Source organism: Azospirillum lipoferum (assembly GCF_024170005.1).
Classification (GTDB): Bacteria; Pseudomonadota; Alphaproteobacteria; order Azospirillales; family Azospirillaceae; genus Azospirillum; species Azospirillum lipoferum.
Window position 1 is genome coordinate 115,343 of record NZ_JALJXJ010000016.1, and the last position, 56,620, is coordinate 171,962.

The 56,620-nt window shown below is 66.7% G+C and carries 55 protein-coding genes (2 of these 55 cut by a window edge); 19 read left to right on the forward strand and 36 right to left on the reverse strand.

What is annotated here, in order from left to right:
* The 6 genes from J2848_RS29150 to J2848_RS29180 form a co-directional block, all read left to right on the forward strand.
* A protein-coding gene (locus tag J2848_RS29150) for a DNA-3-methyladenine glycosylase I (protein WP_149233453.1) crosses the window boundary here: on the forward strand, positions 1-259 show its final stretch. The gene continues 368 nt to the left of window position 1, outside the view; 259 of the gene's 627 nt are visible here — the last part of the coding sequence; the start codon falls outside the window, past its left edge; it ends in the stop codon at positions 257-259.
* 125 nt (positions 260-384) lie between these two features.
* Positions 385-1,437, forward strand: a complete 1,053-nt coding sequence (locus J2848_RS29155; protein ID WP_149233452.1) for a M23 family metallopeptidase — start codon at positions 385-387, stop codon at positions 1,435-1,437.
* Positions 1,438-1,625: 188 nt separating this feature from the next.
* Positions 1,626-4,235 carry a right-handed parallel beta-helix repeat-containing protein gene (locus J2848_RS36035; RefSeq protein ID WP_149233451.1) on the forward strand — a complete coding sequence of 870 codons (2,610 nt, stop codon included), beginning with the start codon at positions 1,626-1,628 and terminating at the stop codon, positions 4,233-4,235.
* Positions 4,236-4,387: 152 nt separating this feature from the next.
* A complete protein-coding gene (locus tag J2848_RS29170; protein WP_149233450.1) occupies positions 4,388-5,233 on the forward strand; it encodes a class I SAM-dependent methyltransferase in 846 nt (281 codons plus the stop codon).
* A 178-nt stretch (positions 5,234-5,411) separates the two neighbouring features.
* Complete coding sequence (locus J2848_RS29175; RefSeq protein ID WP_246194084.1) at positions 5,412-6,599, forward strand: lysylphosphatidylglycerol synthase transmembrane domain-containing protein; 1,188 nt, start codon at positions 5,412-5,414, stop codon at positions 6,597-6,599.
* Entirely contained in the window at positions 6,596-8,128 is a 1,533-nt protein-coding gene (locus J2848_RS29180) for a glycosyltransferase (protein ID WP_149233449.1), read from the forward strand. The genes J2848_RS29175 and J2848_RS29180 overlap by 4 nt, the downstream gene beginning before the upstream one ends.
* A gap of 4 nt (positions 8,129-8,132) precedes the next feature.
* On the opposite strand, the gene J2848_RS29185 is transcribed toward J2848_RS29180, so the two are convergent.
* The 7 genes from J2848_RS29185 to J2848_RS29215 form a co-directional block, all read right to left on the reverse strand.
* Positions 8,133-8,354: a hypothetical protein gene (locus J2848_RS29185; RefSeq protein ID WP_149233448.1), complete on the reverse strand. Its 222-nt coding sequence runs from the start codon at positions 8,352-8,354 to the stop codon at positions 8,133-8,135.
* A gap of 42 nt (positions 8,355-8,396) precedes the next feature.
* Positions 8,397-8,630: a hypothetical protein gene (locus J2848_RS29190; RefSeq protein WP_149233447.1), complete on the reverse strand. Its 234-nt coding sequence runs from the start codon at positions 8,628-8,630 to the stop codon at positions 8,397-8,399.
* Positions 8,631-8,904: 274 nt separating this feature from the next.
* The gene (locus J2848_RS29195; RefSeq protein WP_211103253.1) at positions 8,905-10,833 is read right to left on the reverse strand and encodes a PhoX family protein; all 1,929 of its coding nucleotides are present in this window, start codon (positions 10,831-10,833) and stop codon (positions 8,905-8,907) included.
* Positions 10,834-11,005: 172 nt separating this feature from the next.
* On the reverse strand, positions 11,006-11,296 hold the full coding sequence (locus J2848_RS29200; protein WP_149233445.1) for a hypothetical protein: 291 nt from the start codon (positions 11,294-11,296) through the stop codon (positions 11,006-11,008).
* Between the two features lie 10 nt (positions 11,297-11,306).
* Positions 11,307-11,948: an NUDIX hydrolase gene (locus J2848_RS29205; protein WP_149233444.1), complete on the reverse strand. Its 642-nt coding sequence runs from the start codon at positions 11,946-11,948 to the stop codon at positions 11,307-11,309.
* Positions 11,949-11,975: 27 nt separating this feature from the next.
* Positions 11,976-12,359, reverse strand: coding sequence for a type II toxin-antitoxin system VapC family toxin (locus J2848_RS29210; protein WP_149233443.1), 384 nt, complete (start codon positions 12,357-12,359; stop codon positions 11,976-11,978).
* Between the two features lie 7 nt (positions 12,360-12,366).
* Positions 12,367-12,600, reverse strand: a complete 234-nt coding sequence (locus tag J2848_RS29215; RefSeq protein WP_149233442.1) for a type II toxin-antitoxin system Phd/YefM family antitoxin — start codon at positions 12,598-12,600, stop codon at positions 12,367-12,369.
* A 309-nt stretch (positions 12,601-12,909) separates the two neighbouring features.
* On the opposite strand from J2848_RS29215, the gene J2848_RS29220 reads away from it, so the two are divergent.
* Together J2848_RS29220 and J2848_RS29225 are read left to right on the forward strand one after the other, a co-directional pair.
* Positions 12,910-15,270: a glycosyltransferase gene (locus J2848_RS29220; protein ID WP_149233441.1), complete on the forward strand. Its 2,361-nt coding sequence runs from the start codon at positions 12,910-12,912 to the stop codon at positions 15,268-15,270.
* 13 nt (positions 15,271-15,283) lie between these two features.
* On the forward strand, positions 15,284-16,237 hold the full coding sequence (locus J2848_RS29225) for a glycosyltransferase family A protein (protein ID WP_149233440.1): 954 nt from the start codon (positions 15,284-15,286) through the stop codon (positions 16,235-16,237).
* Positions 16,238-16,256: 19 nt separating this feature from the next.
* On the opposite strand, the gene J2848_RS29230 is transcribed toward J2848_RS29225, so the two are convergent.
* Positions 16,257-17,246 carry a phytanoyl-CoA dioxygenase family protein gene (locus tag J2848_RS29230; RefSeq protein WP_246194082.1) on the reverse strand — a complete coding sequence of 330 codons (990 nt, stop codon included), beginning with the start codon at positions 17,244-17,246 and terminating at the stop codon, positions 16,257-16,259.
* A 195-nt stretch (positions 17,247-17,441) separates the two neighbouring features.
* On the opposite strand from J2848_RS29230, the gene J2848_RS29235 reads away from it, so the two are divergent.
* From J2848_RS29235 to otnI, 7 genes are all read left to right on the forward strand, one after another.
* Positions 17,442-17,654: an antitoxin MazE family protein gene (locus tag J2848_RS29235; protein WP_149233438.1), complete on the forward strand. Its 213-nt coding sequence runs from the start codon at positions 17,442-17,444 to the stop codon at positions 17,652-17,654.
* Complete coding sequence (locus tag J2848_RS29240) at positions 17,651-17,974, forward strand: type II toxin-antitoxin system PemK/MazF family toxin (RefSeq protein WP_149233437.1); 324 nt, start codon at positions 17,651-17,653, stop codon at positions 17,972-17,974. Before J2848_RS29235 ends, J2848_RS29240 begins: the two co-directional genes overlap by 4 nt.
* 58 nt (positions 17,975-18,032) lie before the next feature.
* Positions 18,033-19,190: a sialidase family protein gene (locus J2848_RS29245; protein ID WP_149233436.1), complete on the forward strand. Its 1,158-nt coding sequence runs from the start codon at positions 18,033-18,035 to the stop codon at positions 19,188-19,190.
* 70 nt (positions 19,191-19,260) lie between these two features.
* Positions 19,261-20,379, forward strand: a complete 1,119-nt coding sequence (locus J2848_RS29250) for an aromatic ring-hydroxylating oxygenase subunit alpha (protein ID WP_149233435.1) — start codon at positions 19,261-19,263, stop codon at positions 20,377-20,379.
* Between the two features lie 201 nt (positions 20,380-20,580).
* Entirely contained in the window at positions 20,581-22,095 is a 1,515-nt protein-coding gene (locus J2848_RS29255) for a DUF1800 domain-containing protein (RefSeq protein ID WP_246194081.1), read from the forward strand.
* A gap of 14 nt (positions 22,096-22,109) precedes the next feature.
* A complete protein-coding gene (locus J2848_RS29260; protein ID WP_149233433.1) occupies positions 22,110-23,393 on the forward strand; it encodes a DUF1501 domain-containing protein in 1,284 nt (427 codons plus the stop codon).
* A gap of 28 nt (positions 23,394-23,421) precedes the next feature.
* Positions 23,422-24,243 carry a 2-oxo-tetronate isomerase gene (otnI, locus tag J2848_RS29265; protein ID WP_412506504.1) on the forward strand — a complete coding sequence of 274 codons (822 nt, stop codon included), beginning with the start codon at positions 23,422-23,424 and terminating at the stop codon, positions 24,241-24,243.
* On the opposite strand, the gene J2848_RS36305 is transcribed toward otnI, so the two are convergent.
* From J2848_RS36305 to J2848_RS29290, 5 genes are read right to left on the reverse strand one after another with little or no spacing between them, the layout of a single operon-like run.
* Entirely contained in the window at positions 24,214-24,516 is a 303-nt protein-coding gene (locus J2848_RS36305; RefSeq protein ID WP_412506546.1) for a FitA-like ribbon-helix-helix domain-containing protein, read from the reverse strand. The two genes, otnI and J2848_RS36305, sit on opposite strands and share 30 nt — an antisense overlap.
* Positions 24,517-24,542: 26 nt before the next feature.
* Entirely contained in the window at positions 24,543-25,106 is a 564-nt protein-coding gene (locus J2848_RS29275) for a GNAT family N-acetyltransferase (RefSeq protein WP_149233432.1), read from the reverse strand.
* Complete coding sequence (locus J2848_RS29280) at positions 25,103-26,092, reverse strand: RHO alpha subunit C-terminal catalytic domain-containing protein (protein WP_149233431.1); 990 nt, start codon at positions 26,090-26,092, stop codon at positions 25,103-25,105. Before J2848_RS29280 ends, J2848_RS29275 begins: the two co-directional genes overlap by 4 nt.
* On the reverse strand, positions 26,089-26,718 hold the full coding sequence (locus J2848_RS29285) for a Rieske 2Fe-2S domain-containing protein (RefSeq protein ID WP_149233430.1): 630 nt from the start codon (positions 26,716-26,718) through the stop codon (positions 26,089-26,091). Before J2848_RS29285 ends, J2848_RS29280 begins: the two co-directional genes overlap by 4 nt.
* Before the next feature lie 8 nt (positions 26,719-26,726).
* Positions 26,727-27,503 (reverse strand): SDR family NAD(P)-dependent oxidoreductase, encoded by a 777-nt coding sequence (locus tag J2848_RS29290; RefSeq protein ID WP_149233429.1) that lies wholly within the window; start codon positions 27,501-27,503, stop codon positions 26,727-26,729.
* Positions 27,504-27,754: 251 nt separating this feature from the next.
* Here J2848_RS29290 and J2848_RS29295 point away from each other — a divergent pair, with 251 nt between their 5' ends.
* Both J2848_RS29295 and J2848_RS29300 read left to right on the forward strand, forming a co-directional pair.
* A complete protein-coding gene (locus tag J2848_RS29295; RefSeq protein WP_149233428.1) occupies positions 27,755-28,852 on the forward strand; it encodes a 3-oxoacyl-ACP synthase III family protein in 1,098 nt (365 codons plus the stop codon).
* Between the two features lie 224 nt (positions 28,853-29,076).
* Entirely contained in the window at positions 29,077-30,066 is a 990-nt protein-coding gene (locus J2848_RS29300) for a hypothetical protein (RefSeq protein WP_149233427.1), read from the forward strand.
* Between the two features lie 51 nt (positions 30,067-30,117).
* Here the strand turns inward: J2848_RS29300 and J2848_RS29305 are convergent, their stop codons facing one another.
* The 16 genes from J2848_RS29305 to J2848_RS29380 form a co-directional block, all read right to left on the reverse strand.
* Positions 30,118-31,527, reverse strand: coding sequence for a fasciclin domain-containing protein (locus tag J2848_RS29305; protein WP_149233426.1), 1,410 nt, complete (start codon positions 31,525-31,527; stop codon positions 30,118-30,120).
* Positions 31,524-32,864: a tetratricopeptide repeat protein gene (locus J2848_RS29310; protein WP_149233425.1), complete on the reverse strand. Its 1,341-nt coding sequence runs from the start codon at positions 32,862-32,864 to the stop codon at positions 31,524-31,526. Before J2848_RS29310 ends, J2848_RS29305 begins: the two co-directional genes overlap by 4 nt.
* Positions 32,865-32,878: 14 nt before the next feature.
* The gene (locus J2848_RS29315) at positions 32,879-33,649 is read right to left on the reverse strand and encodes a TylF/MycF/NovP-related O-methyltransferase (protein ID WP_149233424.1); all 771 of its coding nucleotides are present in this window, start codon (positions 33,647-33,649) and stop codon (positions 32,879-32,881) included.
* Positions 33,650-33,717: 68 nt separating this feature from the next.
* Entirely contained in the window at positions 33,718-35,391 is a 1,674-nt protein-coding gene (locus J2848_RS29320; RefSeq protein WP_149233423.1) for a hypothetical protein, read from the reverse strand.
* Entirely contained in the window at positions 35,388-36,356 is a 969-nt protein-coding gene (locus tag J2848_RS29325; RefSeq protein ID WP_149233422.1) for an SDR family oxidoreductase, read from the reverse strand. Before J2848_RS29325 ends, J2848_RS29320 begins: the two co-directional genes overlap by 4 nt.
* A 29-nt stretch (positions 36,357-36,385) precedes the next feature.
* Entirely contained in the window at positions 36,386-37,228 is an 843-nt protein-coding gene (locus J2848_RS29330) for an O-methyltransferase (RefSeq protein WP_149233421.1), read from the reverse strand.
* 43 nt (positions 37,229-37,271) lie between these two features.
* On the reverse strand, positions 37,272-38,417 hold the full coding sequence (locus J2848_RS29335; RefSeq protein ID WP_170307158.1) for a class I SAM-dependent methyltransferase: 1,146 nt from the start codon (positions 38,415-38,417) through the stop codon (positions 37,272-37,274).
* 92 nt (positions 38,418-38,509) lie between these two features.
* Positions 38,510-39,175 (reverse strand): class I SAM-dependent methyltransferase, encoded by a 666-nt coding sequence (locus J2848_RS29340; RefSeq protein WP_149233419.1) that lies wholly within the window; start codon positions 39,173-39,175, stop codon positions 38,510-38,512.
* 8 nt (positions 39,176-39,183) lie between these two features.
* Positions 39,184-39,594, reverse strand: a complete 411-nt coding sequence (locus J2848_RS29345) for an LIC12192 family sporadic carbohydrate cluster protein (protein ID WP_149233418.1) — start codon at positions 39,592-39,594, stop codon at positions 39,184-39,186.
* Positions 39,587-40,432: a sporadic carbohydrate cluster 2OG-Fe(II) oxygenase gene (locus J2848_RS29350; RefSeq protein ID WP_149233417.1), complete on the reverse strand. Its 846-nt coding sequence runs from the start codon at positions 40,430-40,432 to the stop codon at positions 39,587-39,589. The genes J2848_RS29345 and J2848_RS29350 overlap by 8 nt, the downstream gene beginning before the upstream one ends.
* A gap of 63 nt (positions 40,433-40,495) precedes the next feature.
* The gene (locus J2848_RS29355) at positions 40,496-41,410 is read right to left on the reverse strand and encodes a transketolase family protein (RefSeq protein ID WP_149233416.1); all 915 of its coding nucleotides are present in this window, start codon (positions 41,408-41,410) and stop codon (positions 40,496-40,498) included.
* Positions 41,407-42,213, reverse strand: coding sequence for a transketolase (locus tag J2848_RS29360; RefSeq protein WP_149233415.1), 807 nt, complete (start codon positions 42,211-42,213; stop codon positions 41,407-41,409). The genes J2848_RS29355 and J2848_RS29360 overlap by 4 nt, the downstream gene beginning before the upstream one ends.
* 29 nt (positions 42,214-42,242) lie before the next feature.
* On the reverse strand, positions 42,243-43,259 hold the full coding sequence (locus J2848_RS29365; protein WP_170307157.1) for an aminoglycoside phosphotransferase family protein: 1,017 nt from the start codon (positions 43,257-43,259) through the stop codon (positions 42,243-42,245).
* Between the two features lie 31 nt (positions 43,260-43,290).
* Complete coding sequence (locus tag J2848_RS29370; RefSeq protein ID WP_170307156.1) at positions 43,291-43,971, reverse strand: HAD family hydrolase; 681 nt, start codon at positions 43,969-43,971, stop codon at positions 43,291-43,293.
* On the reverse strand, positions 43,968-44,576 hold the full coding sequence (locus J2848_RS29375) for a D-sedoheptulose-7-phosphate isomerase (protein ID WP_211103252.1): 609 nt from the start codon (positions 44,574-44,576) through the stop codon (positions 43,968-43,970). The genes J2848_RS29370 and J2848_RS29375 overlap by 4 nt, the downstream gene beginning before the upstream one ends.
* 10 nt (positions 44,577-44,586) lie before the next feature.
* A complete protein-coding gene (locus J2848_RS29380) occupies positions 44,587-46,152 on the reverse strand; it encodes a PfkB family carbohydrate kinase (RefSeq protein WP_149233412.1) in 1,566 nt (521 codons plus the stop codon).
* 296 nt (positions 46,153-46,448) lie between these two features.
* Here J2848_RS29380 and J2848_RS29385 point away from each other — a divergent pair, with 296 nt between their 5' ends.
* The gene (locus J2848_RS29385) at positions 46,449-47,150 is read left to right on the forward strand and encodes a class I SAM-dependent methyltransferase (protein ID WP_149233411.1); all 702 of its coding nucleotides are present in this window, start codon (positions 46,449-46,451) and stop codon (positions 47,148-47,150) included.
* A gap of 4 nt (positions 47,151-47,154) precedes the next feature.
* Positions 47,155-48,228 (forward strand): radical SAM/SPASM domain-containing protein, encoded by a 1,074-nt coding sequence (locus tag J2848_RS29390; protein WP_149233410.1) that lies wholly within the window; start codon positions 47,155-47,157, stop codon positions 48,226-48,228.
* Between the two features lie 19 nt (positions 48,229-48,247).
* Here the strand turns inward: J2848_RS29390 and J2848_RS36215 are convergent, their stop codons facing one another.
* From J2848_RS36215 to J2848_RS29425, 7 genes are all read right to left on the reverse strand, one after another.
* Complete coding sequence (locus J2848_RS36215; protein ID WP_318604976.1) at positions 48,248-49,822, reverse strand: radical SAM/SPASM domain-containing protein; 1,575 nt, start codon at positions 49,820-49,822, stop codon at positions 48,248-48,250.
* Complete coding sequence (locus J2848_RS29400) at positions 49,819-50,541, reverse strand: phytanoyl-CoA dioxygenase family protein (RefSeq protein ID WP_246194080.1); 723 nt, start codon at positions 50,539-50,541, stop codon at positions 49,819-49,821. Before J2848_RS29400 ends, J2848_RS36215 begins: the two co-directional genes overlap by 4 nt.
* Before the next feature lie 31 nt (positions 50,542-50,572).
* The gene (locus tag J2848_RS29405; protein ID WP_170307155.1) at positions 50,573-51,607 is read right to left on the reverse strand and encodes a radical SAM/SPASM domain-containing protein; all 1,035 of its coding nucleotides are present in this window, start codon (positions 51,605-51,607) and stop codon (positions 50,573-50,575) included.
* Between the two features lie 232 nt (positions 51,608-51,839).
* Complete coding sequence (locus J2848_RS29410) at positions 51,840-53,240, reverse strand: tetratricopeptide repeat protein (RefSeq protein WP_149233406.1); 1,401 nt, start codon at positions 53,238-53,240, stop codon at positions 51,840-51,842.
* Between the two features lie 129 nt (positions 53,241-53,369).
* On the reverse strand, positions 53,370-54,548 hold the full coding sequence (locus J2848_RS29415) for a class I SAM-dependent methyltransferase (RefSeq protein WP_149233405.1): 1,179 nt from the start codon (positions 54,546-54,548) through the stop codon (positions 53,370-53,372).
* Positions 54,549-56,018, reverse strand: coding sequence for a hypothetical protein (locus J2848_RS29420; RefSeq protein ID WP_149233404.1), 1,470 nt, complete (start codon positions 56,016-56,018; stop codon positions 54,549-54,551).
* Positions 56,015-56,620: the 3' portion of a hypothetical protein gene (locus J2848_RS29425; RefSeq protein WP_149233403.1), read on the reverse strand. 444 nt of this gene lie beyond the right edge of the window; 606 of the gene's 1,050 nt are visible here — the last part of the coding sequence; its start codon lies off the right edge, out of view; its stop codon occupies positions 56,015-56,017. Before J2848_RS29425 ends, J2848_RS29420 begins: the two co-directional genes overlap by 4 nt.

The window sequence follows — 56,620 nt, forward strand, 5'->3', positions numbered from 1 at the left end:
CGCTTATGTCTGGCGCTTCGAGCCGTCGGCCGACGCATGTGCGCCGCCGCAGACCGCCTCCACCTCTCCGGCGTCGGTCGCCCTGTCGAAGGACCTGAAGAAGCGCGGCTGGTCCTTCGTCGGCCCGACGACCGTCCATGCCTTCATGCAGGCGATGGGGCTGATCAACGATCACGTCGAAGGCTGTGCGGTGCATGGCGAGGTGGAACGGGCGCGGGCCGCATTCCAGCGGCCGCGCCGGATGGCCGGTGCGGGCTGAGCCTCTCCACTTATGCGTCGTCGCATAAGAGTGGGGCTGGCCCTCCCCGCCCGACGCCCCACCTGTTGAGCGGAAGCCACGGAAGACGGAGCGGTGCTGTGCGAAGGGTTCGGCAGAGAGTCTGGATGAGGGTGCCGGCTGGATATCGCTGGGGCCTTGCCGCCCTGCTGTTCCTGCCGCCTGCCGCCCTTGGCGCCGCATTTGCCCAGGCTCCTGCCGGGGCTCCGGCGCTGGAGGTGCCGGTGCGCTGCCGGATCGGGGCGGACTGTTTCGTCCAGAACTATGTCGATGCCGATCCGGGGCCGGGGATGCGGGATTTCGCCTGTGGCCGGCTGACCTATGACGGGCACAAGGGGACCGATTTCCGGCTGTCCGACCTGGAGGCGATGCGGCGCGGGGTGGCGGTGGTGGCTGCCGCCCCAGGCACGGTGGTGCGCGTGCGCGACGGGATGGACGACGTCAGCATCCGGCAGAGCGGCGGCGCCCCGACCGGGCGGGAGGCCGGCAATGCGGTGGTGGTCGACCATGGCAACGGCTGGGAGACCCAGTACAGCCACCTGAAGCGCGGCAGCATCGCGGTCAAGCCGGGCGACCGGGTGGAGGCGGGCACCGTGCTGGCCCAGGTCGGGCTGTCCGGCAACACCGAGTTCCCCCATGTCGATTTCGGCATCCGCCATGACGGCCACACCCTCGATCCCTACACCGGCAAGGAGGTCGGGACCGGGGAGGCGCCGGCCTGTTCCGCCGATCAGGACATCGCACCGGTGCCGTCGGGCACGCTGTGGAGTGCCGAGGCGCGCCGGACGCTCGCCTACCGGCCGAGCGCCGTGCTCGGTGCCGGTCTGGCGCCCGAGGCGCCGAAGGCGGAGGTGGCCCGGAATGGTGGCTATGGCGGCAGGACGCTGCCGGCCGACACGCCGGTGCTGGGCGTGTGGACGGAGCTGATGGGCGGGCGGCAGGGCGACCGGGTGACGCTGGAGGTCACCGGTCCCGACGGACGCCGCCTGTTCCGCAACGAGGGCGCGGTGCCGCGTCCGCTGGCCGTGCTGTTCTTCGGCACCGAGGTGAAGAAACCGGCCCCCGGCTCCTGGGTCCCCGGTCCCTACCGGGTGACGGTGACGCTGCGCCACGGCGATGAAACGGTGCTGCGGGAAGAGCGGCAGGTGGAGATGCGCTGACCGGGTTGAGTCGGGAATTTCCTGAGCAACGAAAAAGATAGGCAAGTGACAAGTGCGGAGATTCGGGCATTTGTCACGAAATGAACACCGGAATCCCGTACGGAAGGATAACTCCGAAAGGTTATCCATACCTCATTATTAAGTATTTCTGCCGTGTGATTGCCCGGTATCGGCAAGGCAATCCGGCAATGACAGACACGCAGCAGGCTTTCTACGTCGCGACCAACGGCAACGATTCCTGGTCGGGGCGTTTGGCGGCACCCAATGCCGACGGCACCGACGGTCCCTTCGCCACGCTGGAACGCGCGCAGAGCGCGATGCGGGCGACCGGCATCCGCGACACCTATGTGCGCGGCGGCACCTATGCCATGGCGCGCACGGTCACGCTGACCGGAGCCGACAACGGCGTGCGCATCATGGCCTTTCCGGGCGAGACGCCGGTGTTCAGCGGCGGCGAGCGGGTCGGCGGTTTCACCGCCATCGGCGGCGGGCTCTATGCCGCGGCGACCTCGGCGACGGGGCTGGACCTCTCCATCGGCGGGGTGCGGCAGAAGGTGGCGCAGACCGGTGACTGGAACGCCGGCGACGCCCGCTCCGGCTGGTCGGTGCTGGAGGCGGCGGCCGGCGGCGCCAGCAAAACCAGTCTGCGCGTCGGGGCCGGCGACGGGGCGATGGCGGCGGTGCTGGCCGCCGGTGTCCAGCCCGGCACCATGGTCCAGACCTTCGACACCGAACGGCTGTCCGACAACATCGTCGGCGTCGCCTCCACCGATGCCGGCAGCCGGACGATCAACTTCACGCAAGCGGTCAAGTACGCCCTGCGCAGCGGTGGCACCTACCGCCTGCTGAACGACGACGCCTTCATCCGTGACGCCGGCGAGTTCGCCTGGCAGGCCGAGACCGGCCGGCTGGTGGTGAAGCCGCAGGACCCCGGCACCCTGCTGGTCCAGGGCGCTGTCGTGGCGCGGCTGGGCACGCTCATGGCGCTGAACGGGGCGAGCGGCGTCACCCTCCAGGGGCTGACCTTCGCCGACACCAGCTGGGACGGCTCGGCCCTGACGCTGACCAACGCGTCGGGCAACAGCATCGCCGGCAACCGCTTCGTCAATGCCGGCACGGCGATGACGCTGACCGGCTCGTCCGCCAACGCGATCGAGGCCAACCGGATGGAGCATCTGGGGGCCGGCGGCATCAAGGTGACCTACGGCAGCAACGCCAACCGCATCAGCGCCAACAGCATCGACGGCATCGGCGAGGTGCTGAAGGACGTCGCCGGCATCCAGCTCTACGGCGCCAGCGGCACGCTGATCTCCGGCAACGACATCCGCAACAGCACGCGCTACGGCATCTCGATCAAGAACTGGGACGGCGCCACCGTCAACACCGACACGGTGGTGGAATACAACCGCCTCTACAACACGATGACCGAGACCGCCGACGGCGGCGCCATCGAGATGCTGGGCCGCTCCAACGTCGACACCCGCACGACCATCCGCGGCAACGACATCCGCAATGTCGGCGGGCTGGCGACCGACGGGTCGGGCTGGCTCGACCGCCAGAAGAGCTTCGGCATCTATCTGGACGACATGGCCAACGGCGTCACCGTCCAGGACAACTTCATCCAGAACACCGGCTGGGCCAGCGTCTTCATCCATGGCGGCGATTCCAACACCGTCACCAACAACTTCGCCACCCTGTCCAACCCGCGCGAACGCTTCATCCGGCTGGAATGGGTGCCGAGCGCCGGCAACATCGGGCTGCTCGGCAACAACCGGGTGACCGGCAACGTCATCTCCTCCTCCACCGGCGTGGATTACTGGGAGTTCTGGACCCCCGGTTCCTACACTGTCAGCGGCAACCTGTTGCAGGGCATCCGCGGGCTGAACGGCGGCGACACGCTGTCGTCCGGGCTGTTCGCCAACCCGGCGGCCGGCGACTTCCGGCTGGGCAGCGGGGCCGCGGCAGCACTCGGTCTTTCCCTGGGAATCCATGACCTGGACTGGGGGCGGATGGGCTTCGCCCCGCTGACGGTGCCGGGGATTCCCAGCCCCGGCGGGGGATCGGGGAGCGGGACCGCCCCGGCGACCGGTACCGGCGGCACGCCCGCCGCGGCCGGGCCGGCCTTCTCGCCGCTGGCCTACATCGCCTCCTACGCCGACCTGTCGGCCGCCTTCGGCGCCAACGCCGCCGCCGGTGCCGCCCATTACGCCGCCAGCGGCCGGGCGGAAGGGCGGACGGTGAGCTTTGATCCGTTGGCCTATGTCGCTTCCTACGGCGACCTGACGGCCGCCTTCGGCACCAACGGCGATGCCGCGGCGGCCCATTACATCACCAGCGGCCGGGCCGAGGGCCGGGTGGTGAGCTTCGATCCGCTGGCCTACATCGCCTCCTATGGCGACCTGACGGCCGCCTTCGGCACCGACCGGACGGCGGCGGCGATGCATTACATCGGCAGCGGCCGGGCGGAGGGGCGGACGGTCAGCTTCAACCCGCTCTCCTATCTGGCGGCCAATCCCGACCTTGCCGCCGCCTTCGGCACCGACACCACCCGGGCCGATCTGCATTACCTGGGCAGCGGCCGGGCGGAGGGACGGAGCACCGGCTTCAACGCCTCGGCCTATCTGGCGGCCAACGCCGACGTGGCGGCGGCCACCGGCGGCGACCTGACGGCGGCGATGCGGCACTACATCCTGAGCGGCCGGCTGGAGGGCCGGGCGCTGAGTCCTGCCCCCGCCGCGGCAGCGGGCCTGCTGCCGGACGGCGCCATGCTGGCCGCCGCGGGGATGGGGGGAACATGAAGGATTTCATGGAAATGGGCGCCCCCCGAGAGGTTGGCGGCGCGCTGGAGACATGGCATACAATTCAAATTGCACGTCCATTCGCCATCCATGGCCCAAACCGACCCTGAATCTGGACGAAAAGACCGTTCTTACGGGATATTTTCGCAGCAATGCTGGACGCACCCCTGGTCGCCCGGCTTGGGCGATGGTCAACACGGGATGTCCGAGTGGAAAATTACCGTCTTGCAGCGATGGCCTGCAAATGCTGCGCCGCGTCGGCGTCCTACGTTGGAATCCTGGATGCCAACAAGTGCTGCATCGACCGCCTTGGCCGGCGGGCGCTGCCGGTCTCTGACGTCCAGGTGCCTTATTGGGCATGCGGGAACTGCGGGTTCGTCTTCACGAATTATGTCGACGAGTGGTCCGCCGAGGATTTCCGTACAAAGATTTATAACGCCGACTACGAGTGGATCAATCCGGCAATTCCCGGACGTGCCGATGTTCCCTTGAAGGAGACTCCCTCCTACGCGAATGGCAAACGAATTGCCTCCTTCCTGCATGGTAGCCAGGATGATATCCGGATCTTGGATTTCGGGGCCGGCGGCGATCCCGGACCGCTCGGCCAGGGGCTGATCGACAGCGGGTTCAACGTCTCCTCGTATGAACCCTACCGCGTGGAGGAGGCACGGAAACCCAAAGGCCGGTACGACGTCATTGTGGCCGTCGAGGTATTCGAGCATTGCCATGATCTCGGGGCGCTGTCCGCGTTCATGGGCCGGCACCTGAGCCGTGACGGGTTGCTGTGGATACAGACGCTGCTGCATCCCTTCCCGACGCCGCCCGACGTGTTGACGTCGTGGTACGTCGCACCGCGCGACGGGCATGTGTCGATCTTCACGCTGCCGGCGCTGAGTTGTCTCTTCAATGCCGTCGGCATCAACATCGTGCAGACGGCGGTGGGAACATTCGGCTTCAGAAGCGTGCCGACGTTTCCGAACCGGATCTTCCTGCGCTGATACCGCTCCGCTTCCATGGCCGCCAAGCAGGTTAAGACCTGGCTGGACGACCGGGCCTTCGAGACGCTGGGCAACATGTCGTCCGACGAGGTCAGGGCCGGTCTGGTCGACAGCTGACTTGTGTCTGCCTCCTTTCCCGCCTGCCTCCTCTCCCGCCTGATCGGGTGACAAGCTGGGCGTGAGCCGTTACAACGGCCCGTTCGGCGCCGCTGTCCCGCGGCACCCGGATTTCCATGCGGGGATGATGGCTCAGGCTCTTCTCGACACCCCCTTCGCCCAATCGGCGAAGCCCGGTCCTGTTCCCGGCCCAGAACCGGATCCGGAGCCGGGCGAGTCCGGTCCGGGCAAGCCGGCCGGCCGGCGGTGGCCGGTGCTGGTCAAGCTGGCGGTGACGGTTGCGGTGCTGGGGGCGCTCGCCGCCGGGGCCGACTGGGCCGGCATCGCCGCGCGCCTGTCGGCCGCCGATCCCCTGCTGTTCGCCGCCGGCTTCGCCGTCAAGGCGCTGACCCTGCCCTTCGCCTCGCAGCGGTGGCGGGCGGTCGGCCGGGCCGCCGGCTTCTCGCTGACCCGCTGGACCGCCTTCCGCCTGCAGATGGCGAGTGGATTCCTCGGCCAGATCCTGCCGGGATCGGTCGGGGCCGACCTGCTGCGCGGCTGGTTCACCTGGCGGCTCGGCCATCCCGCCGGTCCGGTGATGCTGGCCCTGCTGGTCGACCGGCTGATGGCGCTGCTGGGCGTGGTGCTGATCGGGCTGATCGGGCTGCCGCATCTGGCCGCGGTGGCGCCGCCCGCCGTCGCCGGCACCGTGCTGGCCGGGGCGCTGGTCCTGGCCGTCGCCATGGGGCTTCTGCTGCTGGCCGGGCGCATTCCGCGCGACCGGCTGCCGATCCCGAAACGGCTGCGCGACGGAGCGCTGGGGCGCACCGTCTGGACCGCCGTGGCGCAGCTGCGCGCCATGGGCGGAAACCCGTCGGCCTGGGCGGCGCTGGGCCACAGCATCGGCGTCCATCTCGCCACGATCGGCGCCACCATCCTGTTCGCCCGCTCGGTCGGCCTGCCGCTCGGTTGGCTGGACGGGCTGGCCATCGTGCCGGCCGCCATCGTCGCCGCCGCCTTGCCCGTCTCGCTCGGCGGCTGGGGCGTGCGCGAGGGGGCGATGGTCGCCGGCTTCGCGCTGCTCGGCTTCAATGCCGACGCGGCCCTTCTGGTCTCGCTGCTGATCGGGCTGTCGATCGCCGTCCTCTCGCTGCCCGGCGGCGTTTTCTGGCTGCTGCTGCGCAGCGAGACCGCGGCGCGGCCGGAGGACGGCTCTTCTGCTGGCTCCTCCGGCAGACCTGATGCCTTTCCCACGGATTTTTCGCGATGACCGACCAGTCCACCCCGACGCTTTCCCAATCCGCTTCCGTGGCCGCTCCCGTAACCGCCGCCATGGATGCCGCTGCCGAGACGCGCGGCCTCTCCCCGCGCCAGCAGCGGATCCGCTCGCTGTTCGACGCCATGGCCCCCCTGCGCGACCGCTGGGCCGGGCGCAACCGCGCCTTCCATGACGCCGACCGCGCCTATCTGCGCTTCCTGATTCCGGAAGGGGCGACGGTGCTGGAGATCGGCTGCGGCGTCGGCGACACGCTGGCGGCGCTGAAGCCGGCGCGCGGCGTCGGCATCGATCTCAGCCCGGCGACCATCGCCGTGGCCAGGGCGCGCCATCCCGAACTGGAGCTGATCGCCGCCGATGCCGAGGATCCGGCGACCATCGACAGCATCGAGGGACCGTTCAGCCACATCCTGCTGTCGGGCACCATCGGCTTCCTCGACGACATCGAGGAGACGCTGCGCCTGCTGCGCCGGGTCGCCAACCCCAAGACCCGCATCATCGTCAGCTATCACTCCCGCGCCTGGGAGCCGATCCTGTGGGCGGCGGAGAAGCTGGGAATGCGCATGCCGCAGGGCCAGCAGAACTGGCTGTCCACCAGCGACATCGTCAACCTGCTGGATCTGGCCGGCTGGGAGCCGGTGCGCCGCGAATGGCGCCAGCTGATCCCGAAGCGGCTGTTCGGGCTGGGCACGCTGGTCAACCGCTATGTCGCCCCGCTGCCGGGCATCCGCCGGCTGTGCGTGCGCAACTACGTCGTCGCCCGGCCGCAGCCCGCCGCGCAGGAGGTGACGGTCGACGGCAAGCCGGCCTCGGTCACCGTGCTGATCCCCTGCCGCAACGAGCGCGGCAACATCGAGAACGCCATCCGCCGCCTGCCCCGCTTCGCCCCCGACGTCGAGGTGATCTATGTCGAGGGCAACAGCCAGGACAACACCTATGAGGAGTGCCTGCGCGTCCGCGATGCCTATCCCGACTGGGACATCAAGGTCATGAAGCAGCCCGGCAAGGGCAAGGGCGACGCGGTGCGTGCCGGATTCGCCGTGGCGCGCGGCGACATCCTGATCATCCTCGACGCCGACCTGACGGTGCCGCCGGAGACGATGGGGAAATTCTACCAGGCGATGGTGTCGGGGCGCGGCGAGTTCGTGAACGGCACGCGGCTCGTCTACCCGATGGCGCCGGAGGCGATGCGCTTCCTGAACTTCCTGGCCAACCGGGCCTTCGCGCGCATCTTCTCCTTCCTGCTGAACCAGCGCTTCACCGACACGCTGTGCGGCACCAAGGTGCTGTGGCGCGAGGATTATGAGACCATCGTCGCCAACCGCCATTACTTCGGCGATTTCGATCCGTTCGGCGATTTCGACCTGATCTTCGGCGCCGCCAAGCAGAACCTGAAGATCGTCGAGGTGCCGGTGCGCTACGCCGACCGCAGCTATGGCGAAACCCAGATCTCCCGCTTCACCCACGGCTGGCTGCTGGCCCGCATGGTGGTGTTCGCCTGGAAGAAGCTGAAGGCGTTCTGAGGTTTCAGACCGGCTCGGCGGCGGCGAGCGGCAGGAAGGCCTGATAGCTGTCGCGCTGTTCGGTCAGGCTGAGCAGCAGGTCGGTCAGGCTGTCATGGGCGAAAGCGTCATCGGTGGCGGCCATCCGGCGGCGGACGACGGCGATGAACTCCTCCAGCACGTCCAGATGCAGGGTGGCGGAGGCGAGGACGTCCTTGGCGATGGGGGCGGCGATCGGAGCGGTCATGATGGCGGTCTTTCGCGGAAGATGGGGCGGATGGGGGGCTGATCAGGCGGCGAGAGCGGCGACGGGCTCAGCGGAGGTCTGGGCAGCCGTAAGCACGGCGCGGTAGGTCTCGCGCTGTTCGGTCAGGCCGGCGAGCAGGTCGGTCAGGCTGTCGCGGGTGAAATCGCTGGTGGCGGTGTTCAGTTTCGACTGGGTGATCGCGATGAATTCATCGACCACATCCAGGTGCAGGGAAGCAGAAGTGAAAACACCGTCGGCGCAATCGATCTTGGACATGGTGGCGATCCCTGTATTCGTGGCGAAGGCTTTTGCCCGTTCTGATGAGCTTATTGAGCCATCAGGCCAGTTAACGAGGTGTTAAGATCACCGATTGGTCTCAGGTCGATTGGTGATTACCTCTTCCAAAGAAAACGCCGCTCTGCGATTTGGCGGTAGTGTTACTTCTTTCGATTGGGCGTTTGCTTTGGGCATGAAAAAACGCGGCCGGTTTCCCGGCCGCGTTCTTCACTGTCCATCCGGCCCCGATCAGGCCGCCATCACGCTCCCCTCATCACACCGGCTGCGGCAGCCCGTGGATGTAGCCGACGCCGCCGCTGCGGCGGTTGCGGTAGGCGTCGTCGATCAGGCCGGCGACGCTGTCCTTGACCTTGTCGTGCAGGCCCTTCTCCCAATCGCCGGGGTGCTGGAAGTTGCTCATGATGTAGGAGAAGCCGTTGACGTCGTCGACCGCCTGCAGACCGGTCGATTCAGCCCCGGCCGGGCAGGACAGGATGCGGGACAGCTGCTTGGTGTCGGCGTTGTAGGCCCACAGGAAGTTGTTGACGTGGTTGCCGCTGTCTTCGCCGATGAACAGGGTGCGCAGCTTTTCGGAGAATTTCAGATTGTCCGGGTTGGCGATCCGGTCGGCGTCGGCGGTGTTGCCGAGCGCGTCCGGGGTAGCGAGGTCACGGCCGACCAGGGCGGGGACCGGGCTGAAATGCACCGGCACCCACTCGCTGGCGATGGCGGTGCCCGCCATGTCGGTCTGGCCGCCCTTCATCGGCAGCTGATAGACCGCACCGGCGTTGATGGCGTCGACCTTGATGCCGCTCTTGCCGTCGCTCATCGACTTGTAGATGTAGGACACCGCCATGTAGGCGGTCTTGTCCTTGGCGTTGACGGTGACGCCTTCCAGCTTGGTCAGGGCCAGCGTGGCGCCGACGGTGGGGGCGTAGCGGTGGGTCTCCAGGAAGGCGGCGGCCTTCTCCATGCCCGGCTTGAACCTGACCCACTGGGTCTTGCCGCTGAAGCCGATGGCGGTGAAGGACGGATCCTTCGGGTCCTCCTTCTTCACCTCGACGATGTCGGCGGCCTTCAGCGTGTCGGCCAGCGTCTTGATCTCGTCGCTGGTGGCGTGGCCCAGCTTGACCCACTTCAGGGCGAAGGCACCGCCCTTGTCGATGTCCTTGCCGGCCTCCTGCTCCATCTTCGCGGCATAGAGGGTGCCGGCGGACAGGTCCTTCGCCTTGTCGGCAATGAACATGAACAGGCCGCCGTTGGTGGCGTCGTCGCCCATCAGCACGGTGCGCTCGTCCGGCATCACCTGCACCAGCTCGTGCGAGATGCGGCCCATGCAGTAATGCTTCTTGATGCTGCCGGTACCGTCCGGGTTCACCGTCACTTCCGGCAGGTGGCCGTAGTGGTAGGGGTTGGCCTTGGTCTCGTCGCCGAACAGGTTCTTGCTGTAGGCGCGGAACTGGTCGTCCAGCGCCGCCGCATCCGGCTCGTATTCCTCGCTCGACAGGTGGGTGTTCCAGGGCGACAGGCTGGCGCCGCAGGTGATCCACAGGCCGTGCACGCCGCTGGTGTCGACATTGTGGTACTGCACCAGCTTCAAGGCACCGGTTTCCTTGTTCTGGTCCAGCGTCAGGACAGCGATCGGCGACGGCAGCTTGCCGTACATCGAGGCGTCCTTGGAATCGCGGGTGGTGTATTCGAACTGGACCACGGCGAACAGGGTGTTGCCGGCCACGCCCGCCACCTTGGCGCCGGGGACCGGGGCCAGCATGTTGCAGCCATCCGGGCAGTCGGAGAAGAACTGCGTCGGGGTCGCCAGCGAGCCGTCCAGGATCGGCTTGCCGTTGATGTCGACATAGCCGCCGGCCAGGATCGTGCCGCCCTTGCCGTCCGGCACCATGTCGCCGGTGATGAACAGCGGCTGGTAGCCGAGCGCGAAGCTCTGCTTGGAGCCGTCGGCCCAGGTCACGACCATGCTGGACTCGACCGTGGTCTTGGCCTGCGCGGCGGCGGCGGTGGGGGCGGCCATGCCGACGAACTCGACGGCGACCGGCGCGCCCTTGGCGGATGCCGCTTCGGCGCCCGAGGCGAACAGCAGCTCGCCGGCGCCGATGCCGGCGACCGGCAGCAGCGGCAGCCCGGCGAGGGCGCGGAGCACCGAACGGCGCGACGTTTCAGGCAATTGGGCGGTCAGGTTGGTCATGGCAGGTGTCTCCCGAACCCTCATCAGGGCAAGCGGCTGGCGTGAGCGGTGCCGTCGGGCCATTGGAGCCCGTTCGGCGCCGCCTTGGTCTTGGCGAGCGTCGGGAAGCTAGCGCGGGGATGTTACAGTTTGACGGTCGGTCTCCATTCGATAGAGCGGCGACCGTCGCCGGTCAGCGGGCGCTGAGCATGCAGGTGCGGTCGGACGGCATCGGCAGCGTCACCGGCTTGCCGTCGGCCCCGGTGCCGCGCACCACGCGCCCGCCGGCTTTTCCAGCCGATGCCGGCTGCGAGGCGGGCTGATCGACGATCTCCGGGTCCGTCACCTGGCCTGCGACCGTCCATTGCCGGGTCTGCGGGTCCTGGCAGCGCAGCTCGTAGCGGCCCTTCATCGGCTCGGCCGTGGCCGGGAAGGAGGCCAGTGTCAGGGAGGCCATCAGGGCCATTGGGGCGAAGCGGGTCATCGGGTTTTCCTCAACCGGCTGTGTCTGGGCCGGCTGTATCTGGTGAGTGGGGACGGGACAGCACCCGGGCGATGTCGGCCTGCCAGACCATGCTGACCAGCGCGATCTGGGTCAGCAGATGCATCTCGCCGCGGCCGATGGCCTCCAGCAGTTCCGCCCGCGTCAGGTGCAGGATCTCCGTGTCCTCCAGATCGTCGGCGATCGGATCGGCGACCCGGCGGCAGCCGGTGGCGCGGAACATGTGCGACCAGGCGCCGCCCTGGTTGGCGTTGACGATGTAGGTGCCGAGGTCGGTCCAGGCCTCCGCCTCCATCCCCGTCTCCTCCATCAGTTCGCGCTTGGCCGCGGCCAGCGGATCCTCGCCGGGCGACAGGTGGCCGCCGGGGAAGACCAGCCCGACCTTGCGCGGGCCGTGGCGGTACTGGCGGTAGGTGACGATCCGTCCGTCCGCCGTCTCGGCGAAGATGCAGGCGAAGGAGGGCTGGTCGAACTGGTAGTAGTCGTCGATCCGCCGCCCGTCCGGCAGTTCCACCGTCTCCACCCGCACCTTCAGGAATGGATCGGCGTCGAGCAGCTCGCGGCTGTCCAGCACGGTCCAGGGACGGTGGAGGCGGTAGGGGCGGTGTCCCGGCTTGGCTATGGGCTTAGGCATGGGCATGAGCCTGCTCTGCGATGGGGGTCACCACAGCCGCGTGACGATGCCGTCGAAGACCGCGTCGGCGGAGACCAGCGGCAGCTTGTAATGCATCGCCGTGGCGGCCAGAAGACGGTCAAAAGGATCACGATGGCTCCAGTCCATCATGCCGGCGATCAGGCAGACCGCCGGATCGAAGCCGGCGACCTGTCCGCCCTGGTCGGCCAGCAGCACATCCAGCCGTTCCACGAAAGGCTCCATCTCCGGCCATTTCCCAAACCGGACCTCCTGGGCGATTTCAAAGAAGGTGATCGGGCTGACCATAACCATGTCGGCCGCGGCGATGGCGGTGATTGCCGGTTTCGACAGGCGGGAGTCGCCGGACAGGCTCCAGGCCCAGGCGTGGGTGTCGAGCAGGACCGCCGTCATGACCTCGTCAGGCTCCCCCTTCCCAGACGTCCAGATCAGCATCGTCCATCGGTTCGAAGAAGTCCGGTCCGCTGCCGAGCTTGTCCTTCAGCAGACCGATGGTGAAGGCGCCGCGGGTGACCGGGACCAGCCGCACGACCGGCTTGCTTCCCCTGGCGATGATGACCTCCTCACCGCGCAGAGCGGCTTCGATCAGCTTCGACAGATTGGTCTTGGCCGCGTGAATGGTGACCTGCCGCATCCGGCACCTCCTTCTTTCCCAAGGATTATAGAAACCGGCTTCATGTTAGGCAACTTAGCTAACCCGGTGGTCTGCCGGTCCGTGCCCGGAGCGGCAGGACGACACCAATGTGTGGTGCCGAGAAAATGCCGGCGATGAGGTGGTGTTCTGGATAATCCCAAATGAAATAAATGGAGAAATTGGCAATCATCTCTCCTTTGGCGTGTGCCACATGAAACGGGATGTGACAGATTTTTGTTGGATGCCCATTGTTATTGAGTTGTTTTCCCAAAATGATTATCGGGTCTCATCCCATTTCCATCCGGAACCATGCAGTTCGAAGTCAACTCCCCTATTCCGCGCCTGATCCATCAGACCTGGAAGACACGTGACGTCCCGCCGGAGTTCCAGGCCCTGCAGCGCAGCTGGATCGGGCGCAATCCCGGCTTCACCTACCGGTTCTGGACCGACGCGGACATCGAGCGCTTCGTCGTGGAGGAGCATCCGGCATTGCTGCCGGTTTTCCGGGGCTATGCCGAGCCCATCGCGCGGATCGATCTGGCGCGCTACCTGATCCTGCGCCGTTTCGGCGGGGTCTATGCCGACCTTGATTTCGAATGCCTGCGCCCGATCGACGGGTTGCTGGAGGGCCGGAGCTTCGTCGTCGGGCTGGAGCCGGAGGAGCATGGCAGGCTGGCGAAGGCGGCGGAGCGCGGGCTGTCCCGCATCCTGTGCCCCTCCTTCCTCGCATCGGTGCCCGGCCATCCCTTCTGGGACCATCTGCTGGACCAGCTGGTCGAGGCGCGGCACTCCCCCGACGTGCTGGACGCCACCGGCCCCTTCCTGCTGACCCGCGTCCATGATCAGTATGAAAATGACCGGTATGAAAAGGCTGGGGATGAAGGAAAGCGGGCCACGGTGACGGTGCTGCCGCCGGAGCTGCTCTATCCCGTGACCAAGGAGGACTGCTGGAGCGGCCGCCTGTTCGATCCCGTCTTCTGGGAACGGGCGATGCGTCGGGCCTATGCGGTCCATTACTGGGAAGGCACCTGGTTCCGGGACGGTGCCGGGCATAGCACGGTCTTGCCGCGGCAGGTCACGGCGGTGGTGACCGACGGGCGGCCGGACGGCGCCCGTACCCCCGTGGCGACGGTGGAGGGGCTGCCGCTGGTCTCCTGCCTGATGGTCACCAGGGGGCAGAGGGCGGGCCGGGCCGGGCTGCTGGAGCTTGCCATCGACGGCTTCGCGCGCCAGACCTATCCCAACCGCGAGCTGGTCGTCGTCTGCGACAGCCCGGCGCTGCCGCAGGACGATCCGCTGGAGCTGGCGATCCGTGCCGCGGACTGTCCGAACGTCCGGCTGGTCCGGGTCGAGGCGGGCGGCCGACAAGGGGGGCTGACGCTGGGCGAGCTGCGCAACATCGCGGTCGACCATGCGGCCGGGCTCTATGTCTGCCAGTGGGACGACGACGACCTTTACGACCCCTGCCGGCTGGAGATGCAGCAGCGGGTGCTGGCCGCCGCCGGCGCCCAGGCCTGCCTGCTCGGCCGCTGGATGATCTGGTGGCCGGCCGAAGACCGGCTGGCGGTGTCCTGCGAACGGGACTGGGAAGGCTCGCTTCTGTGCGAGAGGGCGGTGATGCCCCGTTATCCGGCCCTTCGCCGCGGCGAGGACACGCCGGTGGTCGAGCAGCTGCGCCGCAGTGCCCGGGTCGTGCGGATGGACCTGCCGCGGCTCTACACCTACGTCGTCCATGGCGGCAACACCTTCGCCTCCGGGCATTTCGAGGAGCACTGGCAGGCCGCCACCGCCCGCTTCAGCGGCGACCGCTGCCGTGCCGTGCTGGAGGAGATGGCCAAGCGCCTGCCGGTGGAGCCATACCGCCGGGCCGTCCCGCCTGTTCCGGCCACCGCCGCGGCGCGGCAGGAAAAGCTGCTGGTGCTGACCCCGGTGAAGGATGCCGTTCCCCATCTGCCTCGCTACCTGGAGCTGCTCGGCCGGCTCGACCACGATCCGTCCCGCCTGTCGCTGGGCTTCCTGGAGGGGGACAGCCGCGACGGCACGCATGACTGGCTGGCCGCAAGGCTGCCGGAACTGCGGGACCGCTATCGCCGGGTGACCCTGCTGCGCCACGATTACGGGTTCCGGCCCGAAGGGCCGCGCTGGGCGCCGGAAATCCAGCGGCGGCGGCGGGAACTGCTGGCACGGTCGCGCAACCGGCTGCTGTCCGGCGCATTGGCGGACGAGGACTGGGTGCTGTGGCTCGACGTCGATCTGGTCGACTATCCGCCGGACCTGCCGGCCCGGCTGCTCGCCGCCGGGCGCGACATTGTCGTTCCTCATTGCGTCCTGCCCGACGGGCGGAGTTTCGACCTCAACAGCTTCCGGCTGACGGACAGGGAGATGGGCGGGGAGGACCCCCGCCATCTGGCCGACGGCATCTTCCAGCCGCCGCGCGGTGCCGGGCGGCTCTATCTGGATGCCTTCGCCGGCCAAGGCATCGTGCCGCTGGACGGGGTGGGCGGCACGGCCTTGCTGGTGCGGGCGGACCTTCACCGCGAGGGGCTGTGTTTCCCACCCTACAGCCACCGCGGCTACATCGAGACGGAGGGGCTGGCGATGATGGCCAGGGATATGGGCGTGACCGCCTGGGGCCTGCCGGACCTGCGCATCATCCATGCCGATCACTGACAGGCGAAGCACCATGCCAACCACCCGAAACCCCGGCATCGACAGTGCGGAGGAGATCGCCGCCAGCATCGTCATCTGCACCTATCGGCGCCCTGAATTGCTCGCGGCCTGCCTGGACAGCCTGATCGGGCAGCAGGTGGGCGGCGCCTCCCCAGGCTCCGCCCATGAAATTCTGGTGATCGACAATTCCGCCCTGGCGGATGGCCGCCCGGCCGTCGAGTGCCGACAGACCGCCTTCGCTCTGCGGGGAGTGCCGCTGCGCTATGTCCTGGAGGAGCGGCCGGGCGTCAGCTTTGCCCGCAACCGTGGCGTGGCGGAAGCGGCGGGAGCCCTGATCGCCTTCATCGACGACGACGAGCGGGCCTGCGAAGGGTGGCTGGAGCGCTTGCTGGAGCCTTTTCACCGGCTGGGCGACGCCGTCGACATCGTTGCGGGCGAGGTCGAGCCGGATTTCGGCGCGCTGTCCAGGCCGGACTGGCTGGCCGACGACATGCTGCATTTCTTCTCATGCCGCTGGGGCTGGGACAGCGAATCCCGCTTCCTGCACGAGAAGGAATGGTTCGGTGAAGGGAACTGCGCCTTCCGCAAGCGGCTGATGGCCGGTCGCGCTTTTCCGAGCGACCTCGGCCGCAAGGGCGACGGGCTGCTGACGAATGAAGGCATCATCTTCATGGAGATGCGCAGCGCCGGAGCCGCCACCTACTATGTCCCGGCCGCTACCGTGTCCCACCTCATCCATCCCGACCGGCTGAACCGACGCTGGCTGATGCGGCGGATGTTCTATCAGGGAGTTTCCAACCGTCTGACCCAACGGCGATACGGGCTGGAGGAACAGCGCTGGGATTTCAACGTCAATATGGCCAAGCTGGCCGACCTCGATGTCGAAAGTCTGGAGGGGGAAAGCCTGCGGGCGGTGATCCGGCTGTACTATCAGCTCGGCTATGCCGCGGCCTCCGGCATGAATTGAGGTCGCCGGGGGCTCTCCCTCACGGCGCCACGTAGATCTGGTTCACGAAGTGGTCCAGCCCGTCCGGTACGGCGGTCGAGCGGCGGTCGAGCGGTGGGATGGCCGGACCATGGGGGGTGCGGTTGACATTGTACTGGCCGGACAGCAGCAGGCGCCGGCCGCGCCGGGGCAGGGCACCCTTGTGGATGCCGTAGGTGTCGCCCAGGAAACGGCTGCCGGCCGGGCCGGTTATCGCCACGGTATCGCTGGTGCCGAAGGCGGCCTCCACCTGCGCCTCGGTCAGGGCGCGGCCGGTGGACAGCCGGCGGCTGCGGTGGCTGCGCTTGACGAAGATGTGCGGACCGCCCTCCTCGTCCACGTCGGTCAGGTAGAAGAAGATCTTGAAGCCGCGCAGGCTGTCCAGGTCGCGGTGGTGGCGCTGGGTGCCCTTGGCCGCGTCGCGCCCGCCGAAGCTCTCCCCGCCCCAGGACCACCAGCAGCCGATGTTGTCGAGGATCGGCTTGCAGCCGAGATACAGCTCCGCCACCTCCAGCACCTGCGGGTCGTTGAAGAGATCCAGCACATGGGGTGCCCGCAGGATCTGGTCGATGCCGTGATAGCCCATGTTGGAGTCCGGGCTGGGCGGGCTGTCGGGCCGGAACCAGCCCAGATGCGGGCGGAAGGGATCGTGGCAGGGGGTGTTCTCGAAATAGGTGCGCAAGCCCGCGACGACGGCCGGATCGATGGGCGGCAGCAGCGGGGTGATGCCGTCCCGCTCCAGCGTCCGGCACCAGTCCCGCGCCTCCAGCGACGGATGGAGGCCCAGCGTCCGCGGCCGCCGCGCCGCGATCAGCGCCGCCAGCCGGTCGCGCAGGGCCGGGTCGGTGACGATTGGCAGGATGTCGTAGATGGCATAGCGCGGATCGGCCTTCACCTTGCGCCAATAGGCCCGCGGCGATGCGATGCGTGTCCGTACATTGTCCAGGAAGCTGCCGATTGGGGCAGAGGCGGGGACGAAGGAGGACGCCATGGGGTGCGGCACCGCTTGGAAGGAGAATCGTTCGTGATGAAGACTCTCCATAAGGGCAGCGGTCTTTCAAGGCGTATCCGCTTGTCCGCGTCACTCCGCTGCTGAGGCACGGCGTCGCGGGGCATGGGACGGTGGGCGGACTTGCACAGGGCCGATGAAGGGGCAATGTTACATGTAACAGATGGAGTGCTCGCCATGTCCACACCGCTTTCCTTCCGTGTCCAGCGCCACCGCGACAGCCTGCGTGCCGCCGGGCTGCGTCCGTTGCAGATCTGGGTGCCGGACACCCGCCGGCCCGGCTTCGCCGCCGAATGCCGGCGCCAGTCGCTGCTGGTCCGGGATACCCCCCAGGAACAGGAGACGCTGGACTGGCTGGACGCGGTCCGCGACACGGAGGGCTGGGAGTGAGGCGCGGCGATCTGGTGACGGTCGCCTTGCAGGGCGATTACGGGAAACCGCGTCCGGCGCTGGTCATCCAGTCCGATCTGTTCGACGGGCATCCCAGCGTCACCATTCTGCCGATCACGAGCGAGCTGGTGGAGGCACCGCTGTTCCGCCTGTCGGTCGACCCGACACCGGGCAACGGCCTGCGAAAACGCTCGCAGGTGATGGTCGACAAGGTCCAGACGATCGCCCGTGACAAGACAGGCGAGCCGTTCGGACGGTTGGAGGATGACAGCATGCTCGCAGTGAACCGGGCGTTCCTCCTCTGGATTGGACTGGCCTGAGCAGGTTCGTCCTTGTGCAGGCTCGGTGCGGTTTTTCAAAGAGGGAGCAGGAAACCCGATGACCATGACCGGTGTCGAACATCGCGTGCTGTACCGCGATCCGCGTTTCTATGCGTCCTTCCCGGCGCTGACCCCGACAGCAGTGGGGCAGCAGGGGGCGGTGCTCTTGGCCTTTCGGCGCGCGCGCGACCACCGCTGGCTGCGCGGGGCTACGTTCCGGGCGGGGGAGACCGGGTTCAACCATGTCGACCATCTCGATTCCCGCTCTCAGACGGTGCTGCTGCGGCTCGGCCCCGGCGCGGAGCCGCTGGGAGAAGCCGTTGCCCTTCCCCCCGACCCGCAGGCGGCCGACCAGGATGCCAGCCTGCTCACCCTGCGCGACGGCCGCATCCTGCTGGCCGGCTTCCGCTGGTATCCGGTGCCGTCGTCCCAGGGGGAGGAACTGCGCGCGCTGGGCATCGGGCTGACCGGCAGTCCGCAGAGGACCGGCGATCTCTACATCTTCTGGGGCGGCTACAGCCGGCACAGCGATGATGGCGGGCAAAGCTGGACCGCGCACCGCGACCTGCCGCCCCTGCCCGGCCATCCCGACATCGTGCCGGGCCAGCGGCCCTTTTACGGCGGTGCGGTGCGCGGCCGGGCGGTGGAGGCGCCGGACGGCACGATCCTGCAAACCGGCTACACCCACCACCCCTCCACCGGGACCTATGCCAGCCATCTCTTCGCCTCGACCGACCGGGGGGAAAGCTGGGTGCACCGGGCGGTCATCGCCATCGATCCCGAGGCCAGGGCCGGCTTCTGCGAGACGGCGCTGCATCTGGACACCGACGGCGTGCTGCACGCCTTCCACCGCACCACCGGGCTGGACGACCATCTGGCGACCTCGCGCTCCACCGACCTGGGTCACAGCTGGGAGCCGTGGCGTCGCCATGCGGTGGTCGGCCACCCCTATGACGCCTGTCCGCTGCCGGACGGCCGGCTGCTGCTGGCCGGCGGCTACCGCCATGCGCCCTACGGCGTGCGCGCCCGCCTCTACGACCCGCGCCGCCAGCAGCCGGACGAGGTGCCGGAGCTGGTGCTGCGCGACGACGGGCCGGCGCCCGACCTGGGTTATCCCTGGGCGGCGGTGCTGCCGGACGGCCGTGCCATGGTCGCTTATTACATCTGCGACGCCACGGGCTCACGCGGCATCGAGGTGACGCTGTTCCGCCCGTGAGAGAGGGATGCGCCTGCGACCCGCTGTACCCTGGACCGGCCGGCGGGGCGCGGGCTACCCTTCCTGCATCATGGAAAGCCCCCTCCCCTTCGTCGCCGCCAAGGCCGTCCCCGGGATCGCCCCCGCCGCCTACCACGATCCGGAGGTCTTCCGGGTGGAGGAGGAGCGGATCTTCCGCCGGTCCTGGGTCTTCGCCGGCTTCACCGACGATCTCGCCCGCCCCAACGACTATCTGACCCGGCGGATCGGCGGGCTGGATGTGCTGGTGCAGAATTTCGACGGGGAGCTGCGGGGCTTCCGCAATGTCTGCACCCACCGCTTCGCCATGATCCACCGGGCGAAGCACGGCAACGGCATGCTGCGCTGCGGCTATCACGGCTGGACCTTCGACCGCGACGGCGTGCCCTACGGCATTCCCGGCAACGAGGCGAATTTCGCTCTCGACAAGCCCGGCCGCTGCGGCCGGGCCCTGACGCCGGTGGCGGTGGGGGTGTGCGGGCGCTTCGTCTTCCTGCGGGTGGCGGCGGAGGGACCGGGCCTCGACGACTGGCTGGGCGTCTATGGCGACGTGCTGCGCCATGCCTCGGAGATCTTCGTCCGCTCCTTCGACGAGCGGTCGATGGAGTGGGACGCCAACTGGAAGATGGGGGTGGAGAGCGTGCTGGAGGTCTATCACGCCGACCTCACCCACCCCACCACCTTCCGCAAGCTGGTGAAGGGCGACTGGCGCTGCGACTATGACGGCGCCCATTCCCGCGGCGTCACGTCGGTGTCGGACAAGAGCGCCCGCTGGTGGGACGGCGTGTCGGAGCGGCTGGGCTTCCGCCCCAGCACGGCTTTGCGCGAGTACGACCACCTGCACATCTTCCCCAATCTGGAGATCGGCTTCACCCGTGGTGCTGTGATGAGCGTCCAGACCTACGACCCGCTCGGCCCCGACCGCTGCGGGCTGGGCCTCCGCCTGTTCCTGGCGGATCCGGAGGGCGATGACGGCAGGGGCGGACCCGCCGCCCGCCGCCTGATCCAGGAGGGGGCCCGCGACCTCAACGTCGCCCTGCTGAATGAGGACCGGGAGGCCTCCGAACTGGCCTTCCGCGGCTGCCGCCAGACGGACCGCCCCGCCCTGCTTGGTCTGAACGAGGAGCGAATCCAGCAGTTCCACGCGGTGTGGCGGGGGATGATGGGCTGATTCGGACGGCGATCCCGATTTTTGTCACTGGCTGGTGGGCCGGCCGTCTGTCACCCTCCGACAAGGGGGCTTGGTCGTCGGAGGTTCACCACCATGGGCGGCGCCGTCCCGAATCCGTCTTCCGTTCTTCCTGCCGTCATCGCCCTCAACCGGCTTGCCTTCGGTCCACGGCCCGCGGATCTCGAAGCCGGAAGTTCTGGGTTGGATCGCCCGGACTGGCTGGCCCGCTGGCTCGACCAGCAACTTTCTCCCCCCGATCCTTCCTCTGGCGACAATGATGATCCCGAGGTCGAGCGCCATCTCGCCGCGGCGAAGCTGCGCATCCGCTATCCCGCCGGGGACGGCTGGGAGGCGGTGGACGAGGAGCGGCCGCTGGCCTGCCTGGGCCAGCCGATCGAGGCGCTGTGGCCGCTGGCCGCCAACCGTCCCGCGGTCGCCGGGCCGGAGCGGCAGAGGCCGCGGCTGGAGGTCGCCGCCGCCACCCTGATCCGCGCCGTCCACAGCCGCTGGCAGCTGCGCGAGGTGCTGGTCGATTTCTGGCACAACCATTTCAACGTCAATGCGGCGGGCGAGCCGGCGGTGGCGGCGGCCCTGCCGGTCTATGACCGCGCCGTGATCCGCCGGCATGCTCTGGGCAATTTCCGCGCCTTCCTGGAGGCGGTGGCGACCAGCAGCGCCATGCAGGTCTATCTGAACAACCGCTCGTCCCGCGCCGGTGCCGCCAACGAGAATTACGCCCGCGAGCTGTTCGAGCTGCACACGCTGGGGCGCGACGCCTATCTGAACGCGCTGTACAACCGCTGGCGCGACGTGCCGGGGGCGCTGCGCAGCGCGCCGGACGGCTACATCGACCAGGATGTCTACGAGGCCGCCCGCGCCTTCACCGGCTGGACGCTGGAGGACGGCGCCGGGCTGGGCGGCGACGCCAAGCTGCCGGTGACCGGCCGCTTCACCTATGTCGAGGGCTGGCACGACGGCTATCAGAAACGGGTGCTGGGCCGGGAATTCGACCCCTTCCAGTCGCCGATGGCCGACGGCCACCGGGTGCTCGATCTCGTCGCCGACCATCCGGCGACCGCCCGCAACCTCTGCACCGCGCTGTGCCGCCGGCTGGTGGCCGACGATCCGCCGCCCGGGCTGGTCGCCCTGGCGGCGCGGGTGTGGACGGAGAACCGCAGCAAGCCGGACCAGATCGCCCGCGTCGTCCGCGCCATCGCCCTCTCTCCCGACTTCGCGCAGGTCCGCGACGCCAAGGTGAAGCGCCCGCTGGAACTGGTGGCGTCCTTCGCCCGCGGCACCGGCATCGACCTCGTCCCCACCAACCCGTTGTTGGGCGAGCTGGACGGCAGCGGCCAGCGGCTGTTCGGCTGGCCTGCCCCGACCGGCCATCCCGACCGGATGGAGGCCTGGCTGGGGGCCGCCGCCATGCGCCGGCGCTGGGGGCTGCTGCTCGGGCTGGCGGAGAACCGCTGGGAGACCGGGGCGATCGACCTCGCCGCCCGCTTCCCGGCCCCGCTGCCGGCCGCGGCGGCGGTCGACCGCTGGCAGGGGATGCTGCAGGACGGCGAGCCGGAGCCGGCGACCACCGCCGCCATCCTGTCCGGCATGGGGCTGGCGGCCGACGCCATGCTGACGCCCGGCACGAAGGCCGGCGACGACCGGCTGCGCCGGGTCGCCGCCTTCGTGGCGATGGCGCCGCGCTTCAACCAGCGTTGACGGAGACCTGAGCCATGACGATCTCTCGCCGCACTGTGATGCGGGGCGGGCTGGCGGCCGGACTCGGCTTGGCCGGGGGCAGTCTGACGGGGCTGCCCGGTGTCCGCAGCCTCGCCTTCGCTGCCGATGCTTCGGGTGAGGCCCCGGCCGGGACGTTGGGGGCCGGGACTCTGGTGGTGGTGGTGTTCCTGCGCGGCGGGGCGGACATGCTGGCGCTGGTGGCGCCGGCCGACGATCCCGACTACCGCGCCGCGCGGACGCCGGAACTGCGGGTGGCGGCCGAGGGGCCGAGGGCCGGCATCCGGCTGGAGCAGACGCTGGCGCCGGCCCTCGACTTCCGCCTGCATCCGGACGCTGCCCCGCTGGCCGAGCTTTATGCCGCCCGTCGGCTCGCCATCGTCCATGCGGTCGGGCTGACCGACGGCACCCGCAGCCATTTCGTCGCCCAGGACCTGATGGAGCGCGGCATCGCCCGTGAGGAGGACCTCGCCCGCACCGGGACCGGCTGGGTCGCCCGCTGGCTGGACGCCGAGAGGCTGGGGCGGGTTCCGGCCATCGGGACGGCTTCGGCGCCGGCTGCCGCCCTGGCCGGGATGGGCGGGGCGCTTGCCGTGCCCGACCTGCGCGGCGGATTGGCTCCTCCCGGCGGGCCGCAGGCGGCGGCGGTGCTGGCGGCGCTGTCCCGGCAGGGCGACGGCGCCTATGAGCGGGCGGCGCGGGCGGCACTCGACGGGCTGTCCATGGTCGACGGCCGGCTGCCGCGGCAGCCGGACGGCAAGGTCGCCGCCTATGAGGCGGAGGGCGGGGCCGTCTATGAGGAGACCGAGGCCGGGCGGGCTCTGCAGACGGTGGCGCGCGTGTTGAAGATGGACATCGGCCTGCGGGTGGCCTGCGTCGATGTCGGCGGTTGGGACACCCACGAGAACCAGCAGGGGCGCTTCGCCACCGCCGTCGGCCAGCTGTCGCGAGCCATCGCCGCCTTCCATGCCGACACCCAGCGCTATGAGCGCGACCTGACAATGGTGGTGATGAGCGAGTTTGGCCGGCGCCTGCGCGGCAACCGCAGCCAGGGCACCGACCACGGCCACGGTGGCGCCATGCTGGTGCTGGGCGGCCGGGTGGCGGGCGGGCGCCTGCTGGGCCGCTGGCCGGGGCTGGCCAGCCACCAGCTGGACCGCGGCGTCGATCTGGCGGTCACCACCGATTACCGGACAATTCTGTCGGAGTTGATCGGCGCACCGGCGGCGCGCAGTTTTCCGGGGTTCCAGTCGAAGCCGCTGGGGGTACTGTTGGCGTGACGCTGCCCGGCGGCGCGGAACGGACTTGATGAGGAGCAACCGGATGCCGGCCTTCGCCGCCAACCTGACCATGATGTTCACCGAATGGGCCTTTCTCGACCGCTTCGACGCGGCGGCTGAGGCCGGCTTCACGGCGGTGGAGTATCTGTTCCCCTACGACCACCCGCCCGAGGCGATCGCCGCGCGGCTGGAACGCAACCGCCTGACCCAGGCCCTGTTCAACCTGCCGCCGGGCGACTGGGCGGCGGGCGAGCGTGGGCTGGCGGCGCTGCCCGACCGGTTCGACGCGGTGAGGGCCGGCGTCGAGCGCGCGCTGGACTATGCCGGGGCGACCGGCTGCACCCGGCTTCACCTGATGGCCGGTCTCGCCGACCGTGCCGATCCCGCGGCGCGGGCGAGTTACGTCCGGGCCGTGGAGCATGCCGCCGGACGCCTTGCCGAAAAGGGCATCGACCTGCTGCTGGAGCCGATCAACGGGCGCGACATGCCCGGCTATTTCCTGAACGACTTCGCCGAGGCCGAGACGCTGATCGCCACGCTCGGCCTGGCGAACCTGAGGCTGCAGTTCGACGTCTACCACCGCCAGATTCTGCATGGCGACGTCACCATGGCGCTGCGCCGGCTGATGCCGATGATCGGGCACATCCAGATCGCCGGCGTGCCGTCCCGCCATGAACCGGACGGCGAGGAGCTGAATTATCCCTTCCTGTTCGCGGAGCTGGACCGGCTGGGCTATGCCGGCTTCGTCGGCTGCGAGTACCGCCCGCGCGCCGGCACGGTCGAAGGACTTGGCTGGGGGCTGGGCTGGCTGACGCCCGGGCTAGGAAGAGCCGGCTTTTTTCCGGGGTGACGGGCTCAACTCGCTCCTTGCCTCCGTCATCTCAACGCCGCCGAGCCGCGCGAAGCGCCGGTGGATGGCCTCGCCGAGAACCGTCACCGGCTGGCGCTCTTCCGTGAGTGCCGCACGCAGAATGTGGCGGGCCTCATCCTCCATGGAGCGGCCGTGATGGGCGGCACGGTCCGCAGCCGGGCTTTCACAAAAGGTCTTCGATGTTTCGGATCGTGAGGCTGGCCATCCTGCGCTCCTGAGCCTGTTGGAGAGAAGGTTGGTCCGTGATTGCATCGATGCCAATGTGAGCGCGCTGCCCTCTACATCCACTCCCGCCCGTCCATGTCCTGGTAGACGCGGAACCGATCGCGCACCGCCAGCCAGTCCTCGGCCAGCATCTCGAAGATGTGCAGGTCGATCTCCTGCCCGTCCTTCACCACCTGACGCTTCAGCACGCCGACCGGGCGGTAGCCGATCATCGGCTGGCCTTTCAGCAGGCGGGGGCTGTTGGTGCCCAGGATGTGGTTCACCACCTTGCGCAGCCCCAGCGTGAAGAAGACGTGGTTCAGCATGTAGGCGAAGTTCAGCGGGGCCGCCCCCATCCGCCCTGCCCGCTCGCCCATCAGCACGCCGATGGTGGCGATCCGCCAGTCCGGCTCGGTGATGGTGATGGAGACATGGCCGGCCGGCACGCCGTCGACGCAGAGGATGCGGTGGACATAGTCGTCCCGTTCCGCACAGCGCCGCAGCCACGCCTTCTGCCGCTCCACGTCATAGGGGACTTGGGTCAGCATCTGGCCGGCGATGTCGGGCCGGGTGCGCCAGTCGAGCAGCAGTTCGGCGTGATCCTCCGTCGGTTCGATGAAGGTCAGGGCGCCGCTCACGCCATTTCTCCCAACTGCCGCAGCATCGCTTGATGGAAGTCGAGGATGCGGCGTTCGCGCCGGCCGTAGATGCCGGTGATGTGGGGAAGGTCGGCGATGCCCGGCCGGCCCTGCTGCACCGCCTCGCAGACCGGGCGGTCCTCGGCGATCACGGTGCTGGCGGACTCGATCAGATAGGCGGCGGTGGAGCGGTGGAAGGCCTGCTCGCGTGCCGTTTCCAGCCGGGTGGTGGGCAGGAACAGCTGCCACCGCAGGATTGAGGCGTCGGAGGCGACGGGGTCGACCCGGTGGGGGATCACCGTGGCGCCGTAGAAGGTCGCCAGATAGAAGTTCGGGAAGATGAAGGTGTGGCGGTAGAAGGACTCAAGGGCGAAGCGGCGCATGCGCAGCTTGGCATCCAGCTTCGCCCACCAGCCGGCGGTGCCGTCGGCCAGCAGCCAGCGGGAATCGCTGTTGGCGCCGTGGCGCTCGGTGACGAGGTGGTTCTGCCAGTCGGGATGCACCGCGGGGTGGATGGTATCGGGATGGACGGTGGAGCCGTGGAAATCGTCCATCGTGTTCTCGACCATCGCCTTCCAGTTGGCCTGGAACGCGATGCCGACGGGGGGCTGCGGGTTCAGGCAGTTGGCCGACATCATCGCCAGCCGCTCGCCATAGGGCGCCAGATGCTGGGCCAGGGTTGGACCGCCCTCTTGCGCCACGCGGGCGAAGACCAGGGCGCCGCAGCGGTCGATCTGCAAGGGCCGCACCCGTTCCCCGTCGCGGCACACCCCCTCCATCGCCTCGCCGCGGCGGTGCAGTTCGAAGCGCAGGCCGGCCATCTCGGCGGTCAGGAGGTTGGTGTCGTCGAACACGCCCATGTAGAGCCAGCAGCGGCCGAAGACCCGCTCGCGCTCCTGCGCGAAGGCCTCTTCGGTCCAGAAATGGCTGTGGGGGAGGAAGGCGCCGGTTTCGGGGATGACGCTCCGGGCGGGATGCGCGCTCATGCCGGCAGCTCCGCGTCAGCGGTGGCGGGATGGAGGGTGACGGTGCGGGAGAAGCGCTGGTCGGCACCGGGCGGGGAAGCACTGTGCAGGACAAGCACGCGGTCCGGCGCCAGATGCAGGCGCAGGTTGGCGGCCTCGATCGTCTCCCAATCCTCCGCCGGCTCTGCCGTTTCGCCGTGGCGGGGGAACGCGTCGGACAGGGCCGCCAGCCGGGCGAACAGGGCCGCACCCAACTCCTCCTCCAGCGACGGGCCGTCGGCGGCGACCCGGACGAAGACCAGCCGGCCGCACTGGGCCAGCGAGGCCGGGTGCAGGGCCAGCCGCCGGCGCTCCCCGGCTTCCAGCTGGAAGTCGGTCGGGTTGAAGGGCAACCCCACCGGCACGCCGTCGGCGTCGAAGCTCCAGCCGTGATAGGGGCAGCGCAGTGGACCGCAGCCCGCCGGCTCGCCATGGATCACGGCGAAGCGGTGGGTGCAGACGTTGCGGAAGGCGACCACCCGTCCCTTGATGTTCTGGGCCACCAGCGGCACCGCCCCCACCCGCGTTGTGGCGAAGGCGTTGGGGCTGGCGAGGTCGTCCGCCATGCAGAGGTGGAACCAGCGGTTTTCGGGAGCGCCGTTCTGCATTGCGGGCCTCAGGCGGTGCGGCCGCCGTCCACCGTGACGATGGACCCGGTCATCCAGCGGCTGGTGTCGGCGAGCAGATAGGCGATCATGTGGGCGATGTCGTCGGGATGGCCGAAGCCCAGCGGCTGGAGCGTGCGCAGATGCTCGTACTGCTCGGCGGTCAGCTTCTGCTTGCCGCGTTCGATCAGCTCGGTCTCGACGATCGAGGGGACCACGCAGTTGACGCGGATGCCGTCGCTCAGCAATTCCACCGCCAGCCCCTTGGTGGCGGCGATGATGCCGCCCTTGCTGGCGGCATAGACGACGTTGCCCGGCGAGGCCGCCGTCGCGGCGGTGGAGGAGATCAGCGCCATCGCCGCCCGCTCGGCATGGCACCCTTTCTGCCGCAGCCCGCGGGCGAGCGCCAAGGCGCTGCCCAGGTTGGCCCGCATCACCTCGTCGAAGAAGGCGGCGGAGAAGATGCGGATCGGCCGCAGGGTCTGGATGCCGGCGCAGTGCGCGATGCCGTCGAAGGGCGCATCGTCGGCGCACAGCCCCTTCACCCAGCCGGGCACCGCTTCCAGATCCGACAGGTCGAAGGGGGCGATGGCGTGGTCGTCGCCTTCCAGACGGCCCTCGAGTCTGTCCGCGGTCTCGGCCAGCCGCTCCTCGTCGCGGCCGTTCAGCACCAGCCGTGCGCCGAGCTTCGCCAGCACCACCGCCGTCGCCCGGCCGATCCCGGCCGACGCTCCGGTCACCAGGATGCGGCGGCCGGTCAGGTCCATGGGGTTATAGGCGGCTGTCATGGCGGAAGAATCCTGGTTGGTGGCATGTCAGATGCGGACCATAGCACAGGCGCGACATGCTCCCCGCTGCGGCTTTTTCGAAGGGTGGCGGATGGTGCCTGGCCGGGCTCCGCCCGGGGCGCCGGACACTGCTATTGTCTGAAATCAAGGATCTGGAAACCAGTTCCCCGCCACTCTGCGCTATGGTGCCGGGCACCAACTCTCGAACGCATCCCACATCGGGCCGCGAACACGCGAAGGACAGGACAGCCATGAAAGCCATCATCGACGGCATCCGGATCGCCGGCCTGCGCGCGGTGGTGCCGCCCCAGCGCCATTCCTTCGTCGAGGATCCGGGCATGTTCACGGTGGAGGAGGCGAAGAAACTGGCCGCCACCATCGGTGTCCAGGAACGTCGCGTGCTGCCGCCGCCCTATTGCGCGTCGGACCTCTGCCTCGCCGCGGCGGAAGGGCTGATGCAGCAGCTGGGCTGGGACCCGGCGACGGTGGAGGTGCTGGTCTTCGTCTCGCAGGACGCCGATTACGTGCTGCCGGCGACCGCCTGCATCATGCAGCACCGGCTGGGGCTGCCGACCAGTGCGGCGGCTTTCGACGTGCCGCTGGGCTGCTCCGGCTATGTCTACGGCTTGTGGATCGCGGCGAAGCTGCTGGGCGGGTCGACGGCCAGACGGGCGCTGGTGCTGTGCGGCGACAACGCCACCCGCCACCTCCACCCGGAGGACCGCGCCACCCTGCCGCTGTTCGGCGACGCCGGCTCCGCCACCGCGCTGGAGGTCGATGCGGAGGCCGCGCCGATCCCGGTGGTGATCGGCACCGATGGGAAGGGCGCGCCGCACATCTTCGTCAAGGCCGGCGGCAAGCGCCATTGCCTGATCCCGCCGGTGGCTTCCGGGGGCCGGGTCGCCGATGCCGATGCCGCGGCGCAGCTGGAGCGCGATTCGCGCCTGACCCTTAACGGGGCGGAGGTCTTCGCCTTCACGCTGCGCGCGGTGCCGCCGCTGCTGCGCGAGACGATGGAACATGCCGGGACCGATGTGGACGGCATCGACTGGTTCGTCCTGCACCAGGCCAACGCCTTCATGCTGGAACATCTGCGGAAAAGGGTGAAGGCGCCGGCGGAGAAGTTCGTCATCGACATGCAGGGCTTCGGCAACACCAGCTCCGCCTCCATCCCGCTGGCGATTTGCCACAGCCTGGGCGCCAGCGTGGCGTCTGGCCGCCGCCGCACCCTGATGGCAGGGTTCGGGGTGGGCTGGTCCTGGGGCGCGATGGTCGCCGATCTGGGGCCGATGCCCGAGCCGCAGGTGGTCGACCTGCCCGACGGCTATCCGGTGCTGGCGGTGGGGTGATCAGATGGTGCCTGTTTCAGCTTTTCCCATCTTCGAAACCTGCTCTCCGCCAGGATTATCGCTTGCAATCCTGAGTCATTTGTTCTTCTGTAAATCTGCGTAAATGGTGTCAAGAACCAAATCATTGACTGAATGATTTTCTCGGAGATGTCGTCGCTGCAAGCGAAAGTGGTCAGATTTTATTCAAGAATTCTTTTGTGTTATTAACGTAAGGAGATGATCTTATGGGTATGTCTTTTTCTGAGGCCGAAAGAATTCTTCGACTTGAAAACGATGGCCTGCTTCCGCCGCAGGCCGTAATCGCCGAGCTCGGTTCCCAAGAGTTTATGCCTTCTCTTGGGGCCGAGAAGATAAAGGAATTGCTTGACCTTGGGAAAAGACAAGAAAATGTCAGTGATTTTGGGGAAATCCGCTATGCAAGCAAATTGTATGAGGCATTGGGATACTCTTCAGTGAGCTTCGATTTGGTCGATGCTCCAGCAACACGCCGTCTGGATCTCAACACTGATTCCGTTCCGGTGGAATTTTTCGGTAAATCAGATCTGACGACAAATTTTGGAACAACTGAACATATAATAAACCAATATAATTGCTTTAAATTCATACATGATATAACCCGTTGCGGTGGTTTGATGTGGCATTCTCTCCCTTCATCAGACTATTATGGTCATGGATTTTTTAAGTATGACCCAAATTTCTTTTTCTCTTTGGTTTGGGCAAACGATTATCATATAATTGATTGGGGTATTTCTTCAAGAGTAAAGATGCCTCCTCAAGTAAAAACCCCGGATTACCTGTTCGATGCTGGCATGCCGCACATGGAGCCTTTTGCCAGCAGTGTGACCTTCATTTTGCAGAAGCGTTTCGACCGCCCCTTCGTTCCTCCGATCGACTCCCCGGTTTCGTTTGCCAGCCGTGCGCTTTTCCATATTCGCAATGCTCCGCCGACTGGCCGGCTGCTTGTCTATGGGGCTGGTGGAATGGGACAGTCTCTGGTCGCTGCCCTTCAGGAGAGTGGTTTTGCGGTTGCCGGATTCATCGACACCTATAAGGCCGGTGAATGCGCAGGGCTACCGATTCACCGTTTCGAGGACTATCGTCAGCAAGCCAAGCCGGATGACCGCATCATCATTGCTTCCGACTTCGCTCCGGAAATCAAAGGGTTGCTTTCACAGAACGGAATCGGCTGGTTCCTCGCGCTGGGCGGTGCATAAGTGCTGCTTCCGCCGCTACCTTCCACGTGACGAGGACGGCATCCATCCGGGCTACCCGGTGCTGGCGGTGTAGGGCCGTAAAGGAAGCGCTTCCGCCAGCCGGTAAATTCGCAAAGAACCGAGAAGGCTGTCCTGAGGGCCGACTGCGACGCCTTCGATCCGTGTCCGATTGTTCCAGTGGGTAACGGACAAGCTTCTCCCTCCGAGCGTGGTTACCCGGCGGTGCTGGCGGAGTTTTGCGAGAGGCCAGTCTCCGGCGAGCAGATGTTCGGTGGCAAAGGCCGACAATGAAGCGATCTCGTCGTCCAGCCGTTCCCGCAAAGCATCCTCTTCCGGCAGCAGCAGCGTGATCGGGCCGGCGGGAATGGTCAGATGGCGGCAGGTGGACGGGTCGCGCAACAGCCTCCCCAGGAGCGTAGCCAGCACCGGAGCACCATCGCCGGCGGTCTCGATCACATGGCGGAAGATTTGGTAGCGGTCCAGGGCATCGGTGATTCGCTTCGAGAACGCCTCCATCCGGCGCCACCGCCGCTCGCTCGACTCGTCGCCGCGAAAGCGGATGGCGTGGGTGAAGTAGTCCTGCATGCGCGTGTTGGCGTTCACGCCCATCCACGCGGCTAGCAGCGGCAGCGTCAGAGGATGATGGTTATGGCTGCTCACGTGAAGCCGGGGACTGACCTCGATCACGGCGAAATCGTCGGTGTCTCTGACGAACTCGACGTCATCGGGGTTGGGATAGGCGCGGTCAACGAAGTCCTGGTCCACGGAACGTGATGGTGCGACCCCGTCGGGCACCGATGCGATCAGGAATGGCTGGGGATGGAAGGACCGACGCAGAAAGGAACGCGCACCGACCTTCCAGCTGACATGATGAGGCCATGTCGTTGCGACCGGCATTCCCCAGAACCGCACCATGTCGTGGACGTGCATAGTGTCGCTGCCCAGACCGATCAGCACACGATGAGGAATGTCCAGCGCGACATCCCGCCGCCATGGCGTCACGGCCGACAGCATGTCCTCACGGACGGTGCGGATGCCGGCGAACATCACGCAACGGACACCCGCTCCGGCACGCTCGACCAGATGGGAAAGCGCCCGGTTGCCCCACACATGATCCGGCTGATCGAACAGCCACGCGGTCCCGGTCTCGGCGCATTCCTTCAGAATCCGGGCATGCACCACGTTCATGCGGCCGATGGTGTCGGAATAATCGCCCGGCCCGGCCCTGTCGGTCAGGATCTCGATCCGGCAGGGAACGATCGTCTGCAACGCCCGATACACCGGGTGCGCCTGGATGACGGCGGCATCCGACGCGGTGGTGTAGATCGCATGCTCTATCGCGATGCCGCCTGAAACCAGGGCCGGCAGGTTTCCGGGGGCGAGCAGGCTCGGCAGGTTCAGCATCAGCATGCTGTCCACATAAGCCGTGCCCCACACGCATTTCGCCAGCAGGAACCTCAACGCTTCTCCTCCGGCTCCCGCCACCAGCTTTGACTGAAAACGACGCTCCGCCGCCATTCCTGAGGGTCGGCCGGCGTCCGCCAGGGAGCCTGCCAGCCGTGGAGCCCGCTTCCGCCGGCCAGCACTGGCCGTAGAAGCTCCAGGCTTTTCGGCAGGGCCGCGAGGAATTCCGTTTCGGCCAAGTGCCGGGCCAGCCTGTCCGCCTGTCCAAGGCACAGAAGAGCCACGGCGTGGTTGATGGCTGCATGACGCTGGCGGGGATCCTCGCCTAACGCCAGGCGGAAGGCATCGGCGGCGCTGTCCAGGCTACCGGTCGTGAACCGGATCACGCCCACATCGTTCCACAGTGCCGCCGAGGGGTGCAGGGTCAGGGCGCGCCAAGCGGCAACGACGGCGCGGCAGGCCGCCTCGCTCTTCCCATCTGTCGGCCTGCTGGTCCGTCCGGCTCGGAAACGGTGGAACTGATCGGTCGTGTGGTCGACGGCAGCGATCTCGTTCAGGATCTGCGCTTCGGCCATGAAGGCCCGCCAGCTGGACGGATCCAGGGCCTGCGCCCTGCGGCTGCAGGCCAAAGCGCGGTCCATCGTGGCGTTGGACAGCATGCAGGCCCAGGCGGTCAGCAGGAGCCACCGCAGCGAGTTGGGAAAGGCCGCAGGCAGATCCAGCCAGAACCGGCCGAGCGACGGCCCCATTCCATCCCGAATTACGGCCTCGGACAGCTCGAACCACCAGTCCAGACGCCAGGGCGCGGCATGGATGGCGCGCTGCAGATCGGCATATCCGGCAGCGTGGTCACCGTTCATGCGATGCAGCCGGGCGGTTGCCCATGACAGTATAGCGGCGGCGTCCCCTGCCGTTCCTTGGGCGGCCCCAGGAGAAGCCGCATCCGATACCGATCCGGCGGCCGGCCCCTGCTGACCGCCGGATCGGAGAAGGGCGCGCAAGGCGGTGCGGACGGGAAAGCGGAAGGGGTCGTCCGGCAGCGGAGCGATCCGGCGGGCCGCGTCGTCATAACGCTCCAGCTGAAGGTAAATCTGCACCAGCCACTCCGGGGCAAGAGCCGCGGTGTCAGGGGCAGTTTCGACCATCGCCATAAACGGGGTGGCTCGGTCGGTCCGGCCTGCCTGCAGCCACCGCCCGACCAGTGCCAGAGCGGCGTGCCCGGGAGCCATCCGGCAGGCATCGCGGACGATCGGATGATCGCCGGCTGTCTCCAGAGCGGCCTTTTCTGAAACGTCGCCGATCCAGCCATGAAGGTGGCATAGGGCCGCGACCCTGGCGTTCGCCGGAGACGACGGTCCTCCAGCCCCCTGCCCCGTTTCCTGCCGGCGATCCATGCGCGTCGACCGGTTCAGGGCTTTACCAGATAGGCGGCCGGCGCATTCGTCCAGTCGAAGGTCTGTAGGCGAAGGCCGGGATTCTCCGCCAGGAACTCGTCGACCGCCTGGGTTTCGCCCGGCCATTCGGGAATACCGTATTCGTCGAACAGCATCACGCCGCCGCGACTTAGGCGCGGCCAGAAAGCCGAGAGCGCCGCCTTGGTCGGTGCATACAGGTCGCAGTCGAAATGGATCAGGGAGAAACGCACCCCGGGATTTTGTTCCACGAAGGTCCCGGCGGTCTCGGCGATGTCGCCATGCACCAGCTTGATCCGTGGCTTCCAGGGGATGAAGCGGTCGCGGTCGAAGATGGCGATGGCGTTCAGCAGTTCCTCATGATGGGCTTCCGGCGAAAAGCCGCCGATGGTCTTGTGGGCGCTGCCGTCGGCGCGGCCATCTTCCGGGGTGAAGCCGGTGAAGCCCTGCCAGTTGTCGAAGCCGTAGACCGTCTTGGTGCGGTCGCCGATGCAGAAGGACTCCAGAAGATTTGCCCAGGTCATGAGGCCTAGCCCGCGGTAGACACCCAGTTCGGCGATGTCCCCGGGAATGCCCAGCGTCAGTCGGAACAGTTCGGTATGTGCCAGGAACCGTTTCAGCAGCTGGCGCCTTGCCAGGACCGGAAAATGCCGGACGGCGTCCAGGGGGGAAATGCCGAACCGGTCGCAATGTGCGGCGAGTTCTGCCTCGACATCGCCGTCTATGCCGGTCTTCTTGAAACCGTCGAAAGGCTGGTTCTCCGTCATGGTCTTCCGTATCGGCGCTTCCGGCGGACCACGATGGCCCATCCGCGGGAAAGGACAGGAATATCCGATTACGCACGCTGGTGCGCGTCAAAACAGGGTGCTCCCATCCCTCCTTCAACCAGGGTCGCGACGGCTTCGGCCGCCGCCCGATTGTCGGCCAGAAGCCTGCGGCGAAGGTGCCGCGTGCCATCGACAAGCCGCCGATGGTCGGCCTTGCGGATGGCGTCGAGCACATCGGACGGCTCCAGCCGTTCGATGACGACGCCCGCGTCATATTCGCGCACCAGATCGCCCATAAAGCCCCAGCTGGAATCCAGGAGGGTCGGCAGGCCGGCGCTGACATAGCCGGTCCAGCGGTTGCAGATTCCCACCCGGCGGTCGGCATGGAAGGTTTTCTGGTCATTGCACAGCCAGCCGAAGCGGTAGGAAGGCAGCCGCGCCAGCAGATCGGCGTAGTCGAGGCGGCGGCTGTAGACCAGGGGGGGCTCCGCATACCGTTCCAGGTAATCCGCGAAGATGACATCGCCCGATGCATCGGCGTGGGAGGAGTTGTAGATGTCCGCCGCCAAGCCGCCGTCACGGCAGACGGCTTCCAGCAGGGGCAGGAAGTTGTAGCCGATGGGAAAGTTGCGCAGAAAGGTGCTGGACGGGAGGAACCCGGCATAGACCAAATCCGCCCGCGGCGGACCGCCCGCCGGTTCGGGGCCTTCCACCATTTGCGGAAAGGCCAGCTGGTAGGGCGTGCGCAGGTGGGACTGCAGGCGCTCCCACTCCACTCCGCCCCGCTTGGACAGGGCGAGGTCGAGCGTATGTCCGGCGATCAGCTCCGATCTCCTCAGCCAGCCCATGGAGGTCGCGTTCAGCCCAAACAGGTTGGACAGGTCCTCATCGGGCCACAGGATCGTATAATCGTAGAACTCCTGAACGACCTTCGCTTCGGGCAGGACATGCTTGACCAGCATTCCCAGATAATTCTTGTAGATGATGCTGCGGACATAGACGACCTTCGGCCGCAGGCGCTTCAGGACCAGGACCAGAGCCTCCAGCGATTCCCGCAGGTCGAAGGACTGGTAGTCTCCTTCGTTCCGAACGCCGCCGACCTCCCGCCCCAGGAAAAGCTGAATGGTTCGATCCGGCGGCAGCCATTGGGCAAGCTGCCGGTCGTGAAGGATATTGGCGCTGCAGCAGGTCACGATGACCGAATCGGCCGGCCGCCGGCAGGCGTCGTCCGCTAGGGACTCCACCGCCGGAGCGGACAGTGCCCGGTAGCGGGAAGCGGTGTGCACGGTCACGATGCGGTCGGCCGGAATCCCCGCGGCGACGGCGGCGGCCCGCATTTCCATTTCATAGACGGTGTGGGCGAGGAGAACCCGGTCGAAGGCCAGCCCGGCGATCTGATCGGGCCGGAATACCGGATGGCCGCAGAAGGTCCCGATATCGGCAGCCATCCGGTCCAGGATCCCGACCACCTTGATGGTGGGGGGAAGATGCTCCAGCAAGGTCCGAGTCAGGGTGCCCGCTCCGTACAGCAGGACGCGGCCGGCCGGCTGCTCCGTGCAGAAGCGCCGCAGGATCTCCGGCATGCGCGGCGCGCCGTACCAGTGGAGCAAGGTTCTGACCAGGGCGTCGGCGCCGGCCAGGGCGGTCTGCGCATCGGGCAGCCCGGCGCCGGCCCATGGATCGTCGAACGGAGAAGCTCCGGATGGTGCCGCGGGATGGCGGGCGATATCGGAGGCGCTCATCGGTCCAGCCCCCCCCCGGCGCGGCTGCCGGCATAAGGGGGCTCCAGAAGGGGAGCGATGCAGTGGTCCAGCGTTTCAAACGGATCGAGCGGAAGGATGCCGAGTTCCGCGGTGGCGCGATCCCCGTCCATCAGGGTGTGGAGCGGTGGCTGGTCCTTCAGGAATCCGGCGGCCACGCTGTCCACCGGCCGGACCAGAACCGGTGAGGCTCCGATCCGCCGGGCGACATGCCGCGCTGCCTCGACGTAGGAAATTTCGGCGGCGGAAGCCAACTGGACGATCCCGGCCGTGCGCCGTCCGCTCATGCGGCGCAGCGCCTCCACCACCTGGGCGACCGGCAGGGGGGCCAGCGACATGTCCCGCGCAGCAAGCACCTCGTCTCCGCGCCGCAGGCGGTCGATCCAGCCCGCCAGCAGCGGCATGCCCGGCTCCACCACCTTGGACAGCCGGAGCACGCCAGGGGTGGTCATGCCCGGCCGGCCAGCCAAGGCGATCACCCCCCGTTCCGCCTCTGCCTTGCTGCGGCCATAGGCGGTGGTCGGACTGACCGGCGTTTCGGGCAACGGGGACGGCAGCCGGCCGTCGAAGACCTGATTGGTCGACAGCAGCACGACATAGCAGCCGCGCGCCGCCAAGGCAGCCGCCAGGGCAACCGGTCCATGGGCGTTGATCCGCATCGCCGCTTCCGGATCGGCATGGCAGGCGTCCAGGCGGGCCATGGCGGCGCATAGAATGGCCGAGGACCAGGGCCGGGCAAGTGCGGCATCCCATGTGCCCGGATCGCCCAGATCCAGATGCAGGCGGCGTTCCCCGGTGGTGGCGGGTCGGCGGGTCGTCGTGAAGACACGCCCCGCCTCCGCCCCGTCCAGAGTGCCGGCCAGCACGCGCCCGATCATGCTGTCGCCACCGACGACGAGGCAATGACCGCCCGCATCCCCGGTCCCGTCCGGAAAACCCGACGTCATGGCCGCTCCTCCATCCTCATGCCCTGCCTTCAGGCAGCGGGGCCATCCTTGCGGCGCACCAGTACCATGCCGTTCACTGCCGGTAGGAACACCTTGTCCGTGCTGTCGTCCTGCGCCAACTGGTCGAGCAGGGCGGCAACCCCGGCCCCCTTCTTCGTGGAAGGGACGGCGTTGAGGGTGTCGGCATGGAAGAGCACATCATCGACAATGAAAAGCCCACCGGAACCAAGCATGTCCTTGAGGGTATTGTAGTATTCGCAATAATTTTCCTTGTCGCCGTCGAGGAATATCATATCGAACGGTCCCTGCTCCCTGATCGTATCGATCATGGACAGCGCTTCGCCCTGAAGGACGTTGATCCGGCCGGCAAAGCCGTTCCGTTCGATGTTCGTTTCGGCCAGGCTGCTGAACTGGGGGTATTTCTCGATCGTGACGACGCGGCCATCCGGCCCGGCGGCATCGGCAAAGCACATCGCCGAGACCCCGATGAAGGTGCCGATCTCCAGAATGCGCTTGTAGCCGCCGATCTTGATCAGCATCTCCAGCGTTTTCAGCACGAACATGTTCGAACCGAACTGCGAGAAGCTGATGCCGGGCGGCACCTCCAACTGGAAGCGGGCCTCCGGATCGGCTGGTGTGCTGACCTGGGAAATCCTGTCCAGCAGGCGCGGATAGAACTCTTCGGGCGGGTGCTGGAAATGTACGGACAGGACGGGCTGAGACGGCAGGATCCGATCCTCCCAGTTGGTCACCCGCTCGAAGATGAAGCTGTTCTCCGCGTTCCGGACGGGAGGGGCGTTCTGGGTGGGAGGGGAAGGCTGATCGGTCATGGACGTCTTGTCTCCGCGGTTCCGGCAGGAATGGGCCGTCAATTGTTAAGCGGCGTGTCGCCTTGCGGCTTGAACCTGATGGTCGTTACGGGCTGTTACGGCGGATCAGGCTGAGGTATTGCTGCCCCCGTCCCCAGAAGGCCGGGAAGAGGCGCAGTTCCGCTTCGGACCGATGGCCGGTGAAAACCTCCGACACCTCGTTCAGGGCCGCCGCCGTCTCCGGCAGCCGGGGGCGCAGCGCATCGGCGATGGGCGCCAGCAGGGCGGAAACCCGTTCGGGCGCCTCGAGGCGCTTCCCCGTCGCCTCGGCGGCAGTCATCAGATCCCAGATGCCCTTGCACAGCCCCTCCAGGGTCCGGCCGGTTTCCTCTTCGTGTTCGGGAGGGGAGAATCGGTAGTCGACCATCGTTTCCAGGCGGCGGAAATAGCACTCGGTCATCCGCTCGTTGAAGCCGCGCCTGACTCCATGGACCGTCTTGTACCAGCGCAGGTCGGTGGTGAAGGACGGGGATGAACCATAGGCGTCGAAATCGTCCGACAGGGTGTCGAGCGCCTGGGGAATGGTCAGCAGCCCGTCCGGGCGCACCGGCTGGATGATGTTGTCGAGCAGCCAGTCCTCCACCGACCGGCTCATCCCGGACAAGGTGGCCAGATGCGGCTCCAGGATAGGACGCATCAGGGCCATCTGTTCGGATGCGGGGGCGTCGGGGGCGATCAGACGGCTGCGCATCAAGCGCCGCACCATCTCCGACAGGAGGGAGGCGGGCGTCACCGTGGTGATCACCAGGATGCCGCCCGGCGCGGTGAAGCGGCTGAGATGGCGCAGCAGGCGGGTCGGGGCATCCGAATGCGGTGCCAGGAAACCTTCCGCCAGCACGATGTCGAAGCGTTCGGCCGTATCGAACCCCTCGAACATGCTTTCGACGACCTCGATGCTCCCCTCGCAAAAGCCGTGGCACGCCAAATTGGCGCGGGTTTCCGCCACCCCCACGGGGTTGCCGTCGACCAGGACATAACGGTTCGGCTTCAGGCTTGCCGTAAACAAGGCATTGTGCCCCGATCCGGGGCCGAATTCGATTACGGACCGTTCGGCCACCAGGGCCGCAGGAATGCCGAGGAAGCGGTAGAGGGAGTCGCGGCGGCCGAAATGCCGCGGCAGGTCGCTGACATCCTGCGCGACCGGCGAGATCCCCAGCCTCTTGTAGAAATCGACGTAGGCGGTTCCGTTCATCTCTGCGCTCCACACCTCAATGCCGATGGGCCGGCCGTTTCCGAACCCGGGATCCCTTTGAAGCCGCCCAGGGAAATCGTTCAGCACGTTCCTCATTCGAAGTAGATGAAGCCGTAGTCCCCGCGGTAACCGGCCTGCCTAGCGATCCATGCCCAGCCCTGCGGGTCATGGAAGGACTGGCAGGTCAGCTGCCAATAGAGAAGGTTTGCCTTCTCCCGTTCGTTCCGGAAGGATTCCACCATGAAGTATTTGCGGTCGCCGCGGCCGACCCGCTCCGCCTCGGCCAAGGCGCCGAACACGCCTTCGATGGGCAGGTTGTGGAATGTGCCGAGCGAAATCACGAAATCGAAGCTGCCGTCGGGAAAGGGCAAGGCACGGGCATCGCAGACCGCCAGCCGGTTCCGGACCTCCGGCTTTGCGTAGGCGATGCCGTAGGCCGAGATGTCGACTCCGAACACCTCGACGCCCGGAACGGCGCGGGTGAATTCGTGGAGCAGATAGCCCTTGCCGCAGCCGATATCCAGAATGCGGTCCCCAGGCTTCAGTCCGTAATGGGCGGCGATCTTTTCCGCCACCGGCAGCCAGCGGCCGTCGTAGCGATAGCCGCCATAGCCGTACTGGCGCTCGCCGTCCCAATAGTCGCGCCCGAAGCGCCGGGCCACCTCTGCGCAGGCAGCCTTGTCATGCTCGACCACGCGCTGCACGTAATCGCGTTTCGTGCTGCTGTGGAGCGTCTGGATGAAATCGATCCAGGCCATGGCGGTCCTCAGGGAATTTGCAGGGTCGGAAGCTGCTGCGACTGCACCAGCCAAATCCGCTCCAGCCGGTCGATGTCGCCCTCCCCGTGCAGGGCGAAGCCCTCCAGCGCGGTGTGCAGGGACGCGCCTGCGTCGAGGACGCGGCGGTAAACGGCAAGGCGCCGTTCGGCCCGGCGTGGCAGCATGAACAGAGAGAACGCGATCATGCCCTCCAGCATCGGCAACTCCTCCAGAACCTGGTGGAGCATCATGTAGCAGGCGGGCATCGCATATTCGGTAGCGCTCAGCTTGTAGGTTAGGCCGTGGCGCTGTGCGTAGTCGCGGATCACCAGGTTCTGGACATGCTGGGGCGTCCGGTTGCCGAGCACCGGGCGGGATCCGATGTAGCCGCGATAGCCGTGCCGCCCGGTTCTATTCATCGAAGCCCCCCGGCAGGCGATAGTCCATTCCCAGCCGGCTCATGGCGCGCAGGGTGATGGGCTCGAAGAACTCGCCGAGTTTCTTGTCCGCGTAGGGCGTGAACACGCCCTTGAATCGGCAGTTCATGCTCCACCGGGTTTCCGGTTCGCGGTTCACCCGGTTGCCATGCGCCAGATTCTGGTTGAACAGCAGGTAATGGCCGTATGGAACGGTCATCCATTCGATGTCAGGCTCGATAGAGCGGTAGATGTCCTCGGCGCCGCGTTCGGCGAACTGGTGAAGCCTATCGCTCAGATGCGCGTTCGGGACTGGTGGCAGCAGATACATGGCCTTGGTCCCGTAGCAGTCGACCAGAGGCACCCACAGGACGGCTTCGAACGGTGAGTCGCCCGACCAGACGTCGGCATGGACCGGCAGCAGCGATTCCGCATCGCCGGGAAGCTGGATCGAAAGGTTGACGCGCCGCTGCATCGCCAGTTCGTTGCCGATCACCGCCGACAGCGCTTGGCGTGCCAGCGAGAAGTAGGCGGCGCGGAACCAGGGCGCGGCGGCCATGGCGCCGATGACGGACAGGCGCAAAGCGTTGAGACGTTCGGGATCGACATGGCCGTGGATGCCGTCCAGCAGAGCGCCGATGCCGTCCCCCGATGAGCCATCCTTTCCTCCGTCCTTCGGCATGGGCGTGATGCCGAGCATCTCGCAGGCGGCGGCGGCGACATGGGCGCGGATGCGGTCGAGCGACGCCCGGTTCTCCACCGGAGCAATCAGGTAGCCCTGTGCGATGAAGCGCTCGGAAAGCGCCCGCTCCTCCGCCGTCAGGAACTCCGGATCGATCATGAGGCTCTCTCCCAGCGGTTGAAGGACCTGAACGCCACAGAACCGGATCCGTGGCGTCCGGCCTCATCGATCCAGGGTCTTGCGGATGGTGTCGGCGACCTGGGATGGCTGCAGCCCGGCAAGTTCCAGCAGATGGTCTTGCGAGCCGTAGCCTTCGGGGAAGCGGTCGGGCAGGCCCAGGCGCAGGGTAGGCTTCAGACGGCCGGCGTCAGAGAGGGCCTCGACGACGGCGCTGCCCAACCCACCGATGCGGGCATGCTCCTCCAGCGTCACCACCAGTTGCGCCCCGTCCGCGGCGGCGAGCAGCCCTTCAACGTCAAGCGGCTTGATCGTGTGCATGTGCAGAACGCCACAGCCGATGCCGTCCAGCAGATCGGCCGCCGCCAGGGCGCGGTTCGTCATCACGCCGGTCGAAACGATCAGCACGCGGCCGGCCGGACGCATGGGGATGGCTTTGCCGATGGCGAAACCGGCCTCCGGCCGCGAAACGATGGGGTCACCGCCCTTGCCCAGACGGATGTAGAGCGGCCCCTCCCAGGTCAGGGACGCCTCCATCAGGCGCTTCATCTCATCGGCATCCGACGGGGCGACGATCGCCATGTTGGGCAGCGGGCGCAGCAGGGCAATGTCGTCCGTCGCCAGATGCGTCGGACCGAGCGGAGCGTAGACCAGCCCACCGCCACTGGCGATCAGACGGAGCGGCAGGTTTTCCAGGCAGGCGTCGATGCAGATCTGTTCCAGGCAGCGCCGGGTCAGGAAGGTGGCGATGGTGTTGATGTAGGGGATGAACCCGTCCATCGCCATTCCAGCCGCCATTCCGATCACATAGGCCTCACTGACACCTTCCATGAAGAAGCGCTCGGGCATCTCCTCCTTCATGCCTTTGAGCACGCCTGGGGAGAGATCGGAACCGATGAAGAGCACGCGCGGGTCGCGGCGTGCCAGCTCATGGACCATGGTGAGAGCGGTCTGTCTCATCGGGCGGACTCCAGGGCTTGGCGCATCCGGGCGACGTCGGGAGCCTCGATCCGCGCCTTGTGATGCCACAGGGCCTGCCCTTCGGCGAAATCCAGCCCTTTGCCTTTGACGGTGTGGCAGATCAGGATGGACGGCTGTCCGGACTGGAAGGGCAACGAGGCCAGCCGGTCATGCAACGCGCCGACATCGTGCCCATCCACCTCGGCGACGGCGAAGCCGAAGCTGCGCCACTTGTCGGCCAGCGGTTCCAGGTCGAGCACCTCGGCAACGGCGCCATAAGACTGGAGCTTATTGTAGTCGACGAGCGCGACCAGGTTGTCCAGCCGATGCTTGGCTGCGGCCATCGCGGCCTCCCAGACCGATCCCTCGTCCAGTTCGCCATCGCCCATGACGACGAAGACACGGCTCGGGCGGCGCTGCAGCCTTGCGGCCAGGGCCATGCCCACCCCCAATGCCAAACCATGGCCGAGCGCGCCGGTCGACGCCTCCACCCCCGGCGTATGGCCGCGCTGCGGGTGGCCACCCAGCATGGCGTCCGGCCGGCATTGCTCCTTCAGCGCATCGACGGGGAAGAACCCCTTGTCCGCCAGCAGCGCGTACAAGGCGAGGCAGCCGTGCCCCTTGCTGAGGATCAGGCGGTCACGGTCCGGCCAAGCCGGATCGTCGGGACGGACGCGCAGCACATCGTCGTACAGCACGCGCATGATCTCGATCAGAGAAAGCGTGGAACCGACATGCCCTCGGCCGCCGCCCTCCAGGGCGTCGATTACCAGGCTGCGCAGATGACGGGAACGGGCATCCATGGATCTACTCGACCCCCTCTTTCCAGTTGTCAACCGTGCCCGGCACGGTGAAAGGCTGCCGGCCAGTCCATCGGATCAATGGACAGGATGCAGGAAACCCGATCGAGAAGCGCATTTGCCTTTTCCGCCTGGATGCGCCTGGCATCCGTCCATGTCCCGTCGGCACCGGCGCCGGCACGGTGCGCCCAGCGTTCAGGCAGGAAGTCACTAAGCACGATCAGACACCAGCGCAAGCCGAAAAAACCTATTTGGGAAGCCAGCCGGACGGCAAAACCAGGATCATTGCCGTAGACCGTTCCAGCGGCCTTCAGAAAACGGCTCCGCGTGGCGGCGGACAGCCGCATCCCGGGATGCCAGAGCGTGTCGGCTACCAGTTTCACCGGGTCGTCCCATCCAAAATATTCAAAATCGATGAAGACGATGCTGCCATCTGCCCGGGACAGCGCGTTGTGCAGTCCGAAATCGGACGGCGACAGGGTCAGGTTCCGACGGGCTGTCGGCGTCTGCACGTCGATCCGCGCCAGATCATAGAGTCGGGACAGCCGATCGCGCAGCCGGCCCGCAGCCGGGTCGAAACGCTCGTCCAGCAGGCGGGCAAGGTCGCCGTTTTCCGGCTCCTCCGCCACCATGGCCAAGCGTATGCGCCGGCCTTCGATCTGGCGCAGCAACTCCGCAGCGGAGGGGCAGGCCTCGACCGCCTGCGGCAGCCCGGCGGCATCGGGCGCGTGGCGCAGGCCGTGCAAGTGCTTTAGGAAGCCGATCATGGCGTCGCATCCCTCGCCCTCCGGCGGCGGGGGACCGTCCACCCATTCCAGCAGAGCGGCGCCCGCCTCCGGATCCGCGCCAAGCAGCCGGGGCACCGGCGCTCCGTGCCTGTGCAGGAAGCCCAGGCCCGCCCGTTCATGAGCAAGCCGATCCCGGCCATCGGCGCCGCGCGGCGGATAGAGCTTGAGGGCGCGGACACCGTCCTCCGTCTCCACCCGGTACAGTCGGCTGTTGCCACCGTGGCCGGCCTGGCGAAGGCTTTGCACCGGAGAACCGGCCAAGCTCGCGGCGACCTGCGCGAGCCCGGGAGCATCAGCTCCGGACGGGGGGTGCGAGCAGGGTGTCGGCGACATCGGACCAGGACCGGTAGGAATGGAAGGGACCGGAGGGCAATCGGCCGGAGCCATGAAGCAGGAGATGGCGCCCGACCCGCTCCGGGAAAGACGGTTCGCGAAACACCTCCTCCAGATCATCGACGAAATCGCTGCAGCCGAGCGCCGCGAGACGGGCGATCTTCTCACCGCGGGTCGCTTCGAAATGAATGTCCTGCGGGGCGATCCCGCCGGGGCCGTCCCCGGTCAGGCCGTGGCGCCGCATCCAAGTCCGCGCCGCATCGCGCAGATTGACGCCATGGGGATCGGCGGCGGCGGTTTCCGTCTTGTGGCTGACCACGACGATGCCGAAGCCGGCCTTCCGGCAGCGCGCCAGGAATTCCAGGATGCCGGGGGCCGGCTCGGCGTCAGCGATGCCGGGGCCGTAGACCTGTGCCTGCAGGCGGCACCATTTGGTGTCACCGTCGTTCTGCGCCCGGATATGGTCGCGGACCTGCTGCTTGCCGCCGGAAAAACCGGGGGGAAGCAGTCCCATGGCATGGCCGACCCGGATGAAGACGCGGTCGTAGAGAACGATGGTGTTGTCGAAATCGAGACCGATCAGCCGCTTTCCGGGACATGTTCCCGGAACGGCCGCGTCGTTCGAGCCCGTTCCGGTCATCCGGCGGCTCCCGGTCCGGCCGGCCCGTCTTTCGGCGTCCAGCCCATGGCGAGGTCGAGCAGGGCATGGCACAGAGCCAGATGCGAGACCTCGACGAAGCCGTAAGATGTCGACGGCACATACAGGTTGACGTCGCCGGCACGGCGTAGCGGGTTGCCGGCATCGAAGCCGCTGAGCGTCAGGATCCCGCAGTCACGCTCCCGCGCGGCAGCCACCGCCTTCAGGATGTTGGGTGACCGGCCAGAGCTGCTGATCGCCACCAGCAGATCGCCCGGGCGGGCATGGAAACCGATCTGCGCGGCGAAAACGTTCTCGTAGCCGAGATCGTTGCCGAGGCAGGTCAGCGCGGCCGGGTCGTTGAAGGCCATGGCGCTCATGCCGCCATTCTTCGAGAAGTCGATGGCGAGATGGCTGGCGATCCCGGCGCTGCCGCCGTTGCCGACGATCATCAGCTTGCCGCCCGCCGCGGTGGCCGAGCGGGCGATGCCGATCGCCCGGTCGAATGCCGCGCCCAGGGAGAGGACATGCCCGGAAAAATCGGTTGCCTCCGTGGCCGTCTGCAGTGTGCTGAGGACCTCGAAATAGGCGTTTACGCGCTCCTGCACAATCGCACCCTCATTTCAGCAAGGCAGTGACGAACTTGAGCAACGCAGGTTTTTCGATGGCGCTGCGGTGGCCGATGATGTTGACCTTCATCGCTCCGGCGGCATTCCCGATGAACCCGATGAGCGGCATGGGGCCGCCGGCCGCCACCAGCGGCGCCGTCACGCTCAGGAAGGCATCTCCCGCCCCCATGGTGTCGATGACCGTGCTGGTGAAGGCGGGAATGCGGTGAAGCCCCTCCGCCTTGTCGAAGGTGACGCAGCCGTGCTTGCCGTGCGTGATGATCAGACGCGAACAGTCGATCCGCGACGGCAGAAGCTCGCTGGCGATGTGCATGATGTCGCTGAAGCGGTCCATGACCGCCAGACGGGCCTCCGGCGCGTCGATGCAGACATAGTCGGCGCGCGGATAGCGGACGATCAGGTTGTAGCCGAGATTCCCGCTGTTGGTCTGCGCGTTCACCGCCAGGAAACGGGCATGTCGGCTCAGCAGATCGATCAGGCGGGGCGTGATCATGCCATGGCCGAAGTCGGTGACGATGACGAGGTCGTAGTCCCCTGCCGCCGCGATGCGCTCGGCAAGCCAGTTCTCTTCCTGGCCGGCAACCGGCGTATCGTCCATGTTGTAGACTTCGAACATCTTGCGCATGTACCCGCGCTCCACGAAGCGGGTTTTGCGCGTCGTGGGCTTGCCCCGGCGCGTCAGCAAATCCAGCCGGACGTTCGGCTTGACGCTGCTGCGGATCAGGTCTTCGTGGCTTTCCAGATCACCGATGCAGGTGACGACGTCGACGGAGCGGCACAGCCCGGCGACGTGATTGGCCGCGGCGATGATTCCGCCGGCGAAAAGCTCGCGCTCGCAAAAGCGCGTGACGAGGATATTCTCCTTGGGTGACTTCGCCATGCCTTCGACATACTGGTAGTCGTCGACGATGGTGTCGCCGACCAGCAGCACCCGAAAATCCCTGACTCGCTCGATCATGTCGAGGATCTGCGGCAGCGTCTGGTTCTGGCGCATGTCCGCGAGGTAGCTGTTCAGCTCCGGATTGTAGACGCCGAGATAGCGGTTGATGAGGCTGGACGAACTGAAGGTGATGTCGTCGGTGAAGACGAGACGCCCGCCGTGGGATTCCACCGCCTTGCGTTCCCGGACGATGCCGCCGGTCACATCCTCGGCGGCGTTCGCGTAGTCCGATCCCTTCACATAGACATCGGGACGGAGCATGGCCAGGATGGGTTCGGCCGTCGGCTCCTCGTTGACGGCGACCCAGTCCACCTGCTCCAGCGCCGCCAGCATCTGGGCACGGAGGCTCTGGGTGAAGACCGGACGCCCCGGCCCCTTGTTCACATGGCGGTCAGCGGTGATGGTGACGATCAGCATGTCGCCGTGCTGGCGCGCCTCTTCCAGATGACGCACGTGCCCCAGATGCAGCAGATCGAAGACGCCATGGGCAAGCACCACCTTCCGGCCGGCGGCCCGGGCTTTTTCGGCGATGTGGGCAAGGTCCGGCAGAAGGCATATCTTGTCGCGTGTGGCGCGCCGGTCGGCTCCGCTTGGCGGCAGGGTATCGGCGGTCATGCTGGCAAAATTCTCCGCGTGCGGTCGAAGGGGCTGCCGGGCGTCGATCGAGGCCCGACCTGGCGGCGTCCGGTCACCGGGACGAGCCTGGACCTGAGTGTAGTGACTTTCGCCGTGTGCTTGCTAACAATCTGTTAATTCATTGCTTCCCACGATTTCCGGTAGCGTCCGGTCAGGGTGACAGGGCTGTCGGAGAGGCTCCGGGCCTGAAATTCAGCCGCAGATGAATCTGTTTGGTCCCGCAGAAGGCGGATCCTATGATGCCTGCCGCTATCAAACTGACGATGCCGTTCACCATGGCTTCCTCCCCTGAGGATCATACGCGCGACCCGGTCAACCAGTCCCTGATCGACCTGCGCGACCGGATCGGGTTCGCCCGGTTGGGCATCATGAACAACCAGGTCTGGCACGAGGATCCGCGACGCCTCGTGTTCACGCTGGCCCGCTACAAGTTCGTTTCGAAGATGCTGCGGGGCAGAGGGCGGGCAGTGGAGATCGGCTGCGGCGACGCTTTCGGCTCACGCATCGTCCGCCAGGAGGTGCGCGATCTGCTGGTGGTCGATTACGATCCCCTGTTCATCGCCGACGCCCAGGACCGCATGACCCCTCCCTGGAACTATGAGGCGCGGGTGCACGACATCCTGGCCGGTCCGGTGGAGGGCAGCTTCGATGCCGCCTACAGCCTCGATGTGCTGGAGCATATCCCGGAGAGCGCCGAGGATCGGTTCATCGCCAATGTCACCGCCTCGCTCCAACCGCATGGTGTGCTGATCGTCGGGATGCCTTCCTTGGAATCCCAGGCCCACGCCTCCGCCGCCAGCAAGGCCGGCCATATCAATTGCAAATCCGGCGACGCGCTGAAATCGGTGATGGAGCGGCACTTCCACACCGTGTTCATCTTCTCGATGAACGATGAGGTCGTGCATACCGGTTTCTATCCGATGGCCCATTACCTTCTGGCCGTCTGCTGTTCGAAGAAGCAGATCGAAGGCGCCTGAGCCCATGGCAACCCCGGCACAGCTTTACAGCAACTTGAAGTTCCTGCGCTTCCGCGAACAGCTGGACGCGCTAGCCGGCGGCGGGCTGGCGGCTCCCGTGCATATCCGCATCAAGCCAATCAACCGCTGCAACCACAATTGCTGGTACTGCGCCTACCGGGTGGACAACCTTGCCCTGGGCGAGGAGATGGATGTCGGCGCGACGATCCCTCTCGACACGATGTTCGGGATCGTCGAAGACATCGTCGATATGAAGGTGCGGGCGGTGACCTTCTCGGGTGGCGGGGAGCCGCTGCTCTACAAGGGACTGCCCGAGGTGGTGCGGCGGCTGTCCGCCGGCGGCGTCAAGATCGCGACGCTGACCAACGGCGCGAACCTGAAGGGGGCCATGGCCGATGCCTTCGCGACCCACGGCGCCTGGGTGCGCGTGTCACTCGACGGCTGGGACGACGAAAGCTACGCCGAAGCCAGGGGCGCGCGTCCCGACGCCTTCACCCGGTTGATGGGCAATCTGGAGGCCTTCGCCGCCCGCGGGTCGCGATGCGTGTTGGGGATCAGCTTCATCGTGAGCGAGCGCAACGCGCTGCATCTCGCTTCAGTCTGCGCCCGTTTGCGGGACGCCGGGGTCAACCACGTCAAGATCAGCGGCGCCGTGGTGTCCAACGACAGAGACGAGAACAACGCCTACCACCGGCGGATTCACCTCGCCGTCTCTAGCCAGATCGAGCAGGCCAGGCGGCTGGAAACCGCCGATTTCCGTATCGTGGACCATTATCACGAGCTTGAGGACCGGTTCGAGAAGGGCTACGGGACCTGTCCGTTCCTGCAGTTCCTGACGGTCATCGGCGCTGACGGCGGCGTCTACACATGCCAGGACAAAGCCTATACCAGCGGTGGACGGCTGGGCTTCCTGAACGGCCGCCGGTTCAGGGACTTCTGGTTCTCAGAGGAGAACCGGCAGCGGCTGCAGGCCATCGACCCGTCCAGCCAATGCCGGCACCATTGCGTCGCCCATCGGAAGAACTTGGTTCTCCACGATTACTTGTCCCTCGACACGCGGCACGCCGAATTCGTTTAAGGTCTTCGGCCGGCGGCGCTCAGCCTTGGCCGCCGGGCGGCTGTGCGAGGCGGATCAACTGCTCGCGCAGTTCCTGCGGCGTTACCATGGCGCTGCCGGTGCACAACCGGCATTCCGGATCGAGATCCGTTCCGGAAAGAAGCCTGCGTCGCAGGTCCCGGTAGGCTTCGCCGGCCATGATGCCGTCAATTCCACCATCGTCCTTCAGCGTTCCCATCACCTGTCCACGGAAGCAGCAGGCATAGGCTTCGCCCTTCGGAGCCAGGAACACATTCGTCCAGGGTGTCGTGCACATCCGGGTCATACCCGGCGGCAAGTCGTCGAGAGCATCGCCGCTGAAGGAATATTCCCCTTGGATGCCCTGGCGGCGGAGGTGCGGCCCGCCCCCGGCGGCGGCTTGTGTGTCGTCCCCGTCCGGTCCCTGTCCAATCCCTGCCGATGCAGGGAGACCGCGGAAGGCGCGTCGGTAGCCGTCGATGCCATGGGCGAGAAGCCGTCCCTCGATCTCGTCCTCGAAACTGGAACCGATCAGGATGAGGTCATCCGCCGTCCTCTGCTGCCGGTACAGGTCGAAAGACAGGAGCGGAAGGCCATCAAGGGTGCCGTGGCGTTCGCTGTCGATGAAGCCAGCGACCATCCGGTCCGGCAGCCGGTTCCGCAAGGCGTGGCCGACGCTTCCCGCACCGTAGATGAAGATCCGTCTTCCGGCGTCCAGGTCGTCCAGGCCGGTCAGCGTGCGCGTGATGCGCCCGAACTCCTGCCGGCCGTAAAGCGCCAAGGCACGCCGGGCCATGCGTTCCGCGCCGCCGAGAGCGAAGGAGACGCCATGGCGCAGCGCCAGCCGTCGCGCTTCATGCACCGCCGCGAAGCCTCTGCGGAACACGTCCTCCTCGGCATCGTTCAGATGACGGACCGCATTCGCCCCGACACCGTCGATATAGGCGACTTCGACGCAGTTGATGGCCGGCACACTGCTGGATATCGCCGTTGCCACCAAGTCGGGCATCCCCTCGGCAACCCGGTCGGTGAGCACCGAGGTCCAGATCAGCTTGGGCATCGGCAATCCGTGCCGCAGGACATGGGCGCGGATCAGATGGGTGTTGTAGAGGATGGTGCGCGCATCGACGGCCTTGCGCACCTGCTTCAGCAGCGGGATGTCGATCGTGTCGATGCTGATCTGGACTTCCTGGAATCGGCTGACAGCGGCGACTTCCGCCGGCGTCATCACCTTGGAGAAGTTGGAAACCAGATTGAGGATGAAGCCCTGGTCGAAAAGCGGCTCCACGGCCTTTTCCCAGCCGTCGACCAGCATGGTTTCGCCGTAATAGCCGATGCTAATCCGGGAAACCCGCTTCTCCAGCGCATAGGCGATGATCCGCTCGATCTGCTCCTTGGGCGTTTCCGCGTGGAAATCATCGGGATGCGTGCCCTGCGGACAATAGACGCATCGCAGGTTGCAGCGATTGGTGAAGGAGAAGGCGATGTGGGACAGGCCCGCCGCGGGCATGTCCCACAGGGCCGCATCGGAGGGGCCGGCATCCGCGGGAATGCAAGCCGCACCGCCGGAAACGGGCGTCGTTTCAATGCCGCTCATGCCACCCTCCCGGAGCCGGCCCCGCCGGGCGGCACCACAGTCCAGCTCTGGCAATCCAGGTAATGTTTCGTGGAGCGCGCCGTCTCCCCGAAGAAGCGCAGGTCGATGCTGAGGCGCGGGCGCGATGAGCGGTTCGGCATGGATTCGTGGATGATCCAGCGGTTCAGCAGCAGGATGTCGCCCGGATGCATGGGCTGGCATTCGATCCGGCGCAGCCCGTCGGTCGGGACAGGTTTCAGCCAGACGTCACGGGACAGGTCGTCCAGCAATTCCGGAAACTCCTGGCTTCCTTCGAACATCGTGACCCCGCCGCAGGCGTCGTCGATCGGCACGAAGGGGATCCACACGGTCAGGAAATCGGACATGTGCCGGTTGTAGCTGACATCCTGGTGAGCCGGGACGGCGGCCAGCGGATTGCCCGGCTCGATGAAGCGGGCTGTCGGAGGCATATGCATGAAGAGAGCCTGCGTGCCCAGTGCATCCCGCAGGATAGCCTGCAAGCTTTCCTGGCGCGGCAGCTCCCACAGCCGTGGCGACAGCCGGACATCCAAGGGGAAATGGCCGGAGCGGGTATGTTCTTCCACCTCTGCCGATCCGGACCGGCGGAAGGCTTCCAGCGACTCCTCCAGAAACAGTCCGACGTCCCGCACGACCGCCGGATCGAGTGCCTGCCGGATGATCTGATATCCGTCGCGATGGAAGCTGGCGGTCAGGCTCATGCTGTCGTCACCGGGGCTGTGAAGGGTTGTGTCATTGGGCATGGCCGCAGAGCGGCTTTTCGCCAGGCGGTTTTTCGAGGCCGAAGACCGCGTAGGCATCCAGCGGCTTCGGCTGGCCGGCATAGGGCACGATATAGCGGTCTATGAAGTCGTCGTTCTCGCCGCACAGGCAATTTGCGACTTCGCCGCGGAACCAGGAGGATTCCATCAGGGAGTCGCGCATCTGGCGTATCGACCGGTCTCGGATGTTGCCGAGACTGAACTGCAGGAAGTTGCACGGCAGGAGATGCCCGTTGGCCGACAGGCTCATGAACTCGATCCCGGCCGGGCAATGGTCGCAGTCGCCGCAGTAGATGTCGCGGTTGATCATGGTCTGGCCGGTGGAAATCCGGCCGGAGGTCTGCTGCAAATGCTTGATGTAGGCAGCGTCCTCGGGCGTGATCAGCATGTCCTTGCGGCCGTCCCACTTGCCGACCGGTTCGGCGATCTGGACGTCCATCCGAATGCCCTTGCTTCGGGCCAAGTCATACGCGCGCCGGAAGCCTTCGGAATAGAGGCTGTCATGGGTCACGACGATGGATATGGACGAAAGCAGGCCCGCCTCCCGGACCCAGTCGATGGCCTGCACGACCCGCTGGAACGAGCCCGGCAACCGGTTGGCGTCATGCTCTTCCTGGATCCCCGAATCCAGGCTGAAGGCGATCTTGTCGACCTTCAGATCCTTGAGCCAGCGGATGCGGTCGCGATCCATCTCCCAGCCGTTGCTGACGACGTTGATGTAGGTCTCGTCGGGATGGCAGTGGCGCAGCACGAACTCCAACCGCTTGGGCGACGTGACGGGCTCGCCGCCCTGGATGACGTAGTGAAGCACCCCCAGCGTGTAGAACTCCTCGAGTGCACGGCCGAGCGCGCCCATGTCGACCATGTCGACACGGTTGAAGGTTTCAGCATAGCAGTGGCTGCAGGTCATGTTGCAACGCGACGTCACGTCCAGGGCGATCGTCCGCAGCCCGCCCGGCCGGTGGCGTTTCTGGCGTTCGTGCAGCAGGGGCTTGTCGGCGTACATATGGGTTTGTCCTGTTTCGCGGCGTAAAGTGTCCGGCAAAGAACGTGAAAGCTTTATGAATAAGCAGCGGCGGCAAGGACGCCGTCCGGTTCCGGCCGGGCTTCCCCCCGGCTTCGGCGGGAGATCCCAATCTGCGCAGGCAACCACCGGACCGTGCATCCACATCGGACGGCACGCTGGCGGTCAACAACCCCCTAGAAAACTGCGCCTTGGATTCAGAGGGAGGCCGCGGTCAGGGGCGACCGTCCCCGCCTCCATCCCCACTATGGCCGATGGCGCCCATAAGCCGCCGGATAGTTTCCCGTCCCTGTTCGGGCAGCAGCAGCAGGAAGTACGGCATGATTGCGGGATAGGGAGCGACATGAGCCGTGTACAGGTCCAACGCCTCTTGCGCCGCTCCCTTTTGCAAGAGGACAAGTGCCAGATTCAGGGCGATCCAGGGATCCGATACGGCGACGAATCTGCTTTTGTGGCCGGCCTGGGCCAGGGCGGTCCGGTGAAGCCGCTCCGCTTCGTCGAGATTGCCCTGGACCATTCGACACAGTCCGGTATCGGCGAGATGGATGGGCGAATGGGTGCCCGCGCTCTTCGCCTGTTCGAGCAGGAGACTTGCCTCGTCCAGGCGCCCTTCGCCCAGAGCCATCAAGCCGCGATGGCGCAAAGCATTAAAATCATTTCCATTCTTTGCGATCTGCGCGTCGAGCAGCGTTTTTGCTTCCGCCATGCGGCCAAGCCCCTGCAACGCGACGGCGTGGCCGGCGGCATAGAAGGCGGCGGGGCCCCTGTCCTTGGGCTCCGGTTCCTGCTCCAGCAGGGGGGACAGGATCGCGTCCGCTTCGGCCCAGCGCCCGCACAGGAGATTGGCCCAGCCGATCAGGCCGCGTACGGTGAACACCTCCATCTGCGGCGAGGCATCCTGGGCAGTACGGGACAGAATCCGTTCCGGGCGATTGGCCAGGATTTCCAGATAGAACAGCGTGAAGAAATAGGCGCTGCTGCCCGGATCGAGCCGACAGGCGCAGTCCGCGATGGCAACGGACGCCGGCAGGTTCCAGTCGCGATATTCGCTGTACCAGTAGAGCCGGTTGCCGACGGTAATATAGTCGGCGGCAACCTGGGGCGCATCGGCCTCCAGCCTGTCACAGACCGTGGAGAATTCGGCCCGAGCCCGATCGATATCCCCGGTCGCGAACAGGGCGAGAGCATGATAGAGCCGGCCGCGATGGTCGTCCGGGCCGATCGCCACCCCATGCGCGAGCGCCCTGGCGCCATCCTCCACCTCGCCGTCCAGCAACTGCCGCACGCCGATATCGATCCATCCCTTCGTCTCGTAACCGGCGTCCACCGCGACTGCCGCATGGTGGGCGCCGCCCGCCTCATTGCCGTGTCCGAGCTGACGCAGCCCCGCGACCAGCTTCACCTGCGCCTCGTACAGCGACGGCATGATCCCGACCGCGCGCCGGTAGGCTTCGATGGCGTCGCTGCCGCTGCCGGCTTTCAGCAGGGCATCGCCCATTCCCAGATGGTAGCGGGCGAAGGTATCCGCTTTGATGCGGGCGCGCCACGCATCGAAATCGATCTGGTCCGGCGATGTCGATGCGGTCGCCTCAGCAGGGGAAACTGGATTGGACATAGCCTCTGAACCACTGTGGAACCATCATCGCCGACGCCTGAAAACCCAGTAGCTTTCACTGTTTACCGGCCGAAGGAGTATGCCCGAAGCTCTCCGGTGCCGCCAGCATCCTGGCGGAGCCGGAGACGGTCAGACAAAGACGCCGTCCGGAGGCCGTATGACGGTGAAACGGTCCAGTTCGGCGAGTCGGCAGGCGATCTTGTCGGCGAAAGCCGGGGTGTGCGCCACAAAGACGCGGGCGCCGTCGGGGACCTGCCGGGGGTGCAGGATGGGCCGGCCGAGATAGGTCCCACCCACCCGCTGCATGTCCTCGTCGACGAAGAAGGCGATCGAGTCCGACACATGGGCAGCGAGCCAAGTCGCGGCGATCGACGTGCCGAAGATGCCGACCGGCCCGGCAACCGCCGCTGCCCTCGCACTGTCGCGCAGCCGGGTCAGCCAGTCGATGTGATGCTCCACCCGCTCAAGCGAGGCCCTCCAGACTTGGTCGGCAGGGGGATCCGTGGGAAGGACGGCGGTTCCTTCGGGCAAGGCTGCATGCCGCGCGACCACGCTCAGCTCTCGGGGAATCCAGCTGTCGGTCAGGCAATCCACATACAGGCCGGATTCGGTCAGAACGTTGCGCAGGACAGCAGGCGTGAAATGGGTTGCATGGTCGGCGATCAGCAGATCGAAGGGGCTGGTGCGCAAGTCCGGAACCTCAATGACCAGCTTGCCGTCGGGAACCAGCATTCCGACCAAGGTCGAGAGGATTGCCATTGGACGCTCGAAATGCTCCAGGACATGGACCGTCGTGACGAGGTCGAACCGTCTCGGAATCGCACTTGGGGAGCCGGCATAGAAATCCTCGACGCCGGGAATCGCCTCGATCTCCGGACGCCGGCTGTCGTTCAGTTCGGCGCCGGCCCGCTTCCAGGCCGGCAACAGGGCCGCCGCATTCCGGAGCAGGCTGCCGTCCCCGCATCCGAAGTCCAGATGATGGCCGTCCGACGGCAGCCCGAACCCGTCCACCAGCTTGCGCAGCAGAAGCAGCGACCGGGCCTCCCCGCCGCCCGAGGACGCAAACACGGCCTGCTCGTTCCCGCCGTTCTGCCGGTAGACGACATAGGTGGAGTAGATTGCTTGGCACTCGCTCCGCCACGCCGCGGTTGCCGGCTTCTGCACCGCTCCGCAAGCCCGGCATACGGCCAGACGCCCGCCGGCGGGCCAGATCCGGACGTCCGACGTGATCCGGAGAAGCCGGCCATAGCCGGCGACCTCATGCAGGGCATCATGTCCGCACAGGTGGCAGGAAGGCGTGGTCATCATTCAGTCGGCCTCCAGCCGCCGTGAAGCCGGGGAATGCCCTTCGCCATCGGCTGTCCAGGCTTTCAGGCCGTCCTGCGGATCGTCATGGGGAATTTCCCAGGATTGTAGCGAAACAGCGACGGGGCTTCTTTCGGACATGCCCAGGAACAGGCGATAGCCATCGAAACAGTTCCGGATCCCGAGAGAGCGTATCGTCTTCTCGATCTCGCGGGCGTATTGCGACACGACGAGGACGGAGTCACCCTCCTTCTGCTGCGTCGCATAGCTTGTGGCCTGAAGTACCGGCAGGCCGTGGGCCTGGCCGGCACGATGGCTGTCGAGAAAGCCGGCCACCGCAATCCCGTCCCGCTCCATCCGCTCCCGGACGGCCTGCCCGGCTGCTCCGCTGCCGTAGATGAAAATCCGGGCCGCGTCCTTGAGTTCGCCAGTGGCTCGCACCGTCGGCAGGCGGGGCCACAAATCCTCGACCTCCGCCGCCAGAGAACCGACGATCCGGGACGCTGCGGCCTGCACCGGAGCCAGGACATTGGGGTCGACCGGATCGTCATGGAACAGGATCGGCGTCCGCACCAGCCCAGCATGCACGGGGCGCAGCCATTGTCTTGCCCAGCCGAGAAAACGGCTGCGGTCGAACGGCCCGAGATCGCGCAGACTGTCATCCCGCCGGTTGCGTGGGCTTAGTTCGGCCACGCAGATCTCGTCGGAATCCCGAATGATGTGCATCCGCGTTCCGGCCAGGGCCTCGACAAAGTCGCCGTCGACGGTCTGGGTGAAGCCTTTGGACCGGGCACCGGGCCGGACCATGAGGGGATGCAGATGCCAGCAATGCGCCAGCAGGCCGCTGCTGCCGACGGGCCAGAAGAACTGGGACGCCCAGGCCCTGTTGAACCGCTCACCACCCCAGATCATGCTGCGTCCGATAGGGTGCATGTGCCTGATCGCCCGTCCGGCAAGGTCGCTGGCCGGAAACGATACCGGTCCCGGCCCTCTGACCCGCTCCTCCAGCCAAGGCTGCATGTCCTCCATGACCGTGCAGATGGCGGTGATCAGGAGACAGTCGCACCCTTCGGCCGCCTTCCGCTCCATCGCTGCGAAGCTGCCGTCAGAGAAGAGGGCATCCGGAGCGAGAAAGACGATCCGCGCATCCTCGGCCTCGGCCATCAGGATCGCTTCGCGATGAAAAGCGCTCATGACGTCGTAGACGTTCTCCGCCGACAAGAGCGCCTCATCCTCCGTCTTCATGACGTGGAAGCGGACATCCATAAGCCGCTGGAGCTTTCGCACCGGCTCCGACCGCGCCATCACTGCGGCGTCGCGGGCCGTCGTGTAGATGTTGTAGGTGGAGCGCTCATTGCCGGCGAGTGCCGGCAGGTTGCCTGGCGACAGATGGGAGGGCAGAACATAGCGCAGGAAAACGTCGGTGAAGGCCCGGCCCCAGACCACCAGCGCATGATGAAGCGCCGAGGTCATGAAACCAATCCGTCCATATGCCGGCGGACCCGCAGACGGATGGTTTCGATGAAACGGTCGGACAGTGCCTCCACCTGTGGGTCGATCTTTCCGATGCCGCCAGAATGACAGCGGATCTTGGTCCCCAGATTGTGGAGATAGGCATCCAGCCCAGGTCTGCGCAGAAGGTGTCTTTCTATGTAGGTCCAGACACTGTTCGTCCAGGCGTCCAGCCAGACATCGGCATTGTCCGGCAGCGGCTTGCGGTTCGGCAAAGCGACGCGGTCGCTGAACTCGAACGCGAAGAAATCGTCGGAATCGTCGAAGATATGGACATCCGCGGGATCGCAGTCCAACCAAGACGGAACGTCGCCGTCGATGGAGGTTTCCGATTTCCGGGCGAAATCCTCCGGAATGGCCCGCGTGTCGATGTACAGCGGATGCAGGAGCAGGGAGGTCGCCAACAGATTGGTGCGCCCGTCCACCCAGAAGAAGCCCGGCACCTCCGGGACGACCCCGTCACCGAAGCTCACCCGCCGCGTCCATTCGTGGCTGGCCTCCGTCGAGAACCGGACGAGATCGCGCGTCGGCACCTGGATCGACCCATCGTCGCGGCGGTGCTT

Coding starts and splice junctions, on each gene's coding strand:
- J2848_RS29155 (WP_149233452.1), top strand. CDS start 385: ATGAGGGTGCCGGCTGGATATCGCTGGGGCCTTGCCGCCCTGCTGTTC.
- J2848_RS36035 (WP_149233451.1), top strand. CDS start 1,626: ATGACAGACACGCAGCAGGCTTTCTACGTCGCGACCAACGGCAACGAT.
- J2848_RS29170 (WP_149233450.1), top strand. CDS start 4,388: ATGCTGGACGCACCCCTGGTCGCCCGGCTTGGGCGATGGTCAACACGG.
- J2848_RS29180 (WP_149233449.1), top strand. CDS start 6,596: ATGACCGACCAGTCCACCCCGACGCTTTCCCAATCCGCTTCCGTGGCC.
- J2848_RS29185 (WP_149233448.1), bottom strand. CDS start 8,354: ATGACCGCTCCGATCGCCGCCCCCATCGCCAAGGACGTCCTCGCCTCC.
- J2848_RS29190 (WP_149233447.1), bottom strand. CDS start 8,630: ATGTCCAAGATCGATTGCGCCGACGGTGTTTTCACTTCTGCTTCCCTG.
- J2848_RS29195 (WP_211103253.1), bottom strand. CDS start 10,833: ATGACCAACCTGACCGCCCAATTGCCTGAAACGTCGCGCCGTTCGGTG.
- J2848_RS29200 (WP_149233445.1), bottom strand. CDS start 11,296: ATGACCCGCTTCGCCCCAATGGCCCTGATGGCCTCCCTGACACTGGCC.
- J2848_RS29205 (WP_149233444.1), bottom strand. CDS start 11,948: ATGCCTAAGCCCATAGCCAAGCCGGGACACCGCCCCTACCGCCTCCAC.
- J2848_RS29210 (WP_149233443.1), bottom strand. CDS start 12,359: ATGACGGCGGTCCTGCTCGACACCCACGCCTGGGCCTGGAGCCTGTCC.
- J2848_RS29215 (WP_149233442.1), bottom strand. CDS start 12,600: ATGCGGCAGGTCACCATTCACGCGGCCAAGACCAATCTGTCGAAGCTG.
- J2848_RS29220 (WP_149233441.1), top strand. CDS start 12,910: ATGCAGTTCGAAGTCAACTCCCCTATTCCGCGCCTGATCCATCAGACC.
- J2848_RS29225 (WP_149233440.1), top strand. CDS start 15,284: ATGCCAACCACCCGAAACCCCGGCATCGACAGTGCGGAGGAGATCGCC.
- J2848_RS29230 (WP_246194082.1), bottom strand. CDS start 17,246: ATGGCGTCCTCCTTCGTCCCCGCCTCTGCCCCAATCGGCAGCTTCCTG.
- J2848_RS29235 (WP_149233438.1), top strand. CDS start 17,442: ATGTCCACACCGCTTTCCTTCCGTGTCCAGCGCCACCGCGACAGCCTG.
- J2848_RS29245 (WP_149233436.1), top strand. CDS start 18,033: ATGACCATGACCGGTGTCGAACATCGCGTGCTGTACCGCGATCCGCGT.
- J2848_RS29250 (WP_149233435.1), top strand. CDS start 19,261: ATGGAAAGCCCCCTCCCCTTCGTCGCCGCCAAGGCCGTCCCCGGGATC.
- J2848_RS29260 (WP_149233433.1), top strand. CDS start 22,110: ATGACGATCTCTCGCCGCACTGTGATGCGGGGCGGGCTGGCGGCCGGA.
- otnI (WP_412506504.1), top strand. CDS start 23,422: ATGAGGAGCAACCGGATGCCGGCCTTCGCCGCCAACCTGACCATGATG.
- J2848_RS36305 (WP_412506546.1), bottom strand. CDS start 24,516: ATGCAATCACGGACCAACCTTCTCTCCAACAGGCTCAGGAGCGCAGGA.
- J2848_RS29280 (WP_149233431.1), bottom strand. CDS start 26,092: ATGAGCGCGCATCCCGCCCGGAGCGTCATCCCCGAAACCGGCGCCTTC.
- J2848_RS29285 (WP_149233430.1), bottom strand. CDS start 26,718: ATGCAGAACGGCGCTCCCGAAAACCGCTGGTTCCACCTCTGCATGGCG.
- J2848_RS29290 (WP_149233429.1), bottom strand. CDS start 27,503: ATGACAGCCGCCTATAACCCCATGGACCTGACCGGCCGCCGCATCCTG.
- J2848_RS29295 (WP_149233428.1), top strand. CDS start 27,755: ATGAAAGCCATCATCGACGGCATCCGGATCGCCGGCCTGCGCGCGGTG.
- J2848_RS29300 (WP_149233427.1), top strand. CDS start 29,077: ATGGGTATGTCTTTTTCTGAGGCCGAAAGAATTCTTCGACTTGAAAAC.
- J2848_RS29310 (WP_149233425.1), bottom strand. CDS start 32,864: ATGGATCGCCGGCAGGAAACGGGGCAGGGGGCTGGAGGACCGTCGTCT.
- J2848_RS29315 (WP_149233424.1), bottom strand. CDS start 33,649: ATGACGGAGAACCAGCCTTTCGACGGTTTCAAGAAGACCGGCATAGAC.
- J2848_RS29320 (WP_149233423.1), bottom strand. CDS start 35,391: ATGAGCGCCTCCGATATCGCCCGCCATCCCGCGGCACCATCCGGAGCT.
- J2848_RS29325 (WP_149233422.1), bottom strand. CDS start 36,356: ATGACGTCGGGTTTTCCGGACGGGACCGGGGATGCGGGCGGTCATTGC.
- J2848_RS29335 (WP_170307158.1), bottom strand. CDS start 38,417: ATGAACGGAACCGCCTACGTCGATTTCTACAAGAGGCTGGGGATCTCG.
- J2848_RS29340 (WP_149233419.1), bottom strand. CDS start 39,175: ATGGCCTGGATCGATTTCATCCAGACGCTCCACAGCAGCACGAAACGC.
- J2848_RS29345 (WP_149233418.1), bottom strand. CDS start 39,594: ATGAATAGAACCGGGCGGCACGGCTATCGCGGCTACATCGGATCCCGC.
- J2848_RS29350 (WP_149233417.1), bottom strand. CDS start 40,432: ATGATCGATCCGGAGTTCCTGACGGCGGAGGAGCGGGCGCTTTCCGAG.
- J2848_RS29355 (WP_149233416.1), bottom strand. CDS start 41,410: ATGAGACAGACCGCTCTCACCATGGTCCATGAGCTGGCACGCCGCGAC.
- J2848_RS29360 (WP_149233415.1), bottom strand. CDS start 42,213: ATGGATGCCCGTTCCCGTCATCTGCGCAGCCTGGTAATCGACGCCCTG.
- J2848_RS29370 (WP_170307156.1), bottom strand. CDS start 43,971: ATGACCGGAACGGGCTCGAACGACGCGGCCGTTCCGGGAACATGTCCC.
- J2848_RS29380 (WP_149233412.1), bottom strand. CDS start 46,152: ATGACCGCCGATACCCTGCCGCCAAGCGGAGCCGACCGGCGCGCCACA.
- J2848_RS29385 (WP_149233411.1), top strand. CDS start 46,449: ATGGCTTCCTCCCCTGAGGATCATACGCGCGACCCGGTCAACCAGTCC.
- J2848_RS29390 (WP_149233410.1), top strand. CDS start 47,155: ATGGCAACCCCGGCACAGCTTTACAGCAACTTGAAGTTCCTGCGCTTC.
- J2848_RS36215 (WP_318604976.1), bottom strand. CDS start 49,822: ATGAGCGGCATTGAAACGACGCCCGTTTCCGGCGGTGCGGCTTGCATT.
- J2848_RS29400 (WP_246194080.1), bottom strand. CDS start 50,541: ATGAGCCTGACCGCCAGCTTCCATCGCGACGGATATCAGATCATCCGG.
- J2848_RS29405 (WP_170307155.1), bottom strand. CDS start 51,607: ATGTACGCCGACAAGCCCCTGCTGCACGAACGCCAGAAACGCCACCGG.
- J2848_RS29410 (WP_149233406.1), bottom strand. CDS start 53,240: ATGTCCAATCCAGTTTCCCCTGCTGAGGCGACCGCATCGACATCGCCG.
- J2848_RS29415 (WP_149233405.1), bottom strand. CDS start 54,548: ATGATGACCACGCCTTCCTGCCACCTGTGCGGACATGATGCCCTGCAT.
- J2848_RS29420 (WP_149233404.1), bottom strand. CDS start 56,018: ATGACCTCGGCGCTTCATCATGCGCTGGTGGTCTGGGGCCGGGCCTTC.